This is a genomic window from Micromonospora sp. DT81.3, assembly GCF_049847225.1.
Lineage (GTDB): Bacteria > Actinomycetota > Actinomycetes > Actinomycetales > Microbacteriaceae > Microbacterium.
The window spans coordinates 643,318-698,116 of record NZ_JBNCNY010000001.1 but is presented as its reverse complement, the minus strand read 5'-3'; the positions used below and the strand labels follow the sequence as shown (position 1 = coordinate 698,116).

Sequence of the window (54,799 nt, the reverse complement as noted above, 5' to 3'; positions counted from 1 at the left end):
CCCTGGGTCTCGGACGAGGCTCCGCTCAGCACGGCCCACGACACGATCTCCCCGAACGATGCGGGCTCGCTGCCACTCGGACCCTCGATGGCGCTGACGATGCCGGTGTTCTGTGCGAGGTAGGCGGGGTCTGTGCACTCGGGGCAGGTCGGCAGGGCGTCGTTGCGCAGGCCCGCGAGCTCGTCGAGCAGGAACGAGGACCACACGATCATCCCCGCGCCGCCGCTGAAGTACGTGGCGCGCGTGGTGTCGGCATCCTGGTTGCCCTCCACCGACCCGTCTCTGATGAGCTTCGTATAGAAGTCGATCGCCTCGACGCACTCCGGGCTCTCGAGCGTGACCTCCCCGGAGTCATCGACCAGCTGGCAGTCGTTCGCGAGCGCGAAGTGTTCGAACGTCTGAGCGGTGAAGGAGTCGGCCGGTGCCGTGGCGGCGACGATGCCCGCGACCGCGGGGGACTGCAGCGTGGTCGCCGCTTCGGCAATGGTCTCGTAGGTGGTCGGCGCCTCGAGCCCGGCCTGCTCGAACAGGTCTGTTCGGTAGTAGAGCAGCTGGGCCCATCCATCGCTCGGAACACCGAGCTGCGCGCCGTCGGCGTTCTGCGTCAGCTCGAGCGCCCGCGGTGAGAAGGTGTCGGCACCCAGCTCGCCCACGATGTCATCGGCGGCACTCGCGTCGAGCACCCCGTCGGTCTCGAGCTGGTTGAGCCCGTTGAGGGAGACGGCCGCGATGGCATCGGGCAGTTCGTTGGATGCCGCGGCCGAAGCCAGCACGGTGGCCAGCTGGTCCTCGGCGAGCGCCACGAGTTCGATCTCGACGCCCGCCTCCTCGGAGTACGCGTCGAGGATCGCCTGCTGTGCCTGGACGCGCTCGGCGACGTCTTCGACGGTCCAGATCAGAATGCTGTCGTCTGTCTCCTCGCCGCCGCCGGCGGAACAGCCGGTCAGCAGCAGGGCGGTGGCGGTGAAGGTGGCGATGACGCCTGCGCGGACAGTGCGCATGGTCTCTTCTTTCGGTAGCCGGATCGAGGTCCCGCCGGGGGCGGAGCACGCCTGGTCATCACCGACTCGGATCCACAACCATGGAGCGCTGCCGCCATTGAAGCACCCCTTTATGTCCGACCACAAGACTAAATCCAAACGCCAGGGCTTGCATGCTGACCGAATGGGCCTTATTTATGTCCTATTTCTGGATGAACGCTTGTCGGTGACATCGCTTTGGGCATACTGTGGCGACCGACAGGATGAGAGGTCAGCCGATGGGCTTGCGCGTTACGTTCCCCGAAGCACGGAGGGTGTCCGTCGTCGAAGACCCCGATCCCGCTCTCGGCGCGGAGGAGGTGCGCGTACGCACGCTGTACTCGGGGATCTCCGCCGGCACGGAACTGACCGCGTATCGCGGTACGAGCCCGCATGTCACCAAGCAGTGGGATGCGGCATCCCGCCTCTTCAGCGACGGTGCAGCGGAGCCGGCCTTCCCCGTGACGACCCTCGGCTACGAAGAGGTGGGCGAGGTCGTGGAGGTCGGGACGTCGCACGATGGGGTGGCCGTCGGAGATCGCGTGTGGGGCACGTGGGGGCACCGCAGCTCCGCCGTGCTCGACGGCGCGCAGGCGGCCGCGCGGGTGCTTCCGCCCGACGCCGACCCGCGCATCGGCATCTTCTCGCACATCGGCGCGGTGGCGGTCAACGCCGTGCTCGACGCCGACATCCACATCGGCGAGACCGTGGCCGTCTTCGGCCTGGGCGTTCCGGGCCAGCTGGTGGCGCAGCTCGCGCGGCTCAACGGCGGGCGTGTCGTTGTCGTGGACGGCATCGAGAGCCGCAGGAACCTCGCTCTCTCGCTCGGCGCGGAGCTCGCCCTCGACCCGCGGGAGGGCGTCGCCGAGCGGATCCGCGAGCTCACGGACGGTCGCGGTGCGGACGTGGCGATCGAGATCAGCGGCAACGCCCGTGCCCTGCACGAGGCCGTGCGATCCGTCGCATACAACTCCCGCGTCGTCGTCGCCGGATTCATCCAGGGCGATGCCGTCGGCCTGCGTCTCGGCGAGGAGTTCCACCACAACCGGGTGCAGCTCGTGTGCTCGCAGATCTCCGGCTCGTCGCCATCGCTCAGCCATCGATGGGACAGGCTGCGGCTCAACCGCACCGCCCTCCGCCTGGCGGCGGAGGAACGCCTCGACGTCACGGCGCTCATCACCCACACCATCACGCTGGACGGCGTCGCGGAGGCATACCGGATGCTCGATGAGACGCCGCAGGAAGCGCTGCAGGTCGTTCTCGACCTTCGGGAGGACCCCTCATGAGCCCTATCAACGCCGTGTGCGTGCAGGAACAGGTGCTGAAGGGAGACACTCTCGAGGAGAAGTGGGACCTCGCACAGTCGTGGGGGTACGACGGCATCGAACTGCGCGGCCAGGGGGAACGCGCGCTCTCGGCCCGCCTGCCCGACCTGCAGCGGGCGGTCAGGGCAGGAGTGCACATGCCGACGGTGTGCGTCGAGATGAGCCACTTCATCGGCGCGTTCGACGACGACCTGCGCCGGGATGCCGTCGCCCAGATGTCCGATCAGCTGCGCGTCGTCGCCGCCCTGGGGGGCCGCGGGGCGATGACTCCCGCATCGTGGGGCATGTTCTCGCGCCGGCTGCCGCCGTTCGAGCCGCCGCGCACCCCCGAACAGGACACGCAGGTGCTCGTCGACTCACTCGGCGAGCTCGGCCGCGTCGCGGAGCAGGAGGGCGTGAGCGTCTATCTCGAGCCCCTCAACCGCTACGAGGACCACATGGTCAACACACTGGCCGACGCCGCCCGCCTGATCGGGCTGATCGGCCTCGACTCCGTGCGGATCGGTGCGGACACGTACCACATGAACATCGAGGAGGCAGATCCCGCTGCGGCCCTCATGCACGCCGGTCCGCTGATCGGGCACGTTCAGGCCAGCGACTCGAATCGGCTCGAACCCGGCGCCGGCCACATCGACTGGGCGCTGTTCGGCGCCACCGTGCAGGCGATCGGCTACACCGGTCCCATCGCGATCGAGAGCCGCCTGTCCGGGCCGGCCGACGAGGTGCTCCCCGCGGTTCCGGTGCTGCTGCGGCGGTACTTGTGAGCGTGGGGACTGCGTCCGCGCACAGCGGGCTGTACGAGTGAACGGCGGGCTGCACTCATGAACGGCGGGCTGTACGCATGAACGGCGGGCTGCACTCATGAACGATCTGGCGATCGCGGCCGCCACGCGGGTGCTGGCGGAGAACTGGCGCGGTACGTACACCGTTCCCGCCGCAGGCCTCTACCCGCACCAGTGGAGCTGGGACTCGGGCTTCATCGCGATCGGCCTTCGTCATATCTCGCCCCGCCGCGCGCAGCAGGAGCTGGATTCGATCCTCAGCGCGCAGTGGGACGACGGGCGCCTTCCTCAGATCGTCTTCAATCCGCGCCTGGACGTCCAGTACTCGCCCGGGCCGTCCTTCTGGCACAGCGAGCGCATCCCGGGCAGCCCCGTGGTGCCGACATCCGGCCTGATCCAGCCGCCGAATCACGCGCTGGCCGTGCTGCTCGTGCACGAGGCCGACCCCGAGACCTCGGCTCGGCGGCGGTTCCTGGAGCGCGCCTACCCGGCGCTGCGCGCCTGGCACGACTACCTCGCCGACCGTCGCACCGGAGCGTCAGGTCTCGTGCACGTCGTGCACCCGTGGGAGAGCGGGATGGACAACTCGCCGTTCTGGGACGGCCCGCTGGCTCGCATCGGCGAGTCCTACGAGGGCGACATCCCTCGGCCGGACCTGGCGCATGCCGACGCGAGCCATCGGCCGTCGAACGCCGAATACGGCAAGTACCTCTACCTGGCCGCCCGATACCGCGACCACGACTGCGATGACCGCGACGATGGCTACCCGTTCGTGCTCGAGGACCCCGCCGTCAACGCGCTCTTCATCCGGTCGGAGTGGGCGATGACACGGATCGCGGAGCTGCTCGGCGAGGATCCGCAGCCCCATCGGAGCCGGGCCAGGGCGCTCGGGGAATCGCTCGACTCCCTGTGGGACGACCAGCTCGGATGCTATGTCGCCCGCGACGCGATCGCCGGGCGGCATGAGCGCTTTCGCACCGTCTCGGGCCTCCTCCCGCTGCTGGTGCCCGAGCTCCCGCGCACGGAACGGCTGCTCGAGACGCTGCACTCGCCGCACTTCGGACTCGGGTCGGCAGCCCTCGTGCCGAGCCATGACCTGACGGCGCCCACCTTCGACTCCGCCCGCTACTGGCGCGGGCCGTCGTGGTTCAACACCGCCTGGCTCATCGCCGAAGCGCTCTATGAGCGCGGCTACGACGATGCGGCGCGCGACCTGTCCAGCCAGATGGCCGATCTCGGCCTCGGTCACGACTTTCCGGAGTACGTGGACCCGCACACCGGAGAACCCCGGGGAACGATGAAGTTCAGCTGGACCGCGGCGCTGAGCCTGGACCTCTTCGAACGCCTCCACAGAAGCGGAGAGACCGCATGACGCTGCGCATCCTCGTCTAGACCCGAGGACCCCCTGCCGGCTACGCCATGTCGGGGTCGAAGTACGACGAGGACTCCGAACGCTCGACCGGCTGCGCCAGCGACGGCAGAAGCCGGCGTGCGCGGCGATCGAGCTCCGCGATCACCGCCGGGTCGGCGCCCACCTCGTCCGCGTCGGGAGCGGGGGTGGAATAGAGCTGGCTCGCGGGCCCGATCAGCAGCTCCGCCTGCGAGGGCTGGCCTTTGTCGTCTATGACGGGCACCACGATGACATCGGACGTCTTCGCCTCGGCAAGCGCGCTGGCGTAGCGCATCACCGCTTCTCCGATGGCGTCGGCCATCAGGATCCTGTCTCCGGTGTAGTGCAACTCGAGCATGCATCCATCTTTCCGGCTCGATGCGGAGCCGAGAAGGGGGTTGCAGAACGGCCAAGGGCGTCCTAACCTCCGAGGTCGCCCCTTCGCCGCACCGCCCCTCGCGCCGATACAGTTGGGGCTCACGAACCGCACCCGGCCGTCCGGGCGAAAGTCGCTGTGGTGTGCGCGGCCGGGCACACATGAGGGACGACGAATGCTGCAGGCGATCGGTCACATGCTTCCGATCGCGATCGCCGTCGCCCTCAGCTCGGTGCCGATCCTGGCGACCATCGTCATCCTGCTCTCGCCCAAGAGGCAGCAGTCGTCTGTGCCGTTCCTCATCGGCTGGGTGATCGGGATCGCGGTGGTGCTCGTCTTCTTCACCCTGACCGCCCAGCTTCTGCCCGCGTCGCGATCGCCGAGGCGCCCGGACACGGTCATCGGCACCCTCGAGATCGTCGTCGGCGCGGCCCTCATCGCGATCGCCGTGTTCGAGTGGGTCCGCGCTCGCCGGCATCCCTCCACGACCATGCCGAAGTGGCTGAGCGCGGTGGACTCGTTCGGGCCATGGGCGGCATTCGGCGTGGCCCTGCTGCTGAACGTGCGCCCGAAGGCGCTGCTTCTGGCCATGGCGGCGGCGCTCGCGCTGCGCGGCGACGGGCTCACGCCGGCCGGCTCGATCGTGCCGATCCTGGTCTACACCCTCGTGGGGTGCTCCACCGTGGCGATCCCCATCATCATGACGATGGCGCAGCCCGAGAAGATGGCGCCGCGGCTCGTGTCGATGAAGGACTGGGTGTCGCGCAACATGAAGTCCGTGACGGCCGTCATCCTGCTCCTGATCGGCGTCGCCATCATCTGGACCGGCGTCGCCCGGCTCTGACGCGCAGCAGGGGCAAACGCGTACGCCTCGACGATTCACACGGTCTCGGGCTGATAGCGTCGCCCGATGGAACGAACTCGGTGGGCGGTCCTCGGACCCGGTGAGATCAGTGGCTTCTTCGCGCGGGCGCTTCCGCGTTCGGAGCACGGCGTGCTGCACGCCGTCGGCAGTTCGGATGCGGGACGCGCGGAGGCGTTCGCGTCCAGATACGGCGCCCCCGTCCACGGCACGTATGACGACGTGCTGGCCCGCGACGACGTGGATGCCGTCTACATCGGCACGGTGCACACCGGTCACGCGCCCCTCGCGATCGCGGCGCTGGAAGCAGGCAAGGCGGTCCTCTGCGAGAAGCCCGTGACCCCGACGGCGGCGGCGACCGCTGAGGTGCTCGCGGCGGCCGAACGCTCGGGCCGGCCGTTCGTGGAGGCGTTCAAGCACAGCTTCGGGCCGCTCGCCCGGGAGCTGCGGACCGTCGTGCAGAGCGGCGAGATCGGTGAGCTCGTCAGCATGGAAGCGGCTTTCGGATTCGCGGCCGGCGAGCACACCGGCCGGCTCTTCGATCCGGCGCTCGCGGGTGGGGCGATCCTGGATGTCGGCGGCTACCCCGCATCCCTCGCCGTGGCTGTCGCCCGGTGGGCGGACCGGGGCGAGCCGGTGCTGGTCTCTGCGGAGGGCACCATCGGCGAGACCGGGGTGGATGTCGAAGCCGTCGCGGTCGTGGACTTCGGCGGCTTCACCGCGATGCTTCGCACCGCCATCGTGACGGCGATGCCCGAGGAGGCGACCATCGTCGGCACGCGCGGCAGCATCCCCGTGCCCGATGTGTGGGGATCCCGCGAGGAGAGCCCGGCCCGCGCGACCGTGCGCGGCGACTCGGGCGAGCGGGTGATCGAGGTGGAGCCGGTCGATCCATTCGCCGCGGAGGCGGACGCGGTGTCGCTCGCGCTCGCGGAGGGGCGCCGTGAGGTGCCGGAGGTGCCGTGGGCGTCGAGTGCCGCGATCTCCCGGATTCTCGACGAGTGGCGCGCCCGGCTCGGTTGACGCGCCCCTGGGCGATCGCGGGAGGTAACAGGCGATCGACGAAATGGACGCCGCCCCCGTCGCCGCCCTACGGTGATCGGTATGACGAGCAATTCCTCGGACCGACCTCGCCCTGGCGCCGGGCTCCTCACGGTCGGTGAGACGATGGCGCTCGTGACGCCGGCAACCGGTCACAGACTTGTCGACGCCGAGGATTTCCACCTCGACGCCGGCGGAGCGGAGTCGAACGTCGCCGCCCACGTCGCCGCGCTGGGGTATCCGGCGCGATGGTTCAGCCGGCTGGGAGACGACGCCCTCGGCCGGCGGGTCGCGGCGCAGCTGGGGCGAAGGGGAGTCGATGTCTCCACGGTCGTGATGGATGCCGCGCACCGCACCGGCGTGTACTTCAAGGACCCGGGCAGCGGAGTCCTCTACTACCGGTCCGATTCGGCGGCCTCGCATCTCTCCCCGGCCGACGCCGACCTGCTCGCCCTCGACGGAATCGACATCCTGCACGTCTCGGGCATCACCGCCGCGATCTCCGGCTCGGCGGCGTCCTTCCTCGACAGCGCCATCGGGCGCGCTCGCGAGGCGGGCGTGCTGGTGAGCTTCGACGTGAACAACCGGCGCGCGCTGTGGGACCCCGCCACCGCGGCCGGAGCGCTCGCCGCACTCGCGCGACGGGCCGACCTCGTCTTCGTGGGCCGCGATGAGGCCGAGGGACTCTGGGGGACCGAACGAGCGCGGGACGTGCGGGCGCTGTTCCCCGACATCCCCGAACTCGTCGTCAAGGACGGCGAGGTGGGCGCCACGGTCTTCGCCGGCGGCCTGGAGATCTTCGAACCGTCGTTCTCGGTGCAGGTCGTCGACGTCGTCGGCGCGGGCGACGCCTTCGCCGGCGGGTACCTCGCCGCCGTGCTGGCCGGCGCCCCGCACGAGAAGCGCCTGCGCGCCGGCCATGGCCGGGCGGCCCTCACACTGCAGACCACGGGAGACTTCATCGACGAGAGGATCGGAAGATGACCGACAGCACGACCGCATGGTTCGACGAGGCATTCGCTGATGTTCCTCTCATGGCGATCCTGCGAGGCATGGGGGTGGAGCGCTCCGTCGCCCTCGCCAGGACGGCCTGGGATCTCGGCATCGATTCCGTGGAGCTTCCCCTCCAGACGCCGGAGGACGAGGCGGCGCTCCGCGAGGTCGCGCGCGTCGGCGCGGAACGCGGCAAGGTCGTCGGTGCCGGAACGATCATCTCCGTCGAGCAGATCGACGTGGCGAATCGCGCGGGAGCCCGCTATCTGGTCTCACCCGGACTCGACCCGGCGATCGTGCGCGCGGCCCAGGACGCCGGCATCCCGATCCTGCCCGGGGTGGCGACGCCGAGCGACGTGCAGCTCGGGCGTTCGCTCGGTCTGACGTGGCTGAAGGCCTTTCCCGCCCAGTGGCTGGGCGTCGACTGGTTCCGGCACCTGCGCGGTCCCTTCCCCGACGTGCGCTTCGTCGCGACGGGCGGCATGGATGCGAACAACGCGGGGGACTTCCTCGACGCGGGCGTGAGGGTCGTGGCGGTGGGCTCGGCCCTGGAGGATCCCGCCCAGCTCGAGCGGCTCGCGACCCTGCTCGGCGCGCGGCGGGTGTCGCGCTGAGCCGGGACTGACCCGAGCGGCGCGTCCCTGGCCGCGCCGGGCGCCTCCGCCTCGGCGCCCTCCATTGGCGCGGCCTCCACTGGCGCGCCTTCCACTGCTCGGCTTCGTGGCTTCGCTTCGTGGCTTCGCTTCGTGGCTTCGCTTGGTGGCTTCGCTTCGTGGGTCGCTCTCCTGGCTCGCTCGTCCCTATCTGCTGGTCGCGCAGGTCCGCACCCGCATTTTGCGCCGAGTCGGCGGTGGTGTTCGCCGCGCTACGGTCGGGCTCCGTCTCCGGGCGCTGCTCCCAGGCGGAATAGCCTCGACCCTGCGAAGCTTGTCTTGAAGAACGGATGCCGCGCGCACCTGCTGCCGCGCCGTTCCCGAGAGGCTTTCACCATGACCACAAACGCATCGACCGCCGGCACCCGCACCGGGCCGCTGTCAGGCGCGGCCCGCACGGACGCCCTCCTCGGGGATGCCCTACTCGGCGATGCCGCCCGCACGGATGCTCCCCGCACGGACGCTCCCCGCACCGATGCCCGCATCACGGATGCCCCCCTCACGGATGCCGAGGTCCACCGGATCCGCGCGGACTTCCCGATCCTCGCCACCCGGATGAGCGGCCACCCGCTGGTCTATCTGGATTCGGCGGCCACATCCCAGAAGCCCCGCGCCGTGCTCGATGCCGAGCGTGCGTACTACGAGGGCGCGAACGCGGCCGTGCACCGCGGGGCGCACACTCTCGCCGCCGAGGCCACCGAGCTGTTCGAAGACGCCCGGAGCGCGGTCGCGCGGTTCGTCGGCGCGGCCGAGGACGAGATCGTGTGGACCTCCAACGCGACCGAAGCCATCAACCTCGTCGCGTACGGCTTCTCGAACGCGAGCGTCGGACGTGGCGGCGAAGAGGCCCGCCGGTTCCGGCTCGGCCCGGGCGACGAGCTCGTCGTCACCGAGATGGAGCACCACGCGAACCTCCTGCCGTGGCAGGAGCTCGCGGCGCGCACGGGCGCGACCCTCCGGTTCATCCCGATCGAGGACGACGGCTCGCTGCGACTCGAGAGCGCTGCCGACGTGATCAACGACCGTACGAAGCTCCTTGCGTTCACCCACGTCTCCAACGTGCTGGGCCTGATCAATCCCGTCGACCAACTCGTGCGTCGTGCCCGCGCCGTGGGCGCGCTCGTGCTGCTCGACGCGTGCCAGTCGGCGCCGCATCTTGCGCTCGACGTGAAGGCCCTCGACGTGGACTTCGCGGTCTTCTCCGGGCACAAGATGCTGGCTCCCACCGGGATCGGTGCGCTGTACGGCCGTCGGGAGCTGCTCGCCGCCCTGCCGCCCTTCCTCACCGGGGGCTCCATGATCACGACCGTGACGATGACCTCCGCCGAGTACATGCCTCCGCCGCAGCGGTTCGAGGCCGGCACCCAGCGCGTGTCGCAGGCGATCGCGCTCGCCGCCGCCATCGGCTACCTGGACGGCGTCGGCATGGGCCGGATTGCCGCGCACGAACACGAACTGGGCCGGCGCCTGGTCGACGGGCTCGCGGCTCTTCCGGGTGTCCGCGTGCTCGGCGCGGATGCCCGCGCCCCCCGGGTGGGCCTCGCGAGCTTCGATGTCGCCGGCATCCACTCGCACGATGTCGGGCAGTTCCTCGATGATCGTGGGATCGCGGCGCGCGTCGGGCACCACTGCGCGCAGCCCCTGCACCGCCGGCTCGGCATCACCTCCTCGACGAGGGCGAGCTCGTACGTCTACACGACCGGCGACGAGATCGACCAGCTGATCGAAGGCGTCGACGCGGCCACGCGGTTCTTCGGGGTGCGGTCATGAGCTCCGGTGAACTGCAGGCGATGTACCAGCAGGTGATCCTCGACCACTCCCGCACGCCCCACGGGTTCGGGCTGCGCAGCGGGCCGGCCGCCGAGTCGCACCAGGTCAACCCGACCTGCGGAGACGAGGTCACGCTGCAGGTGCACCTCGCCGCCGACGGCGCGATCGAGGAGCTGCGCTGGGAGGGCTCCGGCTGCGCCATCTCTCAGGCATCCGCATCGCTCCTGGCGGACCTCGCCGAGGGCCTGACGACGTCGCAACTGACGGAGCGCATCGGGTCCTTCCGCACCGCCATGCGCTCCCGCGGGCAGATCGAGCCCGACGAGGAGCTGCTCGGCGACGCCGTCGTGCTGGGTGGGGTTTCGCGCTACGTCGCGCGAGTGAAGTGCGCGATGCTGGCGTGGGTCGCGGCCGAGGACGCGATCGGTGCGCTGCCTTCCCACTAGCACGCACCTGGTTTTCCGCAAGGGTGGGCGCTCAGCTTGTGACGCGGTGCGATTGCGGCAAAACTGGAGATCCCTCGTGCCGGCCGACTTCAGGAGCGCAATCAGATGAGTACCGGAATCGCCTACACCCTGGCCCTCATACTTCTGCTGGGCGGGATGTGGCTCGTCGGGTTCGCGTTCTCGCTGCCGGCATTGCAGGGACTGGTCTTCATCGGCGGCATCCTCGCCATCAGCCTCGCGCTGGCCGTTCCCGTGCACCTGCTGACGCGGGCGAAGTAGACCCGCGGCAGCGGATGTCGGCGGCGGCGCGCACAATTCCGGCATGACCAGATTCGCCATCGACGCCCCCACCGCCGTCCAGATGATTCGCGAGGGGATCAGCGTGCCCGAGGGCAGCACCCTCGTCGCGCCGAACCTTCTGCGCTCGCAGGCGCTCTCGCTCATCTACCGCGAGGTGCGTGCCGGGACCCTGGATGAGGCAGAAGCGCGCTCCCTGCTCGATGGGATCACGACGATGCGTGTGCGCCTCCTCGGCGACCGGGTTTCGCGGGGCGTCGCGTGGCAGCTCGCGAGGGAGTTCGACTGGGACGACACGGCGGTTGCCGAATACGTCGCCGTCGCCAAGCTCCAGGCGGACGTCTTCGTCACCCTCGATGAGGAACTTGCGCGGCGGGTCGAGGGCGTCGTGACCGTGGCGCCCTTCGACGCGCTCTCGGCTCCGGGGTGAGCTCGGGCACACCGCCATGACGACACGTCTGCTGCTGATCTCGGACACCCACATCCCCGGTCGGGCGCGCACGCTTCCGGATGCCGTGCGGGCGGCGGCGGAGCATGCGGACCTGATCGTGCACGCGGGCGACTGGGTCAGCGCATCCGTCCTCGATGACCTGCTGACCTACGGCGACGTGCTGGGGGTGTACGGGAACAACGACGGCCCGGACCTGACGGGGCGTCTGCCCGAGGTGGCGCGGCGCGAAATCGACGGGCTGCGCTTCGCCGTGGTGCACGAGACAGGCGACGCCAAGCGCCGGCACGCCCGCATGGACGCCCAGTTTCCCGACGCCGACGTCGTCGTCTTCGGGCACAGCCACATCCCGTGGGACTCGGCGACGCCCCGTGGCCTGCGCCTGCTCAACCCCGGATCTCCCACCGACCGCCGCCGGCAGCCGGTATGCACGATGATGACCGCCGTGGTCGACGCGGGGGAGCTGCGCGAGGTCGCGCTCCTGCCGGTCTGAGGTGCCGAGTACCGATGCGGGCGTCGCGACGGCCCGTCAGGCCGCCGCTTCGTCGGCGATGCCCCGAGCGCTCGAGGGGATCGGCAGGTCCGAACCCAGCCAGGGAATGTGCGGACGGTCGCGGTCGACCGCGTACGCCGCATCCCGCACCGCCTCCGCGAGCGGCGTTTCCAGGCGCTCACCGTTGTGCACCTCGAAGACGCCGGGCTCATAGGTGACCTCATCGCCCTCGGTCGTGCAGAGGGTGTCCCAGTCGAATGATCCGAGAAGACTCCAGACGGTCACCCCCGCGACGGGGATGCCGCGGTGTGCGGCGACCTCCGCCGCCGCGAGCGCTGCGCGCCACCACGCCGCCTGGCCCTCGAAGTGGTCGTAGATATGCACCTCGGTGATGGCGATCGGCGTCTCGTAGCGGCGCCATGCCTCGTCGATCAGCGAGAGCAGCGATGGCTGGGAGGCGAGGTGCGTATCGCATGCCGCCACGTCCGCGTAGCGCTTGCGGCCGTTGCCGCCATGGAAGGCGGGGTGGAACTGATCGAGGCGGTGGTCCAGCCAGCGGTTGCTGCGCGGGTAGTGGTTGAGTCCCAGGATGTCGGGCGGGCACGCGTTCGCGGCGATCCACTGCAACTCGGCGGGATCTGCGGCGCCCATGCCGGTCAGGTAGCCGTACAGCGGATGCCGGCGGTCGACGCGCCCGCTGAGCAGGTCGAAAGTGAGCCACCGTCGCTCGTTGTCGAAGGCGATCTGATCGCGCAGCGGCCGGGTGCCCCCCGTGCGGCCGAAGTCCTCGGTCTGGATCAGCCGCGCGTCGGGGTTCATACGCCGGATGGCCCGCATGGCGAGGATCGTCGCCTTCACCTCGTTCAGCAGCATGGCGACGAACGCCGGGTCATCGTTGGCGTGCGGATACCAGTGCCCGTACAGGCCGGAGAAGCGGGCCGTCGTCAGGGGCTCGTTCACCGGCGTCCAGTCGGAGACCCACGGATACCGGCACGCCACCTCTTCGGCGAAGTCGCCGAGGCGCTCGGGCAGCTGCGGATCGTCCAGCGAGGTGGAGGACGGACCGCTGCCATGATGCAGCAGACCGACGATCGGGGTCATCGGGGACTGCTCGAGGTAGCGCATCGCCCGGTCGGCATACGTGAAGTCCCGCTCGCCGCTGGGCGATTCCACCTCCTCCCAGAGCACCGGGTAGCGCAGTCCGGTCACCCCCAGCGAGGCGCACGCCTCCAGGTCCTGCTCCAGCCGTTCGTAGTGTCCGCTCCGCGCGAACTGGCGGTGCCATGAGTCGCCCACGCGATTGACGGTGCACTCGATCCCTCCCCAGACCTGCGGGCGGGGGGCTGCCCGGTTGCCTGTCATCGCGCTTCGGCGGCGGGTTTCGATATTGCGGCGGTCTTGAGCACCTGGCGCTCGAGTGCGGCCATCCGCTGCCAGATGCCGTCCCAGGAGCTGTCCTTCAGCGCGACATCCACGGCCCGCAGCCGGGCGGGATCGTCACGCGTCTCGATGGCGGCCTCCAGCGCGCGAGAGAAGGGTGAGGCATCGTCGGCGATGCTCACGAGACCCGGTTCGCCGTACCGGACGACGACATCCCGGATGCTGGTGGAGACGACGGGCAGACCGGCGGCGAGGTATTCCGGGGTCTTGGTGGGGCTGATGAAGCGGGTGGCCTCGTTGCACGCGAAGGGCATCATCGCCACGTCCCACTCCGCCATCAGTTCGGGCAGTACGGCGTAGTCCTGCATGCCGAGGTAGCGGATGTTGTCCCCGACAGGGAGCAGATCGGGGTCGATCTTGACGACGGGACCGACGATGTCGAAGTCCATTCCGGGCAGCGCCGAGGCCACGGCGGCGAGCAGCTCGACATCCATGCGCTCGTCGATCACCCCGGCGAATCCCACGCGGGGGCGGTCGGTCGCCGGCCGGTGCATCGACCGAAGTGCGTTCCGGCGGTGATCGCGTGCGCGACCGAAGTGCTTCGTGTCGATGCCGCTCGGGAAGCAGTGCACGCTGGGGTGCTTCTGCCGCTTCGCCTCGTACAGGGCCCGGCCGCCGGTGAAGACGAGGTCGGCGCGGCCGAGCAGCTGCTTCTCGTTGAAGGCGAGTGCCGGGGGCGCGTCCTTGAAGCCGCTGAGTTCGTCCATGCAGTCGTAGATCACGGCGCCCGCCCGGTCGAGCGGGGCGAACGAGAACGCCATGGGAGTCTGGAACCAGAATGTCGGCCGCTCGCTGCGGGCATCGAGGTAGTCGGAGATCAGCGACTCCTGAGCCAGGATGGCCTCGCGGGCCGAGAGTCCTTCGGGGAGCACGGGCACGATCACATCCACACCGTCCCTGCGTCGGTCGACGCGGAGGGCGGCCCGCGCCACGGACTCGAACATGGGCTCCTCGATGAAGAGGACCCTTCGCTCACGCGCGAATCTGCTCATCAGGTGCTGCGGGCGTTGGTACACGAAATCCCAGCGAAGGTGCGAGAAGCAGACCAAGTCCGGCAGGTTTCGAGGCGGAGAAGGTGGCGTGTTCATTGCCTCAGTGTGCGAGAACGGGCGGTTCTTCCTCACACCCTTGACTCACGGGGACACCTGAGCTACACGCACCCGCGGGCGATCTTGGTCGGGCGGGTTGAGGTCGCGCGATCAGGCTGCGCGTTGCCCCGCGCAGGCGCCGGGCAGCGCGCGATCAGGCGGGCGCCTTGCCCCGCGATCAGGCGGGCGCCTTCACCCCGGCGAGGACTTTCGAGAGGGTCGCCTTGGCGTCGCCCAGCACGATCGCCACCTTGGGGTCGTAGAAGAGCTCGTTCTCGATGCCGGCGAAACCGGGGTTCAGGCTGCGCTTGAGGAACACGATCTGCCTGGCGTCGGCGACCTCGAGGATCGGCATCCCGTAGATCGGCGATCCGGGGGATGTCTTGGCGGCGGGATTGACCACGTCGTTCGCGCCGATGACGAGCACGAGGTCGGTCGCCTTGAACCGCCCGTTGATCTCGTCCATCTCGACGAGTGATTCATACGGCACGTTGGCCTCTGCGAGCAGCACGTTCATGTGGCCGGGCATTCGGCCCGCGACAGGATGGATGCCGAAGACGACGTCGGCGCCCCGCTCTCGCAGCAGCTCGGCGAGCTCGGCCGCCGCGTGGTGCGCCTGGGCGACGGCCAGCCCGTATCCGGGCACGATCACGATCGTCTGCGCATACTCCAAGAGGATCGCCACGTCATCGGCATCCATCGTGCGGATCGGCCGGTCATCGGCCGCCCCGCTTGTGCCCGATGCCACGGCAGTGAACGCGCCGAACACGATGCCTGTGACCGTGCGACCCATTGCCTTGGCCATCGCCATCGTGAGGATCGTTCCGCTGGCCCCGACGAGCGTGCCCGCGATCAGCAGCAGCACGTTGCCGAGTACGAGACCGGATGCCGCGACCGCAAGACCCGTGAACGCGTTCAGCAGCGAGATCACGATGGGCACGTCTGCGCCGCCGATGGGCAGGACGAGCAGCACGCCGAGCAGCATGCCGACCGCGAGGAGGGCGTAGGCGAAGAGGATGTCGCCCGTGACGGCGAGTGCGACGCCGAGTCCGATCGCCCCGAGCAGAGCGAGCACCAGCAGCACGCGCAGGCCGGGGAAGACGACCGCCCTCGTGGTGATCACGCCCTGGAGCTTGCCGAAGGTGACGAACGATCCGGTGAGCGAGACGCCGCCGATGACGGTGGTGACGGCCACGACGCCGAGGGTCCATGCGCTCTCGCTGTGCGTGACCTCGACGACGGCGACGAGCGCCGCGGCACCGCCGCCCACGCCGTTGAAGGCGGCGACGAGCTGCGGCATCTGGGTCATCTGCACGCGTCGCGACGCGATGACCGCGATGACGGATCCGATCGCGACGGCGAGGGCGATCCAGACCATGTTGTGGATCGTGGTGCTGAACACGTAGGCGAGCACCGCGAGAGCCGCGCCGGCGGCGCCGAGCAGGTTGGCCCGGCGAGCGGACCGGGGATTGCTCAGGCCCTTGAGGGCGAGGATGAACAGCACCGCCGCGACGAGGTAGACGGCCGTGACGGTCTCGGGGCTGAGGAGCTTCACTGGGCGGCCTCCTCGAGGCTCACGGCATCCGCATTCGGAGACGAACCAGGAGATATTCCGCCTCCGGCATCCATCGGCTTCTTCTTCGTCGACGAGCCTCTCCGGCCGCCCGAGAACATGACGAGCATGCGGTCGGTGACCACGAATCCGCCGACCACATTCATCGTGGCGAGCAGCACGGCGACGATCGACAGCGTCAGCGTCACAGGTTCGTCCGCCTGCCCCGCCACCATGATGGCGCCGAGCAGGATGATGCCGTGGATCGCATTGGCCTCCGACATCAGAGGGGTGTGCAGGGTGCTCGAGACCTTGGAGACGACCTCGAAGCCGAGGAAGATCGCGAGCACGGTGATCGTGATGAGGGCGAACGGATCCATCAGCGGGCCGCTCCTTCCAGCAGTTCTGCGATGCGGGCCTGCGTGACGGCGCCGTCGTGGGTGAGCGCGCAACCCGCGACGAGCTCGTCGGAGAAGTCGAGGGCGAGGGTGCCGTCGGTGAGCAGCGGGACGAGGAAGTTGGCGTAGTTCATTCCCAGCAGCTTCGACGCATCGACCGGGAGGTCGGAGTGGATGTTGCGTGCGCCGATCAGTGTGGCGGTTCCGCCGGCCACCTCGACCGCACGGCGTTCGCCCGGCACGGATCCCTCGACGTTCCCGCCGGATTCCGCGGCGAGGTCGACCAGCACCGAGCCGGGGCGCATGCCGGCCAGCATCTGCGCTGTCACGAGGCGGGGGGCGGCTCGCCCGGGGACGGCCGCGGTGGTGATCACGATGTCGGATGTCACGAGGTGCGGGGTGAGCAGCTCCTGCTGGCGGCGGGCACGGTCTTCGCCGAGCGCCTTCGCGTAGCCCCCGGAGGCGTCGGCCGTCTCGAGGTCGAGGTCGATGAAGGTGCCGCCGACGGAGCGCACCTCGTCGGCCGATGCCGCGCGAACGTCGTTAGCCGACACGACTGCTCCGAGGCGCTTGGCCGTGGCGATCGCCTGCAGCCCGGCGACACCGGCGCCGAGCACGAGCACGCGGGTCGGGGCCAGCGTTCCGGCGGCGGTCATCGACATCGGGAACATGCGGCCGAAGGCATCCGCCGCCATCGTCACCAGCCGGTACCCGGCGACGAACGACTGCGACGAGAGCACGTCCATGGATTGCGCGCGGGAGATGCGGGGGAGCAGGTCGAGGGCGAGCATGGTGACGCCCCGGTCGCGGGCCGCCGCGACGCTCTCGGGATGTGTGAAGGGGTCGGCGGTGCCGATTGTGACGGCGCCCCGGGGCAAGGCCGCGACCTCTGCCGGCTCCAGAGGCCGCACGTGGAAGTACACGTCGGCGGCGTGGGGTTCGTCGGGAGCGACGATCCGCGCTCCGGCGGCCTCGTACATGGCGTCGGTCAGGAGCGCACCCGCTCCAGCGCCGGACGCGACCAGCACCGTGGCTCCCGCCGCGGTGAGCTTCTTCACGCTGTCCGGGGTGGCGGAGACCCGCCGCTCGCCGGCGGCGTGCTCGGCGCGGACCATGATCGTCGTCGACACAGAACTCCCTGAGTTGCCTCGGTGCACAGCAGTGTGCCCCGCTTTCCACCATAGAGTCGCGGGGCGACGTCTGGGCGGTGATCGGGCGGGGTGAGGGCGAACAACACCCACCCCACGAAATTCCGGCCCACCGCCTGAACGGGGGGCTCACGGTGGAGTGAGCCGGGGCTCGGCGGGCTGCCCCAGGCCGAAACCGCGGCCTCGGGAGGAGATCCGGGTTCGGGAGGACCGGAACAGCCCGCACCATCCTCCCGACTCGGGATCTCCTCCCGAACGGGGATTGGAAGGGCAACCCGGGGCGCGGGCCGCGGCTTCGGGAGGAGATGTAGGGAGTCCGGACGCGGCGGCTCACCGGGGGCTAACCCACGGGGGAAAACCCGAAAGAAACTTTCCGGATCCCTCGGGAGCGCGCAGGAGCCCCGCGACCTACCGTGGAGCCATGACAACAACGCTGCCGCAGCGCGTCCCGATCGCACGACCGCTGCCACTGGCCGGAGCCGTGGCGCACCTCTTCGCGCTCGGCTGGGTGGGACCACTCGTCCTCGGGGCACTCTTCACGCTTCTCGCCGCCTCCATCCCTCTCCTGCTCGTGTTCGGCATCGGCCTCCTCGGACTCATCGCCTTCGCCTACGCCCTGTTCGGCCTCAGCTGGCTCGAGACCGCGCGCGTCGGGGGACTCTACGGCGTCGACCTGCCCCCACGACGCCTGCGGCGCAGCCACCGCACCGGGTTCGCCGGATTCCTCCACACCATCTGGCTGCAATTCATAGACCCGAACTCCTGGCGCGCTCTCGCCAACATCATCATCTCCACGGTGCTCGGCCTCATCGCCCTCGCCGCCCTCGCCCTGGCCGCGGCCGGCCTGGTAGCCGCCTTCGCCCCGCTCTACGCCAGCACCCCGGCCGTGTCGCTCGGCCGCACCGACCTCTCCCTTCCGGTCGCCTGGGCCCCCGTCGGGGGAGTCACGACCGCCTTCCTCGCCCTCGCCGCCATCGTCGGGCTCGCTCTCCTGCACGGCCTCATCTCGCGAGCCGTGATGATCCCCTCCCGAGAGCAGCACTACGCCGAGGCGGCGCAGGCGTCCAGCGCGCAGCGCGCCGGCGCGGTGCGAGCGGCCGAAGTGGAGCGCACCCGCATCGAGCGCGACCTGCACGACGGCATCCAGCCCCGCCTCGTCTCCGTCGGAATGACACTGGGCCTCGCCCAGCAGAAGGTCGACGACGACCCCGACGCGGCAAAGGCGCTCATCTCCGAGGCCCACACCTCGACGAAGGCGGCGATCACCGAGCTGCGCCAACTGGCCCGCGGCATCCACGCCTCGGTGCTGGATGACCGCGGACTCGACGCCGCCCTGTCGGCCCTCGCCGCTCGGTCCCACATCCCCGTCCAGCTCGACGTCCGCCTTACCCGCAGGTGCAGCGCCGTATCGGAAGCCGCCGTCTACTTCGTGATCGCGGAGTCGTTGACGAACGCCGCCAAGCACTCCCGAGCCTCGGAATGCCGGGTGCTTCTCCGGGAGCGCGAAGGGGGTGCACTCTGGGCCCGCGTCGAGGACGACGGCATCGGAGGCGCACATCTCACCCCCGGCGGCGGGCTCGACGGCATCTCGAACCGGGTGATCGCCGCCGGCGGCACCTTCCGACTCGACAGCCCCGTGGGCGGACCGACCCAGGTGGAGGTGAGCGTCCCGTGCGCATCCTGATCTGCGAGGACTCCGTCCTGCTGCGCGAGGGAATGGTGCGGCTGCTCGAGGATGCCGGCCACGAGGTGGTCGCGGCGATCCCCGACGCGACCACCCTCGATGACGCCGTGGCGCAGGGCGCCCCCGAGCTCTGCATCCTCGACGTGCGGCTGCCGCCGACCTTCACCGACGAGGGCATCCGCGCCGCCCTCCGCCTGCGTGCCGCGAACCCGCACCTGCCGGTGCTGGTGCTCTCGCAGTACGTCGAGGAGCGCTACGCCGCCGATCTGATCGGCGGGCGCGGAGGCGCGCTCGGCTACCTGCTGAAGGACCGCGTGGCCGACGTCACCGAATTCCTCGAGTCCGTCGCCCAGATCGCGGCCGGAGGCACCGTGCTCGACCCCGAGGTCGTCGCCCAGCTTTTGGGCCGTCGACAGGTGGACGAGCGGATGCAGCGGCTGACCGCCCGCGAGTCGACCGTTCTCGCCCTCCTCGCGGAGGGCAAGTCCAACCAGGCGATCGCCCGCACCCTGCACCTCAGCGAGGGCAGCGTCGAAAAGCACATCACCGCGGTCTTCCAAAAGCTCGGCCTCGAGCAGGACGACTCCGGGAACCGGCGGGTGCTCGCTGCCCTCGCCCACCTCGAACATGGCGGATCGCCGCAGACAGGAGCTTGACATGTCATCCAACGACCTCACCCCGCCCCCAAGGCCGCCGCTGCCCCCGGTTCCGCCGGCAGGAGGGCCGCCCGCCGCACCGCCCGCCGCACCGTCCGCTGCAGTGCCGGTCGCGAACCCGTCCACCTCTGTGCCGCCGTCATCCGGCCCGTCCGCGGGGCGCATCATCGCGATCCTGACGGCCGCACTCGGCGGCCTCGTCGCGGTCGTCACCATCGGCGGCGCGGCCGCCGCCACCGTCGGCTCCGGCAGCACCGAGACGGTCACCCGGGCGCTCGACGTCGAAGGCATCGATGAGCTCGGCGTCGAGGCGACCGCCGGCACGCTGGACATCTCCTTCGCCGACGTCGACGAGGCCGTGCTGAACGTCACGAGCGGCCCCGGCCGCGGCGACTGGACCTTCGAACGCCAAGGCGGCACGCTCGTGGTCGCCTCACCTGACCGCGGCTGGTTCGACGGCTGGTGGTTCGGAGGCTGGATGAGCGGCCCCACGACGGCGACCCTCACGCTGCCGCAGGAGCTGGACGGCGACCTCGACGCGCACCTCGAGCTTGCCGCCGGAAAGCTCACGACTGCGGGCGGCTTCGGCGAGCTGGAGCTCGACGTAGCGGCCGGCGACCTCCGGCTGGACGGTGCCGCCGAGACGCTCTCGGCTGAGGTCTCCGCGGGCCGAGCCGAGCTGGACATCGCCGACGTGCGAACCGCCGACATCCGGATCAGCGCCGGAGCGATGGTCGCCGAGCTGACGGGCAGTGCCCCCACAGAGACGACGATCGACGTGAGCGCCGGGAGCCTGGAGCTCACCCTGCCGGACGACGACTACGACGTCAGCGTCAGCGAGTCCGCGGGCAACGTCCGCAACGACCTTGAGAGCTCGACCTCCGCGGAGAACGCCGTCGACGTCTCCATCTCGGCGGGAAGCGTCTGGCTCCGCGCCCGCTGAATCCGTCCTCACCACGTCGAGACGCACTCCGAGAGCCGCTGCGTCGCGGCGTGCTGGATCAGCAGCAAGCCCGGCGCGGACGCAAGTGTCACGCGCAAGAGCAGCAGCGTCACGCAGCAGAGCCGGCAGCGAAGGCGAGTGCCGAGCGGATGCCGCCGGCTATTCCTCTCGGTCGCCGAGCAGCGGCTCGGCCACGAACCGGGCCGTCGCTTCGCGGATTCCCTCGAGCTCGAGCACGACGACGTCGTTCTCACCCGCGCGCGTCACGGGCCCCGGAACGTACAGCGACCGCTGGGGGCCGTTCCGCCAGTAACGGCCGAGGAAGAATCCGTTCACGAACGCGAAGCCCTTGCCCCAGGCATCCGTATCGAGGAAGAGGTCCGCCGGTCGCTCGAGCGCGAAGGTCCCGCGCAGAGCCACCGGGCCGGCCGCCGGACCTTCTCCGCCGCCACCGGCGGTCGCCGGGGAGACCGTGCGGCGCGCCAGCTCATCGAGGTCGATGGGGGTCGCGGTCCACCCGCCGAGCAGCGACCCGCCGAGGGTCACCGCCCCGATCAGACCCTTCTCTTCGCCGAGTCGGTGCGCGTAGTTGACGCGCCCCTGCTCCTCGACCAGCACCGTCAGCGCCGATCCGCGAGGCACGGCGAGGGTGCGCTCGTGCAGCCCGCGCGACAGGCGCCCGACGGGCGCATCGTCGACGAAAATCCACGCGATGTCGCGCACCTCCTCGAACTCCAGCAACGCCGTGGGGCCATCTCCGAACGCGCCGGCGTCCAGCGCCGCGTCGTACCGCACCAGCGCACCGAGGTGACCGAGCCCCTCGAAGGAGAGCGGAACGTCCGATGAAGAAGTTCCGGGCGCGACCTCGCCCAGCCACTCCGAGACGATCGCCAGCGGTGCCGACGGGGTGGGCGCCGGCTCGGCCAACGGCGGCAGCTCGTCGGGCACCGGCGCATATTTCGCGATCACGTCGCGGAACGCGAAGAACTTCTCGGTCGGGTGACCGGCCTCATCGATGGGTGCGTCGTAGTCGTACGAGGTCACGATCGGCAGGTAGCGGCCCTTGTCGTTCGCGCCGTTCGTGAGAGCGAAATTGGTGCCGCCGTGCACCATGTAGATGTTGATGGATGCCCCGGCCGCCAGCAGAGTGTCGAGCTCCTGCGCGGCGGACGCGACATCCGTCGTGTGATGCACGCCGCCCCACCAGTCGAACCAGCCGTCCCAGAACTCCGAGCACATCAACGGGCCGGTCGGCTGGTGCTCACGCAGGGTGGCCAGGCGCTCGGTCGCACGCGCGCCGAACGAGCCGGTCATGTGCAGTCCGGGGAGGCTTCCATCGCGCAGCATCTGGGGCTGCGGCTGGTCGACCGTCGTCAGCGGAACCGTCACGCCGAGCTCGCGCGTCAGGCGGACCAGTTCGGCGAGGTACGCCTTGTCGGAGCCGTATGCGCCGTACTCGTTCTCGATCTGGACGAGGATGACATTGCCGCCGCGGTCGATCTGCCGCGGGGCGACGATCGCGTACACGTTGCGCAGGAACTCGGTGACCTCGGCAAGGTACGTCGGCTCGGAGCTGCGCAGCCGGGCCCCCGGCATCGAGGTGAGCCACACCGGCAGCCCGCCGTTGTGCCACTCCGCGCAGATGTAGGGTCCGGGGCGCACGATGGCGTTCATCCCCTCGGCAGCCACCGCGTCGAGGAAGCGGCCCAGGTCCAGGCCGCCGCTCGTGTCCCACTCGCCGCGCACCGGGGAGTGGGCGTTCCAGGCTACGTAGGTCTCGATCGTGTTGAGCCCCAGCAGCCGCGCGGTGCGGATGCGATCCGCCCACTGATCCGGGTGCACGCGGAAGTAGTGGATCGCCCCCGACAGCACTCGGTACGGCGCTCCGTCGAGCAGGAAGTCGTGCTCTCCGATGGTGAATCGGGCCATGGGGTCTCCGTTCTCGGCGTGCGCGCCCGGCGCTGTCCCAGGCTAGCGAGCGGGGTGGTCGGCTCAGGAGGCCTCGGCCTGTGCCAGCTCGGACTTCCAGGCCCGGAAGCCGTCCTCCGTGCGGCCGCGCCGCCAGTATCCCGACACGGAGACCTGGTCGCGCGCGAGTCCGTGCTCCTTCAGCAGGAGGGGGCGGAGGCCGTGCATGGTCTCCTGCGCCTCGCCGTGCACGAACGCGTGCACGCGTCCGTCCGGCCACTCCATCGCGCGCAGCGCGCGCACGAGGAGTCCTTCGGTCTCGTCGCCCACGACGTCGCTGCGGTAGACGTGCGTCACGGTCCCGTTCGCGGGCAGCGGCAGCACCGGTTCGTACCCCGGCCGGTCGACCAGCAGCACGACCCGCGCCGTCGCTGAGGGATCGAGCACGTGGAGGGCGGCGGTGATCGCGGGCATCGCCGACTCGTCTCCGACGAGCAGGTGCCAGTCCGCTTCCGGGTCGGGCCGGTACCCGCCACCGGGACCGTTGACCAGCAGCGTGTCGCCCGGCTGCGCGCGGGCGGCCCACGGGCCGGCCACCCCCTCATCCCCGTGCAGGACGAAGTCGATGGCGACGGTCCCTGCATCCAGGTCGGGGAAGATCGCGGTGTACGTGCGCACATCCGGCATGTGCTCGGGCGGGAGGGTGCCGCGAAGGGAGCGGATGTCGAGCGGTTCCGGGTACTCGACGCCGGGCTTGGGGAACACGATCTTGACGTAGCGGTCGGTCTGGACGCTGCCGGCGAAGGCCGAGAGGTCGTCGGAGCGGAAGTGCACGCGCCTCACCACCGGCGTCACCCAGGTGGTCGCCGTCACGGTCAATCGGATGCTCACGTCTGTCCTCCGAGCTTCGGGTCCTCCTTCGACCCTATGCGCGTGCGGCGGGTCGGCGGTCCCGCGCTTCTGCGGCCGAGGGCTTGTCAAGGGGCTTCGGCCACCCCATGCCACTTGTTACGTTCGCGCCATGCAGATCGGATACAAGCTGTCGACAGAGGGCTTCGGGCCCACAGAGATCGTGCGTCAGGCGGTCGCCGCCGAGCGCGCCGGATTCGACTTCGTCGAGATGAGCGACCACTTCCACCCCTGGCTCTCGAGCCAGCAGCACAGCGCGAACACCTGGGTGCTGATGGGGATGATCGCGGCGAAGACCTCGACGATCGGCCTCGTCACCGGGGTCACCTGCCCGTCGTTCCGCTACCACCCGGCGATCGTGGCGCAGATGGCCGCGACCCTCCAGATCGTCTCCGAGAGTCGATTCACCCTGGGCGTCGGTTCCGGCGAGCGGTTGAACGAGCACATCACCGGCCAGGAGTTCCCGTCGGTGAGCAAGCGCCACGAGCGCCTCACCGAGGCCCTGCAGATCATCCGGCTGCTCTGGGAGGGCGGGTACCAGTCCTTCGAGGGCACGCACCTGCAGCTCGACGACGCGCGCGTGTTCGACCTGCCCGACCGGCTGCCCGAGATCTGCGTCGCCGTCAGCGGGCCGGCATCCGTTCGTCTGGCACAGGAGCTGGGCGACGGCATCTTCGCCGTCGAGCCGGATCCGGAGCTGGTCCCGGCATTCCGCTCGAGCGGCAAGGCGGGCCCGGCGTTCGCCGAGGTCCCGCTGTCGTACGCCGTGAACGAACAGTCCGCGATCGACTCCGCGCTCGAGACCGGACGGTTCGCGCTCGCCGGCTGGAAGGTCATGAGCGAGCTTCCGAATCCGGTGAACTTCGACGCCGCGACGCAGACCGTGCGCCCGGAGGACGTGCAGGAGGCGTTCGCGTGCGGGCCGGACGTCGCCAAGCACCTGCAGGCGGCCCAGCCCTACGTCGATGCGGGATTCGACCACCTCGTGATGCAGAACGTCGGGCCGGACCCCGACGCCTTCCTGCGGTTCTTCGCCGACGAGTTGCGTGACGGGCTGCACTCGCTGACGCGCTAGCCCGAGAAATCCGGCACCCCCTTCCGAGGACGCTTGACGCCGGCGAACCCGTCGGCGTAATCTACCCGGCAGTTCAGGGGCAGGACCGCGGATTCACTAGCCCGAAGTGCGCGGACCGTCAAGCCCCTCTCACCTGTGCCCGATTCCGAGGCAACCTCTTGAATGGACATGACCCGCTGTTGGTCATGAACCGATTTCGGACATGCACGAGGAGGTGAGGACATGGCGGTGGACTACCGGGATCCGAACCCACGTGGGCAGCGGACGCTGGAGCACCCCGGGCAGGGCGACCGCCGGCAGCGCGACGGCGAAGACTCGCGCGACACCACGACCGACTTCGCGGCATCGGTGCCGCGGCGCGGAAACGTCCGGCCGGCCGCTCGGCACGAGTGAGCGCACAGCAGTACGGGGGGAACACAGAGGGGCCGGCGCTAGCGTCGGCTCCGCAACGACAGGAAGGTGAGCGGGCGTGACCGACACCCGGGCGGCGCTGCCGCCGATCGAGAAGTGGTGGCCGTACCTGACCATCGGCAGCCGGCACGCCATTCTGCGTGCAGGCGACCGCCCTCTCGAGTACCGCGTGATCGCGGAGATCCAGAGGGCGACCGGCGAAGACGTGCCGGCCGGCATGGTCCTCAGCGATCGGGATCGGCGGTTCGTCGCCAGCCAGATCGAAGCGGACGATTGAGCCCGCACCGCACCGTTTCTGCACGACACGAGAAGGAGTGAGTCCAATGGCGGGCGACACGATGTACCGGCGGATCGAACTGACGTTCATCGGTGAGACCGGCTGGCGCGTGTGCGACGCGTCGGTACCGGAAGACGATGCACGGCGGCTGGTCGCGTTCTTCGAGAGGGTGGATCGGCACATCGAGGTGATCTGGTTCCGGGAGTGCCACGCCTCCCGTCGTTTCGACACGCTGAACGATGCGCTGGACGCGGCCGACGCGGTCATCGAGCACGCCGACTCGGACCGCTCGACGCGACCGATCCCGATCCATCACTTCCCCCCGCGCGCGAGAAAGGCGATCGCGTGAGCGTGTTCACGCCCACGCCATCCCGATCCAGCCACGTCTTCCTTCCCTACGGGCCTCGGGGTCCTCTGAGCCGAGAGCTGCATGCCGTGCTGGGCGCCTCCGCGGACACCCCAGGGCCCAGCGACCTGATGGAGCTGGCTCTGGATGCCGTCGCGCGTGCATCCGACGTCGCGCGCGATGGCGACATCCAGGTGACGCTGCTCACCCTCTACGGCCTGCACTACGGATCGTTCGATCAGTTCGGCGGTGACTGGGAGTGGCACCCGGGACTGATCCGCACACGGGCGGTGCTCGAGCGCGCGTTCGAGGCACAGCTGCGCGCCGAGGTGCCATCGCCGGCGCTGCCGGATCCCTCCGTCGACGCGGTCGCCCGGTTCCTCTTCACCCTGACGGGCGCGCAGGGCGGCCCGAGCCTCGCCCGCTTCATCGCGAAATCCGCCACCAGCGAGCAGCTGCGGGAGCTGCTGATCCAGCGCAGCATCTACACCCTGCGCGAGGCGGATCCGCACTCGTGGGCGATCCCCCGGCTGACCGGCCGCGCGAAGGCGGCACTCGTCGAGATACAGTCCGACGAGTACGGCGGTGGGGTTCCGAGCCGGATGCACTCGGCGATCTTCGCCCAGACCATGCGCGCGCTCGCGCTCGATGACACCTACGGCGCCTACGTCGACGCCGTTCCCGCGGTCACCCTCGCGTCACTGAACATGATGTCGATGTTCGGGCTGAACCGCCGGCTGCGGGGAGCGATCGTCGGGCACCTCGCCGCGTTCGAGATGACCTCGTCGATCCCGAACAGGTTCTACGGCGACGGCTTCCGGCGCCACGGGTTCGACGTGGACGCGACGGAGTACTTCGACGAGCACGTGGAAGCCGATGCGGTGCACGAGCAGATCGCCGGGCGCGACCTGGCCGGGGCGCTGGCCGAGGACGAACCGGTGCTGCTGCCCGACATCGTCTTCGGGGCGGCGGCCTGCCTGGCGGTGGACGGGTGGGTCGGCGAGCACATCCTCGACGCGTGGCGCAGGGGGGACTCGTCTCTGCGGCAGCCCGTTCCCGAGGCAGGGGGAGCCACCACGTGAGATCGCCGCAGCACAGCGCCGAATACGTGCTTCCGCTGCGCTGGGACGAAGACGCCGACCTGCCCGAGCTCACCGGATACCTGGCCGAGCTGGTCGTGCTCCTCGACGTCACCGTGGTCGACGGCTCGCGGGCGGATCTGTTCGAGCGCCACCGCGCCGCGTTTCCCGCCGCGGTGCGGCACCTGGCCCCGGCTGCGTGGCCCGGGGCGAACGGCAAGGCGCGCGGCGTGATGACCGGCATCCAGGCGGCGCGCCATGATCGCGTCGTGATCGCCGACGACGATGTGCGCTACGACGCGGCGACGATCGCCGCGGTGCTGCACAGGCTCGGTGACGCCGACCTCGTCCGTCCCCAGAACGTCTTCCGCCCTTCCCGCTGGCACGCCCGCTGGGACACCGGCCGCACACTGCTGAACCGGGTTTGGGGCGGCGACTACTCCGGCACGCTGGGCGTTCGGCGCTCGTTCGTGCTGGCGCGCGGCGGCTATGACGGCGACGTGCTGTTCGAGAACCTGGAGCTCGAGCGCACGGTGCTCGCGCACGGCGGACGGGTGGATGTCGCCTCCGACGTCTTCGTGGTGCGTCTGCCCCCGACGCCGGCGCAGTTCTGGAATCAGCGCGTGCGGCAGGCCTACGACGACTTCGCGCAACCCGCGCGCCTCGCATTGCACCTCGCAATCCTCCCGGCCCTCGGCTGGGCGCTGTCCGCCCGTCGCCCGGGCGTCGTCGCGGCCGGGGCCGCCGCCGCGATCGGCCTGGCCGAAGTCGGACGGCGACGCGACGGCGGTGCCGCGGTGTTCGACGGGACCGCGGCGCTGTGGGCACCCGTGTGGCTGCTGGAGCGCGCCCTCGCCATCTGGATCGCACTCGGATGCCGGTTGCGCGGAGGAGTGCGCTACCGTGACACACGCATCTTCCGCGCGGCATCCTCGATCCGTTCTCTTCGAAGGAGGTCGGCATGACCCACGCGGAACACCCGCACCGCCGGTCGGAACCGGGGCCCACCATCACCCCCTATCCGAACGGGCCCCTGATCGTCCGCGGGCACGTCACCCTGATCGACGAGCACGGCGACCCGGTCGAGCGGCGCCGCCGCACGATGGCCCTCTGCCGCTGCGGGGTGTCGGCCATCAAGCCGTGGTGCGACGGCACGCACAAGGCGATCGGCTTCACCACGGGGGAGCACGAACGATGAGCGAGGCGACCGCGGCCACCGCATCCATCTCCGTCGTGATCCCGGTGAAGGACGACGCACAGCAGCTGCGGGAGTGCCTTCGGGCACTCGGCCGGCAGACGCGCGCCGCGGACGAGATCATCGTGGTCGACAACGACTCCAGCGACTCCAGCGCCCTCGTGGCCGAAGGGATGGGCGCCCGCGTCGTGCGGCAGGAGGGCGGCGGCATCCCCGCGGCCAGCGCCGCCGGCTACGACGCGGCCCGTGGAGAGATCATCGCGAGACTGGATGCCGACTGCCTGCCGGGCGAGGGATGGCTGGAGCGGATCGCCCAGGACTTCGCCCGTGACGCCGACCTCGCCGCGGTGACGGGCGGGGCGCGTTTCGCCGAGGGCCCGCGGGTGCTGCGCTCTGTGCTGTCGGCGGTGTACCTCGGGTCCTACTTCGCCGTGCTGACGCCCACGCTCGGGCACGCGCCGCTGTTCGGCTCAAACTTCGCGATGCGCCGCTCCGCGTGGGAGGCCGTCTCAGCCGAGGTGCACCGGCACGACATCCTCGTGCACGACGACCTGGACCTCGCGTATCACCTCGGCCGGGATCACCGGATCGGCCTCGACCGGGAGCTGGACATGACGATCTCGATGCGGCCGCTGACCGATCCGTCGTCGTACCTGCTTCGAGTGCGGCGGGGATTTCACACCGTCACTGTGCACTGGCCGCACGAGTTCCCGCCCAGACGGTGGGTGCGTTCGCGTCGGCGCGAACATGAGAACGCGGGCGGGCGAGCGGAGACGCCTCCGCTCGCCCGGCCCTTCACTCAGCGCTGATCCGACCGGCGGCCGGTGCGCTTGCCATCGGAGTCGGCGGGCACCGCTGTCGCGTTCTTGTCGCGGTCCTCGTTCTCGCCGCCGTCGGGGCTGCCGTCGTTCGCGCCGTCGGCAGCGGCCTCCGTCCGGATGCGCCGGCCCTCCTCGATGTCCTTCTGCTCCTTCTCCTCCGCCTTGTCGATCTTCTTGGTGTCGCGAGGAGGCAGCTGGATCGTCTCCTCGGCGGCGATGCCCGCCTGCAGTTGGCGACCCCGCTCCATCTCGGCGTCGAACTCCGCGCCGAACAGAAGCGCGATGTTCACGATCCACAGCCAGAGCAGGAAGATGATCACACCTGCCATCGACCCGTACGTGCGGTCGTAATTCGAGAAGTTGGTGACGTACAGCCCGAACAGCAGCGTCGACACCAGGATCAGCACGATGGCCAGCACGGAGCCGAGACTCAGCCAGCGGAACTTCGGCTGCTTCACGTTCGGCGTGAAGTAGTAGAGGATCGCGATGATCAGCACGACGACCAGGGCGAGCACGGGCCACTTGACGATGTTCCAGATGGTCGTCGCGGTGTCACCGAGACCCAGTGCGTTCCCGACGGCCTCGGCTACGGGACCGGAGACCACGAGCAGGACGGCGGCTACCACCACGAGGACGATGGCGATGACGGTGACGAGCAGCTGAGTGGGCTTCAGCTTCCAGACCGGGCGGCCCTCGGGAATCTCGTAGATGCGGTTCATGGCCCGGCTGAAAGCGCCGACGTAGCCGGATGCCGACCAGATGGCCAGCACGATACCGCTGACGAGCGCGAAGCCCTTGGCCGGTGAGTTGGAGAGCTCTTCGATCGGCCCGCGCAGGGCGTCGGCGCTCTCGCCCGGAGCGAGGGAGTTCACGATGCCCAGGATGGCGTCGGTTGCGTCATTCCCTTGGCCGATCAGACCGAGCAGCGCGAAGATGGCGATCATCGCCGGGAAGAGCGACAGCACACCGAAGTAGGTCAGCGCCGCCGCGATGTCGGTGCACTGGTCGGAGCTGAACTCCCGGATGGTCTTTCCCAGGATGTACTTCCACGACCGCTTGTGGAGGTCATCCGGCGAATCGGGCTTTCTCGGATCCTCGGGGTGAGGAGCGTCTCGGGTGTCGTCGTCGTTCGAGCGGGTAGAAGTGTCGTTGGTCATGGCATCACCTGAGGGGAAGAAAGGCGGGGGGCCGGTTTCCCGGTCCCCCCGCCGATGAGTGTGTCGTTCGGTCAGCTCTGCTGGACGTTCTCTTTGGCCTGCTGAGCCTGGCCCTTGACCTCCTGGGCGGCGCCCTGAGTCTCGGCCTTGACGTTCTGCGCGGCATCCGTCGCCGTGTCCTTCACGGCGGCGGCAGCCTGCTGGGCGGGCTCCTTCAGGTGCTCGCCGACCTCGCGCGCGGCGTCCTTCGCCTTGTCGACGAGGGGCTGCGCGCTGTCCTGCACGTTGCCGGCGACGTCCTTCTCGCGCTCGGACGCAGGAATGAGGGATGCCACCACCAGGCCGACGCCGAACGCGATCAGCCCGACGGCGAGCGGGTTGCCCTCCGCCTTGGCGACGACGCGGTCCTTCGCGTCGACGACACGGTCCTTCGCGTCGGAGAGGCCGGAACCGGCGTCCTGCAGGCTCGAGCCGGCGCTGTAGCGGACGTCATCGGCGGCACCCATGATGCGGGTGCGCACGTTGCCGATGGCCTCCTTGACCTTGCCCTTCTGGCGGTCGACGATCTTCGACGGCGTCACCTTGTCGGCCAGGGCGTCGACGTTCGATCCCAGCTCACTGCGCGTGGCCTCGATCTCGGCGCGGATCTGTTCCGGTGAATCGGTAGTGCTCATCGGTTCTCCTCATTTCTCTGGAATGCTTCCGGTATTTCCTTGAGGGTGTCGACGGTCTGCGGTGCACCCTGGACTTCCTTCAACTTCTTGCGGCCGACGACGAACAGAATGGCGGCGATGATGCCCCAGACGATCGCGACGATCACGGCCGACCAGGCGTTGTTGTCGAGCGCGTAGCCGAGTCCCCACCACGCGGCGATCGAGAGGAACAGCACGGTCAGGTGACCGGCATAGCCGGCACCGCCGAGGAAGCCCGCGCCCTTACCCGCCTTCTTGGCCGACTGGGTGAGCTCAGCCCTGGCCAGCGCGATCTCCTGACGCATGAGCGTCGAGAGGTCGCGGGTCACCTCGGCGAGGAGCTCCCCGAGCGACGAATTCGCCGCCTTGGCCTCAGAGGGAGTCACGTCGGACATAGCCGTCGCCCTCCTCCTCTGCGAGTCCGCCGGACAGCGACGCGGAGCGCTCCGCGTACAGCGGCGTCTCCGCCAGGTCGTCGCTGCCCGTCACCGGGTAGGTGGTCTCCCCGGCCACGCCCGCGTACGACGTCGGCGGGACGGGAGGGGCCGGGCGGTAACCGGCGCTCTGGGAGATGCGCTCCTGGTCGGCCTTCTCGTCGGCGTTGTGCTCGGTGAGCGCACGTGCCAGGCGGCCGGCGACGATACCCGCGACGGCGGCGAGGCCGATGAAGACGCCCGGACGACGGCGCGCGTATCGCTTGACCTCGTCGAGAAGCTCGGCCGGGTCGCGATCGCCGATCCAGGCCGCGGCGCTGGACACGCGATCGGATGCCTGGCGCACGAGGTCGGTGGCGATGCCGCTTGACTGAGGCTGCTCGCCGTTGGCCAGCGAGCGGAGCTCGTCGCCCACGGAGCGAAGACCCGATGCCGCCTTCTGCTGCTGCGCGCCCGCCTGGCTCTGCAACTCGTTCTTGGCCTGGGCGTAGAGATTCTTCGCCTGGTACTTGGCCTCGGATGCGACGTTCTTCGCCTCATCCTTCGCGGTCTCGGCAACGTGACCGGCTTCCGCCTTGGCGGTGTCCTTCACGCCAGCGGCCTCCTGCTTGGCTGCATCCATCGTGCTCTGGGTCTCAGTGGACTCTTCAGGCCTCGTGGCTGAGACCGATCCATAACTCTCGGACATGGTGCCCCTTTCGACTACCGGCCGTTCGACCGGGATTTAGTAGACATTGATACGCGCGGCCCCGCATCTGTTGAACCCCCTTGCCAAATGGGAGGCGTCTGTGTAAACGCGAGCGCGCGGTGTTGCGGGTAGTGCTGCGGGGCTACTTCATCGCCCCGAAAGTCGCGTCGATGTCGGCCATCTCCATCGCCGCCGTCGCCTCGATCAGCTGGCGCAGGTCCTTGTCGGCGCCGGGGGAGAACTCCTCCGGACGCTCCGGTGAGATCGTGAGGGGGAAGCCTTCCGGCGCCTGCTGCGACGCGTCGAGCTGGGTGCCGTCCTTCGAGGGCGAGAGGCCCTGGAAGATCTTTCCGGCTTCGGATGCCGCGGTCAGGTCGAACGAGAACTGCTTGCTCTGCAGACCCTGGTTGAGGAGCTTCTTCACCTCGGGGAACTGCTCGGCGTTCGTCTTCGGGATGGGCAGCGCGGTGCGCCAGTTCACCCCGAGCGTCTCCAGCGCCTTGGCGAAGGCGTTCTCGTGCGCCTGGTCGCGCACGATGAGGTAGGAGATCGTCGAGCGAGCGGTCTTGTTCGACGTCATCTCGTAGAGGCGGCACTTCTGCAGTCGGCCCGTCGACTCGAGCATCAGGTTGTACAGCAGGTCGAGCACCAGGTTGCCGGAGTTGTACACGTAGCTTCCGAGCCACGGGTTGCCGGCGGCATCCACCGGCAGGGCGCCCTGCGCGCCCACCAGATAGTGGTGGATGTTGCTGTGATCCAGGGCGATGTTCAGCGGCGTCGCGCCGCCGTCGCCCGGCTCGTCGACCGGGTCCGTCGGCTTGCCCTTGTACTGCGGCGATCCGTCCAGGAGGCGGGAGATCGTGGTGCCGATCAGCTCGACGTGGCTGATCTCCTCGGTGCCGATTCCCTGGATCAGGTCGCGGTACGGCTTCGCCGACGGGCCGCGGAAGTTGATGCTCTGGAACAGGTACTGCATCATGGTGCGCATCTCGCCGAACTGACCGCCGAGGCCCTCCTGCAGCGCGTTCGCGGCTGCGGGGTCCGGCTCGTCCTGCTCGATCTCGTTGATGAGTCTCTGCACGTGGAAGTACATGGCGCCTCCGTCTTCGGGGTTGGGTCTCCCACTCTGCGACGGTTCCGCGAAGCAGCCAGGACCCTGGACCGACGAGGGCAAGGGGCGCTAAAATCGCCCGCTCGCCTCCTCCGGCCGGGGCCGCGAGGGGATCACGGCGCGGGGTACGGGCTGTCCTGCAGCAGCTTCGCGAGGTGCACGGCGTTGCGCGCGAGCGTCTCGGTGGCGCTCGCGGTCTCCTCGGGCGTCTCGTCCAGATCCTTGTAGTCGACCGTGTGCATCGCCTCGCCGTTCCAGTACGTGCCGCCCTGCGACGGGATGCTGAAGCCCACATCTCCGAGGGCCTGGTAGAGGTCCGCGGTGATCTTGTGGGCGCCGTCCTCGTTGCCCACGACCACGGTGACGGCCACCTTGCCGGTGAGGATCGGACGGCCTTCCTCGTCCGTCTCGGAGAGCTCGGCGTCCAGCCGCTCGATGACCCGCGCGGCGACGCTCGACAGGTGGCCGACCCAGGTGGGCGTGGCGAACACGAGGATGTCGGCCGCAAGGATCTTGGCGCGCACCTGGGGCCACTCGTCCCCGTCGCCCATGTCGGTCTCGGTGCCCGGCCGGACGTCGTAGTCCAGCACCCTGAGCTGCTCCGTCTCGGCACCTCGAGCGGCAAGGGCTTCCAGCACCTGCGTGGCGAGCAGCTCCGTGCTGGAGGATTCGGGGGAGGGCTTGAGGGTGCAGTTGAGTGCGAGCGCGCGGATCATCGGTTTCCTCTCGTCGGGCCGTGGCGGTCCGGTCAGGCCGAGGCTACGGTCGGCACCGCGGATGCCGGAAGCCCTTGACAGCGGGGGCCGGCCGGTCCGCCGTACCCGATGCCCTCGCCATGTGCAAGGCGTTGCCTGGCGGTGGCGGCCCGGGCAAGACTCGATCAATGGTCTTTCTCGGATACCACGCCTCTCACGAGCAGCTCCCGCCCAGCGCGCTGCTGACCGCCGTCCAGGACGCCGAGGCCGCAGGCTTCGACGGCGCGATGTGCTCTGACCACCTCGCCCCATGGGGGGTTCGCCAGGGCGAATCCGGCTATGCCTGGAGCTGGCTGGGGGCGGCGCTGGCGCGCACATCCTTCTCTTTCGGCGTCGTGACGGCGCCGGGGCAGCGATATCACCCGGTCATCGCGGCACAGGCGATCGGCACTCTGGAGGAGATGTTCCCCGGGCGATTCTGGGCGTGCCTCGGCAGCGGCGAGGCGATGAACGAGCACGTCACGGGCGACCCGTGGCCGCCGAAGGGCTTCCGTGACGACCGCCTCGACGAATCGCACGACGTCATCTCCCGGCTCCTCGCCGGCGAAGAGGTGTCGCACGAGGGGACGGTGCGCGTGCACCGCGCCCGGCTGTGGAGCCGGCCGGCCGAGCCGCCGCCGCTGTTCGCGGCCGCGGTCGCCTCCGAGACCGCCGCGCACGTCGCCGGGTGGGCCGATGGACTGGTCACCGTCGCGCAGGACCGGGCGGCGCTCGAGGATGTGGTGGCCGCCTACCGGGGGGCGGGAGGTCGCGGGCCCCTCGCGCTGCAGACGCACGTGGCGCTCGCGGAGGACCGGGAGACGGCTCTGGCGATCGTGCGGGACCAGTGGCGGCACGCTGCGGTCACGGGCCCTCGTCTCTGGGACGTCGAGCAGCCCGAGGACTTCGATGCCGCGGCCGAGGGCGTGGACGACGAGACGCTGCTGAAGTCGGTGCTCATCGCGTCGGACGCACGCGACCTGGCCGCCCAGATCGTGGAGCGGGCCGACGCGGGGTTCGATCGCATCTATCTCCATCACGTCGGCAAGGAGCAGGGTCCCTTCATCGAGCGCGCGCAGCGCGAGCTGCTCCCGGCACTCCGGGAGCTGCTGCCGTGAAGATCACCGACACGGGCGACCTGTGGTGGAAGACCGCCGTCGTCTACTGCCTCGACATCGAGACCTTTCTGGACGAGAACGGCGACGGGATCGGCGACCTCGCCGGCCTGGCCCGCCGCATCGACTACCTCGCCGACCTCGGGGTCACCTGCCTGTGGCTGATGCCGTTCTTCCCTTCCCCCGACCGCGATGACGGCTACGACATCACGGACTTCTACGGGATCGACCCGCGGATCGGCAGCCACGGCGAGCTGGTCGAGGTGCTCCGGACGGCCCGTGACCGCGGCATCCGCGTCATCATCGACCTCGTCGTGAACCACACCTCCGACCGGCATCCGTGGTTCGTCTCCGCAAAGCGCAGCCGCACGTCGCCGTTCCGCGACTACTACGTGTGGCGTGACGAGCCGCCGAAGAAGCAGCAGGAGACGGTGTTCCCCGGCGAGGAGAGCAGCGTCTGGGAGCTCGACGAGAAGAGCGGACAGTACTTCCTGCACAGCTTCTACTCGCACCAGCCCGACCTCAACATCGCCAACCCGCGCGTGCGCGACGAGATCGCCAAGGTCATCGGGTTCTGGCTGCAGCTCGGCGTCTCGGGGTTCCGCGTCGACGCCGTGCCCTTCCTCATCGAGCCGCCGGAAGGCGTCGACATGGGCGACCCGCACGAGTTCCTGCGCGACATCAAAAGGTTCCTGCAGCGCCGCAGCAGCGAGGCTGTCGTGCTCGGCGAGGTGAACGTGCCCTACAAGGAGCAGCTGGAGTACTTCGGCGGCTCGCGCGGCGGCGAGCTCGACCTGCAGTTCGATTTTCTTTCGATGCAGTCGATGTACCTTTCCCTCGTTCGCTCCGACCCCGCGCCGCTGATCCGCACGCTCACCTCGCGTCCCGTCATCCCGCCCGAGACGGCGTGGGCGAATTTCGTGCGCAATCACGACGAGCTCACGCTCGACAAGCTCACGGAGAAGCAGAAGCAGGAGGTCTTCGAGGCGCTCTCGCCCGATCCCTCGCAGCGCGTCTACGACCGCGGCATCACGCGGCGGCTGCCGCCCATGCTCGCCGGCGACCCCCGGCGCGTGCGGATGGTCTACAGCCTGCTGTTCTCCCTTCCCGGCGTGCCCGTGCTCTTCTATGGCGAGGAGATCGGGATGGGGGAGAACGCCGACATCGAGGGACGCCTGGCCGTGCGCACGCCCATGCAGTGGGCGCCGGATGACAAGGGCGGCTTCTCCAGCGCCCCCGCCTCGCGCTTCCCCGCGCCCATCCCGGCGGACGGCTACGCGCCACGGCACGTCAACGTCGCCGACCAGCGCAACGACGACGGCTCGCTGCTGAACTTCATCCGCCACCTCGCGTCGCGATACCGGCTGTCACCGGAGATCGGCTGGGGCGAGTTCGAGGTGCTGCCGCAGGAGGCCCCGGCTCTGCTGGTGCACAGCCTGCGGGCGGATGTCGGGCGCATGATCGCCCTGCACAACTTCGCGGATGTGCCCGCGGTGGCCGCGGTCGTCTTGGACGACGAGCCGGATGACGTGCGGCTTCGCGACCTGTTCAGCGCCGAGGCGCTCGTCCCGGATGACAAGAGACGCTTCGAGATCGAGCTGCCGCCCTACGGGTATCGCTGGCTGCGCGTCGCGCGCCCCGGTGACACCCGGCTCGGGTGACGCCCGGCTCGGTTGACGCCCGGCCCGGGTGACGCCCGGCCCAGTGATCCCGGCCCGGTTGACGCCCCGTCCGGTGATCCCGGCTCCGGGGGCGCGCTCCGGCGACCCTCGCTCCGAGGTGACGGGGCTCAGCGCTTGGTGCGTCGAGCGGTGACGTGCGCTCCGGCGCCGCGGCTGAGCCGCAGCGCCCCTGCCATCGGCAGGAGCAGCAGGGCCGCAGCGACGGCGAAGGCGATGTTGTACGGCAGCATCGCGTCGGTGCCGCCGCCCGCATCCGCCACGATCCGCACGATCGTCGCCGCGAGGGCGATCCCGCCCGCCTGGGCGAGCTGCGCGAGCACGGAGGAGACGGTGTTGGCCGACGCGAGTGCGGCGCCATCGACATCCGCGAACTGCAGCGTGTTGAACGCGGTGAACCCTGTCGAGCGGAACCACCCGCTGACGAACGCGATCACGGTCACGAGCCAGATGGGCCACGCGGCGCCCAGCAGAGCGAGCGCCACGAGCAGCACGAGCGAACCGGCGATCGAGACGAGCAGCACACCGCGGAAGCCCCATCGGTGCAGCTGAACGGTCGCGAGGCTCTTCGCCGCGATGTTGCCCAGGAACAGCGCCGTGACGGGAGCGCTCGCCAGCAGGGCGCTCCAGCCGAGGCCTTCCTGCAGCGCGAGGGCGAGCAGGAACGGCACCGCGCTCACCACGAGGCGGAACACGAACCCGCTGGAGTTGCCGGTGCGGAAGGTCTCGGTGCGGAAGATGCCGAGGTCGACCAGCGGCTGCGTGGTCCGCCGCAGCCACAGCAGCAGCGCAGCGAGCGACAGCGCCGCGATGACCAGCAGCACCGCCGAGGTGAGGTCGAGTCGCGCCGCGCCCTCGAAGGCGAGCAGCACGGCGCAGCAGGCGACGGTCGTCAGCAGCAGCCCCGGAACATCGAGCCGCGTCGGCTCCTCCCGGGTCTTGGGCACGAAGACGAAGGCGAGGACGAGGCCCAGGATGCCGAGCGGAACGTTGATCAGGAAGATCCAGTGCCACGTCGTCACGGTGACGATAAGGCCTCCGACGGCCGGCGCGATGGCGGGTGCGAGCAGCGCGGGCCACGTGATGACCGCGATGGCGCGGATGAGGTCGGATTTCGCCGATGATCGCAGCACGATGAGGCGCCCGACGGGGACCATCATCCCGCCCGCGATGCCCTGCAGCGCACGGAAGACGCAGAGTGCCAGCAGTCCGTCGCTCATGGCGCAGAGCGCCGAGAACACCGTGAAGCCGGCGATCGCGCTCAGGAACACGACCCGAGGTCCGATGCGGGTGGACAGCCATCCGGAGAGCGGGATGCTGCAGGCCACGGCGACGAGGTAGACCGTCATCGCCGCGCCGACGTCTTCCGCGGCGACTCCGAGATCGGCCGCGATGGCCGGTGCTGCGGTGACGAGGATGGTGGCGTCGAGGTTCTCCATGAACATCGCGGCGGCGACGATCCAGGCGGCCGGGGATGTGCGGGAGCGGAGAGACATCCTCCTCATCTTCGCGCACAGGACTGCGCCCCCGGCGAGTGCGGTGCGCGGGCGGCGAAACGGTGCGGCGACACCGAGGCGGCGACACGGGGCGGCGACACCGGGCGTAACACGGCTCGTGGCGGCCGAGGCCTCCGTGTCACCCTGGTCAGGGTGCGGCGTGCGCCCGAGGGGGTGTCGGATGTCGGGGACCATGGTGAGAAGCGGCGTGCTCGATGCGACGCATTCCTTCGACCGCCGCAGCCGCGCGGAGCTCGAGCGCCCATCCAGCCGCAAGTGGAGCCTGCACCCAGGCACGATCGGTGCGTGGGTCGCGGAAATGGACTTCGGCACCGCGCCGGTGGTGACCGAGGCGCTGCATCGCGCGATCGATGACGAGACGCTCGGCTACCTGTCGCCGGCGACCTCCGCCGAGATGGGCGCCGCCACGGCCGGATGGATGAGGCGCGAGTACGGCTGGACGGTCGATCCCGACCGCGTGCACCCGGTGAGCGACGTCATGGCCGCCCTCCGTGTGGCGGTGGAGGAGTTCTCACCCGAGGGCTCCGCCGTGATCGTTCCCACCCCGGCGTACATGCCGTTCCTGACATATCTGCCGTCGATCGGGCGTCCGGTCGTGCAGGTGCCCGGCACGCACACCGACGCGCGCTGGGCGCACGACCTCGACGCGATCGATGCCGCATTCGCCGCCGGAGCGCGCACGCTCGTGCTCTGCAACCCGCATAATCCGACGGGAACCATGCTGTCGCGCGCCGAGCTGGAGGCCATCTCACTGATCGTCGAGCGGCACCGCGGCCGTGTCTTCGCCGACGAGATCCACGCCCCGATCCGATTCGGGGGCCGCCGGCACATTCCGTACGCATCGGTGTCGGATGCCGCCGCCGCGCACTCGGTGACCGGCACGAGCGCCTCGAAGGCCTGGAACATCCCGGGACTGAAGGCCGCGCAGCTGATCACCTCGAACGACGCCGACGAGGAGCGCTACCGCCGCTTCGGATTCGCCACCGCGCACGGGGCCTCCACGCTGGGGGTGCTCGCGTCGACGGCGGCCTACGCCTCGGGCGGCGAGTGGCTCGCCGGCGTGACGGCGTACCTCGAGGCCAGCCGCGAGGCTCTCGAGGCGCTCGTGCGTTCGGAGCTCCCCGGCGCGCGCTTCACCGCCCCCGATGCCACGTACCTCGGGTGGCTCGATGTCGGCGACTTCGACATCCCCGGCTCACCCGCCGAGTTCTTCCGCATGCACGCCGGGGTGGCCCTCACCGACGGAGCGCTGTGCGGCGCGGGCGCCGAGGGGTTCGTCCGCCTCGTCTTCGCGATGCCGAGGCCGCTTCTCGAAGAGGCGATCCGTTCCATGGGCGACGCGCTCCGCCGCTGAGCGCCGGGTGGTTCGCGGTGCGCGGCCGGGCCGGCTCGTTCGCGCTGCACTATCTGCCTTGCGCGTAGTCACTTATCGGCGCGCGCGACGATAAGTGCAGCGCGAGCGGAAGCGACCCGATCGCGACACCAATCGGAGCCCGTTCTCGCGCCATCGATTAACCTCGAAGGGACGCGTGGAGGGAACCGTGGCGCAGGACAGCAGGGATGCCGCGATGCGATACCGCCTCGAGAAGGAGGCGCGCGAGCGCGGCGAAGAGCCGGAGGCGGACGGCGAGGCATCCGCGCGCGGCTTCACGAACGAGGAGCGCGCCGCCATCGTCGAGGTCGCGATCGAACAGGCGATCCGACGTGGAGAGTTCAAGGATCTTCCCGGTGCGGGAAAGCCGATCCCCGGGCTCGGCGCGACCCACGATCCGGACTGGTGGATCCGCCGCAAGATCGAGCGGGAGCGCCTCACGGGTCTCGGGCCGCCGGCCCTCACCCTTCGCACCGAGTTCGCCGAACTGGACCAGCGGCTCGATGCCCTCCGTCGCGAGAGCGACGTGCGGGAGTACCTCGAGGACTTCAACCGCCGCGTCATCGAGGCGCGGCGGCAGCTGCTGGGCGGACCGCCGGTGGTCACGCCGACCGTGGACGTCGACGAACGCGTCGCGCAGTGGTCGGAGCGACAGGATGCGGCGGCGCGCCGCGCCGCGGAGCAGGACGCACGCGAGGCACCGCCCCAGCGCCGCTGGCGGCTCCGCATCCGCCGCCCCGGCTGAAGCGCGGGTCAGACCGCAGGGCGCAGCCCCTGAGCGAGGTCGAGCACGCCGGCGCGGGCCACCTCCAGCGCGGCCGCCACCGCGCCGATGCACACGACGTCGCCGCCGAGCTGCGAGGCGACGAGCTCCGGCGCCGGAAGGTCGAGCTCGCCTGGAAGCGACACGCTCGCGGCCGCCACCACTTCGGCCGCTCCCTCCGAGATCGCTCCGGAGACCACGACCCTGCGGGGATCGAACAGGCTGCCGAACATCCCGGCGACGACACCGAGCATCGCGCTCACCCGATCGACGATGCGCTGGGCGTCAGGATCGCCCGCACGTGCGGCCAGGAGCACGGCGCGGCCGTCCAGCTCGGCGGGGTCGAGGCGAGCGAGAGGGCTCCCGGGCGACAGCTCGCCGGCGGCCGCGGCTTCGCGTGCCCACTGGGCGGCTCGGTAGCCCAGTCCCCAGGCTCCCTCGACGCCGATCACGTGATCGAAGGCCACCATCTCGCCCACGCCGCCGTGTGCGCCGCGCAGAAGGGTGCCGTCCACGACGACCCCGGCGCCGAGGCGCTCACCGGCGAGCAGCGTCACGTAGTCGCGGCATCCGACCGCTGCGCCGACCGACCCCTCCGCGACCGCCGCGAGAGACGCGTCGTTCTCGACCCGGACGATCGGAACCCATGCGCCGAACAGCTCGGCGAAGTCGGGGTTCATCCGCAGCCAGAATCCTGCGCGGTGGGGCGGTGACTTCCCCTCCCGGTCCACGGGGGCCGGCACGCCGATGCAGATGGCCAGCACGTCCTCCCGAGGGCGTGCCGCCGCGTCGAGCGCGGCATCCACCGCCCTCTCGGCGGCTGCGCGGCGCTCATCGGGAGCATCGCGCCCCTCGTCGAGTTCCACGTGATGCCGTGCGAGCTCCGCGCCGCGCAGATCCGCCACGGATGTCGTGATGTGCAGGCGGCCGGCATCGATGCCGACGACGACCGCGGCATCCGCACGGAGCTCGAAGCGCCGCGCCGGCCGGCCCTTCTGGTACTGGCCGCCGGCGCGGGCATTGGGCAGTTCGCGCAGCAGCCCCAGTTCGGCGAGCTCATCGAGCACGGCGATCGTCGTGGAGCGTGTGAGCCCCACTGCCGACATCGCTTCGCTCGCCGTGAAGACGCCGATATCCCAGGCGTACGCGAGCACCGCGTCGAGGCTGGCGCGGCGCAGAGAAGCAGGAGCAGTCGGGCTGGACAAGGGTCTTGACCTTTCGGGTCGCTCCCTGCATTATGGTCGATACCGATTTGATTCGAGTAGTAAATCTATTAGCCGAACCAATCAGATCCCGCATCACCGACGATGGCACGTGGAAGGACAGCGACGTGGCTGCAATGACACAACGACGATGGATGAGGGTGGCCGCGGCCGCGGCGGGGCTCGCCCTCATGGGCGGTCCGCTCGCGGCCTGCTCTGCGTCCTCTGGCGGCCGGGAGACCATCCGGTTCGCTTTCGCCAAGCCCGAGGCCATTCCCTACATGAGGGAACTCGTTCAGGAGTACAACGACTCGCAGGATGAAGTGAACGTGACTCTCGACACCTCCGGCGTCGACGCGTTCTCGGCGGGATTCGTCCGTGGGGATCCACCCGACATCGGGTTGAACAACTACAACCAGGAGACCGCGCGCTTCATCCAGCGCTGCGCCATGTCGGATCTCTCCGACACGGAGGCGGCGCAGAGCGTTCGAGAAGACCTGACCCCGTTCATGGAGCAGTTCGGCGTCTGCCCCGGCCGCACGAGCGCGATTCCGTACTCGATCATGGGCGCCGCGGTGATCTACAACAAGGAGATCTTCGAGCAGAACGATCTTGACGTGCCGGAGACGTGGGACGAGCTCATCCAAGTGTGCGAGACACTCACGGCGGCAGGGGTCACACCGTTCTACGCGACCTTCGCAGACAACTGGACGATCGGGCAGGGCTGGTACGACTACACGGTAGGCGGCATGCTCGACACGGTCGAATTCTTCGACCAGCTCGCCGAAGAGGGTGTGAACGTCGGACCGAACTCGGCGGTCTCGTTCCAGAAGGACCAGGCCGAACCCGTCGACAAGATGCTCGAGCTGTCCCAGTACGTCAACCCCGACGCCGCCAGCCGCGGCTACGGCGACGGCAACACGGCGATGGCCAATGGCGAAGCCGCGATGTACCTGCAGGGCCCCTGGGCGCTCGGCGAGATCGCCAAGGCCGCCCCCGACCTCGACCTCGGAATGTTCCCGCTGCCGGTCACCGATGACCCCGACGACCTCAAGGCCCGCATCAACATGGACCTGGCCGCCTGGATTCCGGAGGCCTCGGAGCACCAGGAAGCGGCACGGGCGTTCCTCGAGTACCTGTACCAGCCGGAGATCATCCAGGAGTACAACCAGTCGCAACTGGGCTTCCTTCCGACGAAGGATGCCCCACCGGTGTCGGACGAGCGCATCAAGGGTCTTGAGGAGTACATCAACGCGGGCGACATGTACCAGGGTTCGACGCAGCTCGTGCCACGAGCGATCCCGATCATGAACTACGCGCAGGCCATCATGCTGGGCAGCGACCCGCAGAGGATCCTCAGCAACATCGACGCCGACTATGCGCGGCTCGCCTTCCGTCAGCAGTGATCCGGGAACAAAGGAGTTTCTCATGACAACAACGACAACTCTCGTCACGCAGGGCAAGCGACAAGCAGGGCAGGCGCGCCCACGCAAGCGCGTCGAGGCCATCTACTACTGGTTCCTGGTTCCCACCCTGATCCTGTTCACGCTGGCGATCACGGTCCCCGCTGTGATCGGCATCTTCTTCAGCTTCACGAACTCCATCGGCCTCGGGGAGTGGAAGTTCATCGGGCTGACGAACTACGTCGCCCTGTTCGCCGACCCGCTGGTCATCCAGAGTTACGGGTTCACGTTCGGGTTCTCGCTCGTCACGGTCGTCCTGGTGAACATCATCGCCCTGCTCCTCGCGGTGGCGCTGACCTCGCGGATCCGGCTGAAGACGCCGCTGCGCACGATCTTCGTGATCCCGATGGTGATCTCGGCCATCGTCATCGCGTTCGTCTTCAAGTTCCTGTTCTCGAACTCGGTGCCGGCGTTCGGCACCATCTCCGGCATCACGTGGCTCCAGGAGAGCATCCTGGCCAAACCGGACTGGGCCTGGCTGGCGATCGTGATCGTGACGGCGTGGCAGGCGATCCCGGGGGCGCTCCTCATCTACATCGCCGGCATCCTGTCGATTCCCGGCGAGGTGTACGAAGCGGCCGACATCGACGGGGCGAGCAAGACCCAGCAGCTCACGCGCATCACGATCCCGCTCATGTTCGGCTACATCGTGATCAACGTGATCCTGGGCTTCAAGGGCTTCCTGAACGCGTACGACGTCATCAAGGGTCTCACCGGCGGCGGCCCCGGCACCTCGACCTACAGCATCGCGATGACGGTCGTCTCGGGACTCACCACCGGCGACTATGCCTTCCAGATGGCGAACGCGACGGTGTTCTTCGTGATCACTGTCGTCATCGCCGTCATCCAACTCTCCATCACTCGCGGAAGGAACGCCCTCTGATGTCTGTTCAGCCAGCTCTCGTCGTCGAAACGGTCGAGGCCACCGAAACCCTCGAAGGCGTTCACCCCAGACCGGCGGGGGGCCGATTCGGCATGGAGCGGGTCAACTGGACCGGCACCATCATCCTCATCCTCTGCGCGGTCACGGTCCTGCTGCCGCTGTACGTCACCGTCGCGATGGCGTTCAAGACGACCGCCCAGGCGGTCGACGGCAACGCGTTCTCGCTTCCGGCCCCGTTCAGCGTCGAGGGCTTCGTCGCGGCGTGGAACCTCACGAACTTCCCGGTCGGGGCCGCCATGTCGGTGATCGTCACGGCGGGCACGGTCCTCTTGACGATCTTCCTCGCGGCGTTCGCCTCGTACGCGATCGTCCGCAACTGGGATCGCAAGTTCTTCCGCTACTCGTTCTTCTACCTGCTTGCGGCCATGTTCATCCCGTTCCCCGTCGTCGCCCTCCCGCAGGTGCAGCTGACCGGGCTGGTCGGGCTGGCCAACCCCGGCGGCGTGATCATCCTCGCGACCATGTTCCAGTTGAGCTTCAGCGTGCTGCTGTTCACGGCGTTCCTCCGCTCGATCCCGTTCGAGCTCGAGGAGAGTGCGCGCATCGACGGTGCGACAACGTGGCAGACCTTCTGGCACATGATCTTCCCGCTGCTTGCACCGATGAGCGCGACGATCGGCATCTTCGCGTTCCTGTACGCGTGGAACGACTTCATGATGCCCTCGCTCATCATCGCCGACCCGGCCCTGCAGACCCTCCCCGTGGTGAATTCCCTGTTCCAGTCGCAGTTCAGCAACAACTACAACGTGTCGTTCGCGTCGTACCTCATGACCATGGCCCCCGCGATCATCGTGTATCTGTTCGCGCAGCGCTGGGTCATGGAAGGTGTGACCCAGGGTGCTGTGAAGGGCTGACGCCCGGCATCCTCGTTCCGCAGATCAATCCCGCCCTACGAAAGGAACCCGCTCCCGTGACGAGCGCACCGAACACCCAGTTGCAGACCGAGGCGTCGCTCGACAGCGAGAAGGCGCCGTGGTGGCGGCAGGCCGCCGTCTATCAGGTGTATCCGCGCAGCTTCGCCGACGCCGACGGCGACGGTCTCGGGGACATCCCGGGCATCGCGTCCAAGGCGGACTACCTGGCCGAGCTGGGAATCGACGCGGTGTGGCTGAGCCCGTTCTATCCGTCCGAGCTGGCCGACGGGGGGTACGACGTCGCCGACTACCGGAACGTCGACCCCCGCCTCGGCACGCTCGCCGACTTCGATGCCCTCGTCGCGGCGCTGCACGCCCGCGGCATCCGGGTCGTCGTCGACATCGTGCCGAACCACACGTCGGACCGGCACGTCTGGTTCGAGGAGGCCCTCGCCTCCGCTCCCGGTTCGGCGGCGCGCGAGCGTTACATCTTCCGCGAGGGCACAGGGCCGGACGGCGCCCTGCCCCCGACCGACTGGGAGTCGATGTTCGGCGGGTCGGCGTGGGAGCGCGTGCCCGACGGCCAGTGGTACCTGCACCACTTCGCGGTGGAGCAGCCCGACCTCAACTGGGACAACCAGGAAGTGCGGGCCGATTTTGTGCGCACTCTGCGGTTCTGGTCGGACCGCGGCGTCGACGGGTTCCGCATCGACGTGGCGCACATGCTCACGAAGGACCTCACCGAGCCGCTGCCCTCCAAGGCCGAGCTCGAGGCGATGCCGCGCGACGGCCGGCACCCGCTCATCGACCGCGACGACGTGCACGACGTGTACGCAGAGTGGCGCAGGGTCTTCAACGAGTACGACCCCCCGCGCACCGCCGTGGCGGAAGCGTGGGTGGACTCATCCCGCGTGCCGCTCTACGCGAGCGCCGAGAGCCTCGGCCAGGCGTTCAACTTCGAGCTGCTGGAGGCCGACTTCGAGGCCGGTCAGTTCCAGCGCATCGTCAGGGACAACCTCGCCCTCGCGAAGCTGTCGGGTTCATCGACGACGTGGGTGCTCTCCAACCACGACGTCGTGCGCCATCCGACGCGCTACGGGCTGCCGCATCCCGAGCGCGACGCCGACGGGCGGCCCGCGCGCAAGCACGGCAACGAGTGGCTGCTGTCGGGGGGCATGCAGCCGGTGCTCGACCGTGTGGGCGGACTACGCCGCGCACGGGCCGCCACCCTCTTCGTGCTGGGCCTGCCCGGTTCCGCGTACCTCTACCAGGGGGAGGAACTCGGCCTGCACGAGGTGGCGGAGATCCCCGACGCGCTGCGCCAGGACCCGACCTTCTTCCGCAGTCCCGGTGTGGACAAGGGACGGGACGGATGCCGCGTGCCGCTGCCCTGGAGCGAGGGGGGCCGGTCGTTCGGCTTCGGCGACGGCGGGGCGCACCTGCCCCAGCCGTCGTGGTTCGCCCTGCACGCCGTCGACGTGGAGGACGGTCGGCCGGACTCGACGCTCACGATGTACCGCCGCGCCCTCGCCCTCCGGCACGAGCTGCAGACCGACGAAGAGCTCGACTGGATCGACACCGGGCGGGCCGATGTGCTGCGCTTCGCGCGCCCCAACGGCTGGCAGGTCGTGACGAACTTCGGCACGGAGCCCTTCGAGCTCGACCGCGCCGACGTGCTGCTCGCGAGCGACGAGGCGCCGCTCGGCATCGTGCCGGGAGAGACCACGGTCTGGCTCGCGCCGAACTGAGGCGCGGGTGGGGCGGGGCGCCCGGGGGACGGGTGCGCCCGCCCGGCTGCCGTCGGGCGCGCACCCGGGAGCACAATCGACGGCGATAAGCGTGCCTGGGCAAGGATCGGGTCCCGAAGCGGACGGATCTGTGCCCGGGTGCACGCAGCATAGAAGCACTTCCACCGGCAGCACGAGCGCATGGCCCCGGCGACCCTGGCCGGGCAGCCGGGCAGGCGGCGCTGCGGACCGGGCCTGTCAAGAGGTCGTGGATGTCGGGACGCGCGGTTAGCGTGGCCCGAAAGGAGGTCCATCCATGACCGAGTTTCTGACCACTCCTGGCGGCGATCGCGTGGCCTTCGACGTGCGAGGCGAAGGACCGGCGCTGATCTTCATCGCCGGCGCCGGCCCCGTCGGCCGAGAGCCGGAGACCGCGCAGACCGCCGAACTGGCCGCTGCCGCCGGCCTCACCACCCTCGTCTACGACCGGCTCGGACGTGGTGAGAGTGAGCTCGGCGGGCCGGCGACCCTTGACCGCGAGGTCGACGCCATCGGCGCGCTGATCGAGCGGGTCGGCGGCCGCGCGGCCCTCTGCGGGCATTCGTCGGGCTGCACGATCGCCCTGGCGGCGGCAACCCGAGGGCTGCCCGTCACGGCGCTCGCGCTCTGGGAAGCGCCGATCGAGGGGGAATCGAAGGAGGCGGCGCCGTGGGCGGCGGAGTTCGGGCGCCGTGTGGATGCCGGCGACAACGTCGGCGCGCTGGAGTACTACATGAAGGACATGCCGCCCGAGTGGCTCGAGGGGGCGAGGCAGGCGCCGTTCTGGCCGGCGATGGTCGCCGCCGCACCGACGAACCGGGTGGATGCCGACTCCCTCGCGTGGGCGGAGTCCGCGCCGCTGTCCGAGCTGCTGGGCGGTCTCGACGTCCCCGTGATGGCGATCGTGGGGGAGGAGACGATGCCGCTGATGATCGACGCCTCGCAGGCGATCGTGGATGCCGTCCCCGGCGCCGCGCAGCGGCGCATCCCCGGCGCCAACCATACCTGGGAGCCGGCGCCGATGGCGGCCGTCCTCGTCGAGCTCGTGCAAGGAGCGGAGAGCAGGGCCGGCGCGGCGTAGGAAGCGGGGGCTTCGAACGCTCGAAACCCTCACTCCCCACGGCGGAGGGTCCTAGCGCGCGATGACCGGATCGGCGCTCGCCTGGACCACGGGTTCCTGTGCCAGCGAGAGACCGTGGCCGCGCCGGCGGAAGAGCAGCGCCGACATGATCGCTCCCGCGACGAAGAACGCGGCACCCCACCAGTACGCGGTCGAGTAGCCGGCGATCGCCGCCTGAACCCCCACCTCGGGCGTGGTGGGCGTGTTGGCCACCAGGAAGTCGGCGGTCGCGGTAGCCGCGAGGGTGTTGAGCAGCGCGGTGCCGATCGAGCCTCCCACCTGTTGGCTGGTGTTCACCGTCGCCGACGCGACGCCCGCGAACTCTCGGTTGACGCCGAGCGTCGCGGTCTGCATCGAGGCCGGCATGATCGTGCCCATCGCGAAGCCGATGACCATCAGCGGCGCCAGCACGTGCGCGGCGTACGTGCTCGACTCGTCGAGGAACGTCAGCCAGATCATGCCGATCGCGCCGAGCGTCATGCCCATCGGCACGAGCACCTTCGGCCCGAATCGCGGGATGAAGATGTTCGTGCCGAGCTGCGCCGCGAGGATCAGCATCCCGATCATCGGCAGGAAGGCGAGGCCCGTCTGGATCGGCGAGTACCCCAGCGTCAGCTGCAGATAGTAGGTCACGAACAGGAAGATGCCGAACATGCCGGCGCCGGCGACCATGACCGAGAGGTAAGCGGCGCCGCGGTTGCGGTCGAGCACGATCGACAGGGGCAGCAGCGGGTGCGCCGCCCGGCGCTGCCACAGGACGAATGCGGCGAGCAGGATGACGGCGGCGGTCAGCATCCCCCACGTCAAAGGCGAGTCCCAGCCGTCTGTCTCGGCGTTCGAAAAGCCGAAGACGAGTCCGAAGAGACCACCGGAGACGAGCAGCGTGCCCGGAACGTCGAGCTTCGGTCGCGGGCCGGTGCGCGGCAGGAGGGGCAGATAGATGAGCGCCCCGACGAGCGCCACGGCCGCGATCACGACGTTGATGTAGAGATTCCAGCGCCAGCCGACCGTCTCGGTCAGGATGCCGCCGAGCAGCAGGCCGACCGCGCCGCCGGCGCCGGCGATTGCACCGAAGACGCCGAACGCCTGCGCGCGTTCCTTGGGGATCGTGAACGTCGTTGTCAGCACCGCCAACGCGGTCGGTGCCAGCAGCGCCGCGAAGGCGCCCTGCAGTGCACGGGACGCAACCAGCAGCTCAAAGGTGCCCGAGGCGCCGCCGAGGGCGGACGCGGCCGCGAAGCCGACGAGGCCGATGATGAACGTGCGCTTGCGGCCCATCAGGTCGGAGAGGCGACCGCCGAGCAGCAGGAGGCTGCCGAAGGCGAGCGAGTACGCCGTGATGATCCACTGGCGCTGACCGTCCGAGAAGCCGAGGTCGGCCTGGGCGGACGGGAGGGCGATGTTCACCACGGTCGCGTCGAGCACCACCATGAGCTGGGCGAGGCCGACCACGGCCAGCGTCAGCCAGTGGCCGCGATTGGTGGGCGTGGGGGTGTGAGAAGACATGCTGGTCACTATATACGGTACTATTGAGTTCCGGATCTACTTGGTTCCGAAATTTACCCCGCGGTAATGTCGACACGAGAGAAGGGAGTCCGCGATGACGCAGACCGACCTCGTGGATGCGCAGCCCAAACTGGGCCGCAAGCGCGATCACAGCCGCGATCCCGAGATCTTGGATGCCGCCCTCGACGTCCTGGCCGAGACCGGGTACGACGGCATGACGATCGACATGGTCGCTGCCCGGGCAAAGGCCGGCAAGGCGACCCTCTACCGCCGGTGGGCGTCGAAGACCGAGCTCGTGCTCGACGCGGTGGCCTGCATGAAGTCCAGGGGCCAGGACCTCACGTCGCCCCCCGACACGGGGACCCTGCGCGGGGACCTCGTCGCGATGGTCAAATCGCCGACCATCGCGGAGAGCGAGCGCAAGCTCAAGGTCATGGCGGGAATCGTGTCCATGATCGCCCGCGACCCCGAGCTCGCCGTCGCGGCCCACGAAGCGCTGGTCGAACCGCGCGCGGCGGCGAACCGCATCATCTTCCGGCGCGCGATTGACCGCGGAGAGATCTCGGCCGACAGCGACGTCGAGACGCTCTGCACGATCGGCCCGGCGATGGTCGCTTACCGCACGCTGATGCTGCGTGAGCGGGTCGACCGGGACTTCATGATCGACGTGATCGACCGGATCATCCTGCCGGTGGCCGGCGTGCCGCGATCCTGACGAAGGTGACCGTGTCCGCCCGTGCCGGGACCCGCCTGATCCTCGTCTCAGCTGAGGCCCGTGAAGGACGGGCGCCGCTTCTCCTGGAACGCCGAGAAGCCCTCGCGGTAGTCATCCGTGTCGCACAGCGCCGCCTGCGCGCGGTTCTCGGCGTCGAGCGAGTCCCAGAGCCCGAGGCGCTCGTCCCGCAGGGCGTGCACGAGGGCCTTCGACGCGAGGAACGCCTGTGTCGCCCCGGCTGCGGCCGTCCGGGCCGCACCCCTGGTAGCGCCCACCACGCCGTCGGCCGGGAAGACCCGCGAGAAGAGCCCCGCCTCGACCGCCTCGGATCCGGACATCAGCCGTCCCGTGTAGATGAGGTCGAGCGTCCGGTGGGCGCCGAGCCGCTCGTAGAAGAGCGCGTGCCCGCCCGAGTCGAGGGTCGCGCCGAGGTTCGCGAACGGGGAGCCGATCTTCGCGTTGTCGGCGACGTAGACCACATCGGTCGCGATGAGCAGTCCCAGGCCGACGCCGAGGCACGCACCGTGCGCGACGGCGAAGGTCGGGGCGGGGAACGCACTCATGCGGCGGAGCAGCGGCCCCACCAGGTCGCCGAGGTACCCCATCACGTCGTCGGTGCGCGGGTCGACGCCCGAGATGTCGCGGCCCGCGCAGAACGCCCTGCCCTCGCCTCGGAGCAGCAGCGCCCGGACATGGGCGCCCTCGGCGTCGGCGTAGGCGGTCTCGAGCTCGGCAAGGTCGCCGGGGCCGAGGGCGTTGAGCCGCTCGGGCGCATCCAGCACCACTTCGGCGACGTCGTCTTCGATGCTCAGGTGGATCATCCTGCTCCTCTCCTCTCCCGCTCAGACGTCGTAGTCGACGACGACGCGAGGGGTCTGCGGGTGGGACTGGCACGTAAGGACGTACCCCCGCGCGAGTTCGTCCGGCTCGAGGGCGTAGTTCTGGGTCATCCGCACGTTCCCCTCGACCAGGCGGGCGCGGCACGTGCCGCACACTCCGCCGGCGCACGCGAACGGCACGTCGGCGCGCACGCGCAGCGCGGCATCCAGGATCGCCTCGTTCGCCGCGACCGGCGACTCGACCCGGGACGAGAGCCCGTCCAGCGTGAACTCGATCTGCACGGTCTCATCGCCGGGGCGGGTCTCGACGGGCCGTCCCCGGTCGATGCGCGGGCTGTCGGCATCCGTCGTGAAGAGCTCGAAGCGGATGTCGGATGCCGGCACCCCGCGGCGCTCGAGCGTGTCGCGGCAGAGCGCCACGAGCTCGAACGGGCCGCACAGGAACCACTCCGTGACACCCTCCGGGGGTAAGAGCACGTCGAGAATGCGGCCGAGCTTCTCGGCATCGATGCGCCCCGACAGCAGGGGCGCCGCCCGCTGCTCACGCGAGAGCACGTGATGCAGCGCCAGCCGCGCGGGGTAGCGATCCTTCAGGGCGGCGAGCTCCTCGAGGAACATCACATCCTGCGTGGCGCGGTTCGTGTAGACGAGGGAGAAGCGCGCGGTAGCGGATGCCGCCAGCACGGATGCCGCGAGCGCCATCATCGGCGTGATGCCCGAGCCGGCGGCGATGCCGGCCAGGTGCGCCCCGTCGAGGTCCGGGAGCCCCGTCGTGAACGTGCCTTCCGGGCTCATCACGTCGATGCGATCCCCCGGTTTCAGCTCGGTGTTCGCCCACGCCGAGAACACGCCGCCGATGTCGCGCTTGATGCCGACCGAGATGGTGGTCCCGGCTTGGCTCGCCGAGACGTTTTCGGTCCCTCGGCCGTCCCCGGTCCCTGAGCCCGTCGAAGGGTCGCCCGGCGCGGGGGCGCGGCAGATCGAGTAGCTGCGGCGCAGCTCGTGGCCGTCGATCGTTGCGCGCAGCGCGACGTACTGTCCCGGCAGGTAGGCGTAGTCGTCCCGCAGCTCGGACGGTACGGCGAACGTGACCTCGACGCTGTCGGCCGTCAGCGGACGGACCGCCGTGACCTCGAGCTCGTGGAACCGCGCCCGGCGGCGCGTCGTGGTGCTCACAGCACCTTGAAGAAGTCGAACGGCTCGAGGCACGCGCGGCACTCGTAGAGCGCCTTGCACGATGTCGACCCGAAGTGGGAGAGCTCCCGGGTGTCGAGCGACCCGCACTGCGGGCACCGCACGCTGAGCGTCACCGGCACGCGGGTCCCGCGGGCGGGTGCGTGGCCGTTGGGCGGTGCGATGCCGAACCCGGCCAGCTTGGCCTTGCCGGCAGCCGTCATCCAGTCCGTCGTCCAGGCGGGGGAGAGCACGGTGCGCACCTGCACGTCGGTGTAGCCGGCGTCGAGCAGGGCCGCACGCACGTCGTCGGTCATCGCATCGAGGGCGGGGCATCCGCTGTATGTCGGGGTGAGCCGCACGCGCACGCGGGAGCCGTCCTCCTCGACGGAGCGGAGCACACCGAGGTCCTCGATGGTCAGCACCGGGATCTCCGGGTCGACCACCGCGGCGGCGATGTCCCAGGCACGGGTGCGGGTCGCGGTCACCATGTCGCCCCCGGATGCTGTCGCGCCAGCACCTGCATCTCGGCGAGCAGAAAGCCGAGGTAGCTGGAGGGTCGGCCCTCGCGGCCACCGCCCGACGAGAACGGCACGCGGGGTGCCTCGAGCTCGCAGGCGCTCAGGATGCCGGTCAGCTCCGCTTCCACGTCGTCGCGCAGGGATGACGGGGGTACGGCGATCCCCGGCAGCGCCAGCGCCGCCTCATCGTCGACGAAAAGCTCGCCGAGGTAGGGCCAGAGGTCGCCGAGGGCGACGATCGTGCGCCGCCGGGATTCCTCCGTGCCGAGCGCCAGGCGGCGCATCCACTGCTCCGCGTGGTCGAGGTGGTACGCGACCTCCTTCTCGGCCTTCGCCGCGATCGCGGCGAGGGTCGGGTCGGCGGATGTCGAAAGCTCCGCGTAGAGTGCGTGGAAGTAGGTGGATGCGAGGAGCTGCCGCACGATGGTGTGCGCGAAGTCGCCGTTCGGCTGCTCGAACAGCCACCGGCTGCGGAACTCGCGCTCGCCGCGCCAGTAGGCGAGGTCGTCCTCGGTGCGGCCGTCGGCGCTGCCCGCGTAGTGCAGGAGCGAACGGGCGTGGCCGAGCAGGTCGAGGGCGATGTTGGCGAGCGCGATGTCCTCCTCGAGCTCTGGCGCACGAGAGATCCACCAGCCCAGCTGCTGGGCGAGGATCAGGGCGTCATCGCCGAGGCCGAGCGCGTACGCGGCGACCTCGGGGGACGCGACGGCGGCCTCGTCGCCGATCAGCTCGGCGTCGAGCTGGACCGTGTCGACGACGATGTGCGCGGTACGAGCATCCGGCCCCTGCGCAGCCGCATCCGGTCCCTGCGCCGCCGCATCCGGTCCCTGCGCCGCGGCATCCGGTCCGTGCGTCGCGGCATCCGGTCCCTGCGCCCCCGCATGCGCTCCCTGAGCCGCGGCATCCGGTCCCTGAGCCTGTCGAAGGGTCGTCACAGGTGCGGCACCCCCTCGGACGCGGTGTAGTACGTCGCGTGCCGGTAGTTCTTGCCCGATGGACTCTCGAAGAAGGCGTCGCGCGCATCCGGGTCGCTCGTCGTGATCGCGTCCGCGGGCACGACCCAGATCGAGACACCCTCGTTGCGCCGCGTGTAGACGTCGCGCGCGTTGCGCACCGCCATCTCGGCATCCGGAGCCTGCAGCGAGCCGACGTGCACGTGGCTCAGCCCGCGGTTGGCTCGCACGAACACCTCCCACAGTCCCCACGACGCTTCGACAGGCTCAGCGACCGGGGTGGGCCCGGTCCCCGAGCTTGTCGAGGGGTGGGAGGACGACGCTTCGACAGGCTCAGCGACCCGGGTCGGCACAACATCCATCACGCCGCCACCTCCGTCCGCGACATCCGCTCGGCGTACGCCGCCGCCGCCTCGCGCACCCACCCGCCGTCCTCGTGCGCCTGACGCCGGTGCTGGATCCGCTGCGCGTTGCAGGGTCCGTTGCCCTTCAGCACGGCCTCGAACTCCGACCAGTCGATGGGTCCCATCGCGACGACGTTCCCGTCGTCGTCGAGCCGCAGTTCGGGGTCCGGAAGCGTGATGCCGAGCGCTTCGGCCTGAGGCACGAGCATCGCGACGAACCGGTTGCGCAGGTCATCGTTGCCGAAGCGCTTGATGTTCCAGGCCATGGACTGCGCCGAGTTCGGCGATTCGTCATCCGGCGGCCCGAACATCATCAGGCTCGGCCAGTACCAGCGGTTCACGGCATCCTGGGCCATCTCCCGCTGCGCGGGCGTGCCGTTCATGAGCGTCAGCAGGATCTCGAATCCCTGCCTCTGGTGGAACGACTCCTCCTTGCAGATGCGCACCATCGCGCGGGCGTACGGGCCGTACGAGGCGCGGCAGAGCGGCACCTGGTTCACGATGGCGGCGCCGTCGACGAGCCAGCCGATCGCGCCCATGTCGGCCCAGGTCGGAGTGGGGTAGTTGAAGATCGAGGAGTATCGGGCCTTGCCTGCGAGCAGCGCCTCGGTCATCGCGTCGCGCGGGGTCCCGAGGGTCTGCGCGGCGGAGTAGAGATAGAGCCCGTGGCCGGCCTCGTCCTGCACCTTGGCCATCAGGATCGCCTTGCGCTTGAGACTCGGGGCGCGCGAGATCCAGTTGCCCTCGGGCTGCATGCCGATGATCTCGGAGTGCGCGTGCTGCGACATCTGCCGCACGAGCGTCTTGCGGTAGGCGTCGGGCATCCAGTCCCGCGGCTCGATGCGGGAGTCGGCGGCGATCAGTTCGTCGAACCGGGCCTGCTCGCGTGTCGTCATCGTCAGCACCTTTACTTTACGATCGTTCAGTTATTATAGGCCCACGCCGCGGGTCGGACAAACGATGCGGGCGAACAGAGGGGGTCGGATGTCGAGCCGCGACATGATGGCGAACGACCGGGCCTCCGCGGCGCTGGGCATGGTCGTCGAGACCGACGAGCCGGGGCGCGCCGTCGTCTCGATGCGTGTGCGCGACGACATGACGAACGGCTTCGGCATCACCCACGGCGGGCTCGTCTTCGCGCTCGCCGACACGGCGTTCGCGATCGCCTGCAACGAGGACGACCGCGTCACCGTCGCCGTCGGCGCAGAGATCGACTTCGTGCGCTCGACGGTCAGCGGCGAACTGCTGAGGGC

Annotated in this window: 58 protein-coding genes (2 of these 58 running past the window's edge); 34 read left to right on the top strand and 24 right to left on the bottom strand. The window is 69.7% G+C overall.

Annotation, left to right across the window (positions count from 1 at the left end; genetic code table 11):
- A protein-coding gene (locus ACPW96_RS03385) for an ABC transporter substrate-binding protein (protein WP_425882010.1) crosses the window boundary here: on the bottom strand, positions 1-1,001 show its 5' portion. Its footprint begins 385 nt before the window's first position; only the first 1,001 of its 1,386 coding nucleotides appear in the window; its start codon is at positions 999-1,001; its stop codon lies beyond the left edge, outside the window.
- A 293-nt stretch (positions 1,002-1,294) separates the two neighbouring features.
- Between ACPW96_RS03385 and ACPW96_RS03380 the strand changes: the two genes are divergently transcribed.
- The 3 genes from ACPW96_RS03380 (at position 1,295) to ACPW96_RS03370 (ending at position 4,498) form a co-directional block, all read left to right on the top strand.
- A complete protein-coding gene (locus ACPW96_RS03380) occupies positions 1,295-2,305 on the top strand; it encodes a zinc-dependent alcohol dehydrogenase (RefSeq protein ID WP_425882009.1) in 1,011 nt (336 codons plus the stop codon).
- Positions 2,302-3,108, top strand: coding sequence for a sugar phosphate isomerase/epimerase family protein (locus ACPW96_RS03375; protein ID WP_425882008.1), 807 nt, complete (start codon positions 2,302-2,304; stop codon positions 3,106-3,108). Before ACPW96_RS03380 ends, ACPW96_RS03375 begins: the two co-directional genes overlap by 4 nt.
- Before the next feature lie 97 nt (positions 3,109-3,205).
- Complete coding sequence (locus ACPW96_RS03370; RefSeq protein ID WP_425882007.1) at positions 3,206-4,498, top strand: MGH1-like glycoside hydrolase domain-containing protein; 1,293 nt, start codon at positions 3,206-3,208, stop codon at positions 4,496-4,498.
- A gap of 40 nt (positions 4,499-4,538) precedes the next feature.
- Here the strand turns inward: ACPW96_RS03370 and ACPW96_RS03365 are convergent, their stop codons facing one another.
- Positions 4,539-4,874, bottom strand: a complete 336-nt coding sequence (locus ACPW96_RS03365; protein ID WP_425819146.1) for a hypothetical protein — start codon at positions 4,872-4,874, stop codon at positions 4,539-4,541.
- Positions 4,875-5,067: 193 nt separating this feature from the next.
- On the opposite strand from ACPW96_RS03365, the gene ACPW96_RS03360 reads away from it, so the two are divergent.
- The 9 genes from ACPW96_RS03360 to ACPW96_RS03320 all read left to right on the top strand — a co-directional run bounded on the left by ACPW96_RS03360 (position 5,068) and on the right by ACPW96_RS03320 (position 11,895).
- Positions 5,068-5,736 (top strand): GAP family protein, encoded by a 669-nt coding sequence (locus ACPW96_RS03360; protein ID WP_425819148.1) that lies wholly within the window; start codon positions 5,068-5,070, stop codon positions 5,734-5,736.
- 66 nt (positions 5,737-5,802) lie between these two features.
- Positions 5,803-6,777, top strand: coding sequence for a Gfo/Idh/MocA family protein (locus tag ACPW96_RS03355; protein ID WP_425882006.1), 975 nt, complete (start codon positions 5,803-5,805; stop codon positions 6,775-6,777).
- 81 nt (positions 6,778-6,858) lie between these two features.
- The gene (locus ACPW96_RS03350) at positions 6,859-7,779 is read left to right on the top strand and encodes a sugar kinase (protein ID WP_425882005.1); all 921 of its coding nucleotides are present in this window, start codon (positions 6,859-6,861) and stop codon (positions 7,777-7,779) included.
- On the top strand, positions 7,776-8,402 hold the full coding sequence (locus ACPW96_RS03345; protein WP_425819155.1) for a bifunctional 4-hydroxy-2-oxoglutarate aldolase/2-dehydro-3-deoxy-phosphogluconate aldolase: 627 nt from the start codon (positions 7,776-7,778) through the stop codon (positions 8,400-8,402). Before ACPW96_RS03350 ends, ACPW96_RS03345 begins: the two co-directional genes overlap by 4 nt.
- A 594-nt stretch (positions 8,403-8,996) precedes the next feature.
- Positions 8,997-10,211 (top strand): aminotransferase class V-fold PLP-dependent enzyme, encoded by a 1,215-nt coding sequence (locus tag ACPW96_RS03340; RefSeq protein WP_425882140.1) that lies wholly within the window; start codon positions 8,997-8,999, stop codon positions 10,209-10,211.
- Positions 10,208-10,657: a Fe-S cluster assembly sulfur transfer protein SufU gene (sufU, locus tag ACPW96_RS03335; RefSeq protein ID WP_425819159.1), complete on the top strand. Its 450-nt coding sequence runs from the start codon at positions 10,208-10,210 to the stop codon at positions 10,655-10,657. The genes ACPW96_RS03340 and sufU overlap by 4 nt, the downstream gene beginning before the upstream one ends.
- Positions 10,658-10,762: 105 nt before the next feature.
- Entirely contained in the window at positions 10,763-10,936 is a 174-nt protein-coding gene (locus ACPW96_RS03330) for a hypothetical protein (protein WP_425882004.1), read from the top strand.
- Positions 10,937-10,979: 43 nt separating this feature from the next.
- Positions 10,980-11,384, top strand: a complete 405-nt coding sequence (locus ACPW96_RS03325) for a type II toxin-antitoxin system VapC family toxin (RefSeq protein ID WP_425882003.1) — start codon at positions 10,980-10,982, stop codon at positions 11,382-11,384.
- Between the two features lie 16 nt (positions 11,385-11,400).
- Positions 11,401-11,895: a metallophosphoesterase family protein gene (locus ACPW96_RS03320; RefSeq protein WP_425819165.1), complete on the top strand. Its 495-nt coding sequence runs from the start codon at positions 11,401-11,403 to the stop codon at positions 11,893-11,895.
- A gap of 36 nt (positions 11,896-11,931) precedes the next feature.
- Here ACPW96_RS03320 and ACPW96_RS03315 read toward each other — a convergent pair whose 3' ends face one another.
- The 5 genes from ACPW96_RS03315 to ACPW96_RS03295 all read right to left on the bottom strand — a co-directional run bounded on the left by ACPW96_RS03315 (position 11,932) and on the right by ACPW96_RS03295 (position 17,503).
- Positions 11,932-13,191 carry a family 1 glycosylhydrolase gene (locus ACPW96_RS03315; RefSeq protein WP_425882002.1) on the bottom strand — a complete coding sequence of 420 codons (1,260 nt, stop codon included), beginning with the start codon at positions 13,189-13,191 and terminating at the stop codon, positions 11,932-11,934.
- Between the two features lie 62 nt (positions 13,192-13,253).
- Complete coding sequence (locus ACPW96_RS03310) at positions 13,254-14,327, bottom strand: glycosyltransferase (RefSeq protein WP_425882001.1); 1,074 nt, start codon at positions 14,325-14,327, stop codon at positions 13,254-13,256.
- A gap of 274 nt (positions 14,328-14,601) precedes the next feature.
- Positions 14,602-15,978, bottom strand: a complete 1,377-nt coding sequence (locus tag ACPW96_RS03305; RefSeq protein WP_425882000.1) for an NAD(P)(+) transhydrogenase (Re/Si-specific) subunit beta — start codon at positions 15,976-15,978, stop codon at positions 14,602-14,604.
- The gene (locus ACPW96_RS03300; protein ID WP_425881999.1) at positions 15,975-16,355 is read right to left on the bottom strand and encodes an NAD(P) transhydrogenase subunit alpha; all 381 of its coding nucleotides are present in this window, start codon (positions 16,353-16,355) and stop codon (positions 15,975-15,977) included. Before ACPW96_RS03300 ends, ACPW96_RS03305 begins: the two co-directional genes overlap by 4 nt.
- A complete protein-coding gene (locus ACPW96_RS03295) occupies positions 16,355-17,503 on the bottom strand; it encodes an NAD(P) transhydrogenase subunit alpha (protein ID WP_425881998.1) in 1,149 nt (382 codons plus the stop codon). The genes ACPW96_RS03300 and ACPW96_RS03295 overlap by 1 nt, the downstream gene beginning before the upstream one ends.
- A gap of 439 nt (positions 17,504-17,942) precedes the next feature.
- On the opposite strand from ACPW96_RS03295, the gene ACPW96_RS03290 reads away from it, so the two are divergent.
- From ACPW96_RS03290 to ACPW96_RS03280, 3 genes are read left to right on the top strand one after another with little or no spacing between them, the layout of a single operon-like run.
- Positions 17,943-19,205, top strand: a complete 1,263-nt coding sequence (locus ACPW96_RS03290; protein WP_425819177.1) for a histidine kinase — start codon at positions 17,943-17,945, stop codon at positions 19,203-19,205.
- Positions 19,193-19,861, top strand: coding sequence for a response regulator transcription factor (locus ACPW96_RS03285; RefSeq protein ID WP_425819179.1), 669 nt, complete (start codon positions 19,193-19,195; stop codon positions 19,859-19,861). The genes ACPW96_RS03290 and ACPW96_RS03285 overlap by 13 nt, the downstream gene beginning before the upstream one ends.
- A 1-nt stretch (position 19,862) precedes the next feature.
- Entirely contained in the window at positions 19,863-20,804 is a 942-nt protein-coding gene (locus tag ACPW96_RS03280) for a hypothetical protein (RefSeq protein WP_425881997.1), read from the top strand.
- 159 nt (positions 20,805-20,963) lie between these two features.
- Here ACPW96_RS03280 and ACPW96_RS03275 read toward each other — a convergent pair whose 3' ends face one another.
- The gene (locus ACPW96_RS03275; RefSeq protein WP_425881996.1) at positions 20,964-22,733 is read right to left on the bottom strand and encodes a glycoside hydrolase family 35 protein; all 1,770 of its coding nucleotides are present in this window, start codon (positions 22,731-22,733) and stop codon (positions 20,964-20,966) included.
- A gap of 63 nt (positions 22,734-22,796) precedes the next feature.
- Positions 22,797-23,603: a siderophore-interacting protein gene (locus ACPW96_RS03270; RefSeq protein ID WP_425881995.1), complete on the bottom strand. Its 807-nt coding sequence runs from the start codon at positions 23,601-23,603 to the stop codon at positions 22,797-22,799.
- A 130-nt stretch (positions 23,604-23,733) separates the two neighbouring features.
- Between ACPW96_RS03270 and ACPW96_RS03265 the strand changes: the two genes are divergently transcribed.
- From ACPW96_RS03265 to ACPW96_RS03230, 8 genes are all read left to right on the top strand, one after another.
- Positions 23,734-24,696, top strand: coding sequence for a TIGR03557 family F420-dependent LLM class oxidoreductase (locus ACPW96_RS03265; protein WP_425881994.1), 963 nt, complete (start codon positions 23,734-23,736; stop codon positions 24,694-24,696).
- A gap of 222 nt (positions 24,697-24,918) precedes the next feature.
- Positions 24,919-25,089, top strand: a complete 171-nt coding sequence (locus ACPW96_RS03260) for a hypothetical protein (RefSeq protein ID WP_425819189.1) — start codon at positions 24,919-24,921, stop codon at positions 25,087-25,089.
- 76 nt (positions 25,090-25,165) lie between these two features.
- A complete protein-coding gene (locus tag ACPW96_RS03255; RefSeq protein ID WP_425819191.1) occupies positions 25,166-25,384 on the top strand; it encodes a hypothetical protein in 219 nt (72 codons plus the stop codon).
- A gap of 46 nt (positions 25,385-25,430) precedes the next feature.
- The gene (locus tag ACPW96_RS03250) at positions 25,431-25,733 is read left to right on the top strand and encodes a hypothetical protein (protein ID WP_425819193.1); all 303 of its coding nucleotides are present in this window, start codon (positions 25,431-25,433) and stop codon (positions 25,731-25,733) included.
- A complete protein-coding gene (locus ACPW96_RS03245) occupies positions 25,730-26,812 on the top strand; it encodes an iron-containing redox enzyme family protein (RefSeq protein WP_425819195.1) in 1,083 nt (360 codons plus the stop codon). Before ACPW96_RS03250 ends, ACPW96_RS03245 begins: the two co-directional genes overlap by 4 nt.
- Positions 26,809-27,774, top strand: coding sequence for a glycosyltransferase (locus ACPW96_RS03240; protein WP_425819197.1), 966 nt, complete (start codon positions 26,809-26,811; stop codon positions 27,772-27,774). Before ACPW96_RS03245 ends, ACPW96_RS03240 begins: the two co-directional genes overlap by 4 nt.
- Complete coding sequence (locus ACPW96_RS03235) at positions 27,771-28,007, top strand: CDGSH iron-sulfur domain-containing protein (protein ID WP_425819199.1); 237 nt, start codon at positions 27,771-27,773, stop codon at positions 28,005-28,007. Before ACPW96_RS03240 ends, ACPW96_RS03235 begins: the two co-directional genes overlap by 4 nt.
- Positions 28,004-28,813 carry a glycosyltransferase family 2 protein gene (locus ACPW96_RS03230; RefSeq protein WP_425819201.1) on the top strand — a complete coding sequence of 270 codons (810 nt, stop codon included), beginning with the start codon at positions 28,004-28,006 and terminating at the stop codon, positions 28,811-28,813. The genes ACPW96_RS03235 and ACPW96_RS03230 overlap by 4 nt, the downstream gene beginning before the upstream one ends.
- On the opposite strand, the gene ACPW96_RS03225 is transcribed toward ACPW96_RS03230, so the two are convergent.
- The 6 genes from ACPW96_RS03225 to ACPW96_RS03200 all read right to left on the bottom strand — a co-directional run bounded on the left by ACPW96_RS03225 (position 28,804) and on the right by ACPW96_RS03200 (position 33,623).
- Entirely contained in the window at positions 28,804-29,982 is a 1,179-nt protein-coding gene (locus ACPW96_RS03225) for a YihY/virulence factor BrkB family protein (protein WP_425819203.1), read from the bottom strand. The two genes, ACPW96_RS03230 and ACPW96_RS03225, sit on opposite strands and share 10 nt — an antisense overlap.
- A gap of 71 nt (positions 29,983-30,053) precedes the next feature.
- Positions 30,054-30,656 (bottom strand): DUF3618 domain-containing protein, encoded by a 603-nt coding sequence (locus tag ACPW96_RS03220; RefSeq protein WP_425819205.1) that lies wholly within the window; start codon positions 30,654-30,656, stop codon positions 30,054-30,056.
- Entirely contained in the window at positions 30,653-31,069 is a 417-nt protein-coding gene (locus tag ACPW96_RS03215; RefSeq protein WP_425819207.1) for a phage holin family protein, read from the bottom strand. Before ACPW96_RS03215 ends, ACPW96_RS03220 begins: the two co-directional genes overlap by 4 nt.
- Positions 31,047-31,730: a hypothetical protein gene (locus ACPW96_RS03210; RefSeq protein WP_425819209.1), complete on the bottom strand. Its 684-nt coding sequence runs from the start codon at positions 31,728-31,730 to the stop codon at positions 31,047-31,049. Before ACPW96_RS03210 ends, ACPW96_RS03215 begins: the two co-directional genes overlap by 23 nt.
- A gap of 208 nt (positions 31,731-31,938) precedes the next feature.
- Positions 31,939-32,889 (bottom strand): manganese catalase family protein, encoded by a 951-nt coding sequence (locus ACPW96_RS03205; RefSeq protein ID WP_425819211.1) that lies wholly within the window; start codon positions 32,887-32,889, stop codon positions 31,939-31,941.
- 131 nt (positions 32,890-33,020) lie between these two features.
- Positions 33,021-33,623 carry a flavodoxin family protein gene (locus tag ACPW96_RS03200; RefSeq protein ID WP_425819213.1) on the bottom strand — a complete coding sequence of 201 codons (603 nt, stop codon included), beginning with the start codon at positions 33,621-33,623 and terminating at the stop codon, positions 33,021-33,023.
- A gap of 167 nt (positions 33,624-33,790) precedes the next feature.
- Between ACPW96_RS03200 and ACPW96_RS03195 the strand changes: the two genes are divergently transcribed.
- Entirely contained in the window at positions 33,791-34,759 is a 969-nt protein-coding gene (locus ACPW96_RS03195) for a TIGR03885 family FMN-dependent LLM class oxidoreductase (RefSeq protein ID WP_425881993.1), read from the top strand.
- Positions 34,756-36,417: an alpha-amylase family protein gene (locus ACPW96_RS03190; protein ID WP_425819217.1), complete on the top strand. Its 1,662-nt coding sequence runs from the start codon at positions 34,756-34,758 to the stop codon at positions 36,415-36,417. The genes ACPW96_RS03195 and ACPW96_RS03190 overlap by 4 nt, the downstream gene beginning before the upstream one ends.
- A gap of 128 nt (positions 36,418-36,545) precedes the next feature.
- Here ACPW96_RS03190 and ACPW96_RS03185 read toward each other — a convergent pair whose 3' ends face one another.
- Entirely contained in the window at positions 36,546-37,931 is a 1,386-nt protein-coding gene (locus tag ACPW96_RS03185; RefSeq protein WP_425819219.1) for an MFS transporter, read from the bottom strand.
- 181 nt (positions 37,932-38,112) lie between these two features.
- Between ACPW96_RS03185 and ACPW96_RS03180 the strand changes: the two genes are divergently transcribed.
- Both ACPW96_RS03180 and ACPW96_RS03175 read left to right on the top strand, forming a co-directional pair.
- A complete protein-coding gene (locus tag ACPW96_RS03180) occupies positions 38,113-39,306 on the top strand; it encodes a MalY/PatB family protein (protein ID WP_425881992.1) in 1,194 nt (397 codons plus the stop codon).
- Between the two features lie 187 nt (positions 39,307-39,493).
- Positions 39,494-40,069 (top strand): DUF1992 domain-containing protein, encoded by a 576-nt coding sequence (locus ACPW96_RS03175; protein WP_425881991.1) that lies wholly within the window; start codon positions 39,494-39,496, stop codon positions 40,067-40,069.
- Positions 40,070-40,077: 8 nt separating this feature from the next.
- Here the strand turns inward: ACPW96_RS03175 and ACPW96_RS03170 are convergent, their stop codons facing one another.
- On the bottom strand, positions 40,078-41,292 hold the full coding sequence (locus tag ACPW96_RS03170) for an ROK family protein (protein WP_425819223.1): 1,215 nt from the start codon (positions 41,290-41,292) through the stop codon (positions 40,078-40,080).
- A 134-nt stretch (positions 41,293-41,426) separates the two neighbouring features.
- On the opposite strand from ACPW96_RS03170, the gene ACPW96_RS03165 reads away from it, so the two are divergent.
- The 5 genes from ACPW96_RS03165 to ACPW96_RS03145 all read left to right on the top strand — a co-directional run bounded on the left by ACPW96_RS03165 (position 41,427) and on the right by ACPW96_RS03145 (position 47,396).
- Positions 41,427-42,695 carry an ABC transporter substrate-binding protein gene (locus ACPW96_RS03165; RefSeq protein WP_425882139.1) on the top strand — a complete coding sequence of 423 codons (1,269 nt, stop codon included), beginning with the start codon at positions 41,427-41,429 and terminating at the stop codon, positions 42,693-42,695.
- 22 nt (positions 42,696-42,717) lie between these two features.
- Positions 42,718-43,635, top strand: a complete 918-nt coding sequence (locus ACPW96_RS03160; RefSeq protein WP_425819225.1) for a carbohydrate ABC transporter permease — start codon at positions 42,718-42,720, stop codon at positions 43,633-43,635.
- On the top strand, positions 43,635-44,549 hold the full coding sequence (locus ACPW96_RS03155; protein WP_425881990.1) for a carbohydrate ABC transporter permease: 915 nt from the start codon (positions 43,635-43,637) through the stop codon (positions 44,547-44,549). Before ACPW96_RS03160 ends, ACPW96_RS03155 begins: the two co-directional genes overlap by 1 nt.
- A 56-nt stretch (positions 44,550-44,605) precedes the next feature.
- A complete protein-coding gene (locus ACPW96_RS03150; protein ID WP_425881989.1) occupies positions 44,606-46,297 on the top strand; it encodes a glycoside hydrolase family 13 protein in 1,692 nt (563 codons plus the stop codon).
- 295 nt (positions 46,298-46,592) lie between these two features.
- Positions 46,593-47,396 (top strand): alpha/beta fold hydrolase, encoded by an 804-nt coding sequence (locus ACPW96_RS03145; RefSeq protein WP_425819231.1) that lies wholly within the window; start codon positions 46,593-46,595, stop codon positions 47,394-47,396.
- 51 nt (positions 47,397-47,447) lie between these two features.
- On the opposite strand, the gene ACPW96_RS03140 is transcribed toward ACPW96_RS03145, so the two are convergent.
- Positions 47,448-48,941, bottom strand: a complete 1,494-nt coding sequence (locus ACPW96_RS03140) for an MFS transporter (protein ID WP_425881988.1) — start codon at positions 48,939-48,941, stop codon at positions 47,448-47,450.
- Between the two features lie 94 nt (positions 48,942-49,035).
- Between ACPW96_RS03140 and ACPW96_RS03135 the strand changes: the two genes are divergently transcribed.
- Positions 49,036-49,656 (top strand): TetR/AcrR family transcriptional regulator, encoded by a 621-nt coding sequence (locus tag ACPW96_RS03135; RefSeq protein WP_425881987.1) that lies wholly within the window; start codon positions 49,036-49,038, stop codon positions 49,654-49,656.
- A gap of 47 nt (positions 49,657-49,703) precedes the next feature.
- On the opposite strand, the gene ACPW96_RS03130 is transcribed toward ACPW96_RS03135, so the two are convergent.
- From ACPW96_RS03130 to paaA, 6 genes are all read right to left on the bottom strand, one after another.
- Positions 49,704-50,477, bottom strand: coding sequence for an enoyl-CoA hydratase/isomerase family protein (locus ACPW96_RS03130; RefSeq protein ID WP_425819237.1), 774 nt, complete (start codon positions 50,475-50,477; stop codon positions 49,704-49,706).
- Positions 50,478-50,498: 21 nt separating this feature from the next.
- A complete protein-coding gene (locus ACPW96_RS03125; protein ID WP_425881986.1) occupies positions 50,499-51,671 on the bottom strand; it encodes a 2Fe-2S iron-sulfur cluster-binding protein in 1,173 nt (390 codons plus the stop codon).
- Positions 51,668-52,159: a 1,2-phenylacetyl-CoA epoxidase subunit PaaD gene (paaD, locus tag ACPW96_RS03120; protein WP_425881985.1), complete on the bottom strand. Its 492-nt coding sequence runs from the start codon at positions 52,157-52,159 to the stop codon at positions 51,668-51,670. The genes ACPW96_RS03125 and paaD overlap by 4 nt, the downstream gene beginning before the upstream one ends.
- Positions 52,153-52,917: a 1,2-phenylacetyl-CoA epoxidase subunit PaaC gene (gene paaC / locus ACPW96_RS03115; protein ID WP_425882138.1), complete on the bottom strand. Its 765-nt coding sequence runs from the start codon at positions 52,915-52,917 to the stop codon at positions 52,153-52,155. Before paaC ends, paaD begins: the two co-directional genes overlap by 7 nt.
- A gap of 203 nt (positions 52,918-53,120) precedes the next feature.
- On the bottom strand, positions 53,121-53,504 hold the full coding sequence (gene paaB / locus ACPW96_RS03110) for a 1,2-phenylacetyl-CoA epoxidase subunit PaaB (RefSeq protein ID WP_425819243.1): 384 nt from the start codon (positions 53,502-53,504) through the stop codon (positions 53,121-53,123).
- Positions 53,504-54,442, bottom strand: a complete 939-nt coding sequence (gene paaA, locus ACPW96_RS03105) for a 1,2-phenylacetyl-CoA epoxidase subunit PaaA (protein ID WP_425881984.1) — start codon at positions 54,440-54,442, stop codon at positions 53,504-53,506. Before paaA ends, paaB begins: the two co-directional genes overlap by 1 nt.
- Positions 54,443-54,530: 88 nt before the next feature.
- Between paaA and paaI the strand changes: the two genes are divergently transcribed.
- Positions 54,531-54,799, top strand: partial view of a hydroxyphenylacetyl-CoA thioesterase PaaI gene (gene paaI, locus ACPW96_RS03100; protein WP_425819247.1) — the 5' portion only. Its footprint extends 172 nt past the window's final position; only the first 269 of its 441 coding nucleotides appear in the window; it begins with the start codon at positions 54,531-54,533; its stop codon lies off the right edge, out of view.

What these genes read in the sequence shown, in the direction of transcription:
- ACPW96_RS03375 (WP_425882008.1), top strand. Translation starts at nt 2,302, where the DNA reads ATGAGCCCTATCAACGCCGTGTGCGTGCAGGAACAGGTGCTGAAGGGA.
- ACPW96_RS03370 (WP_425882007.1), top strand. Translation starts at nt 3,206, where the DNA reads ATGAACGATCTGGCGATCGCGGCCGCCACGCGGGTGCTGGCGGAGAAC.
- ACPW96_RS03365 (WP_425819146.1), bottom strand. Translation starts at nt 4,874, where the DNA reads ATGCTCGAGTTGCACTACACCGGAGACAGGATCCTGATGGCCGACGCC.
- ACPW96_RS03360 (WP_425819148.1), top strand. Translation starts at nt 5,068, where the DNA reads ATGCTGCAGGCGATCGGTCACATGCTTCCGATCGCGATCGCCGTCGCC.
- ACPW96_RS03355 (WP_425882006.1), top strand. Translation starts at nt 5,803, where the DNA reads ATGGAACGAACTCGGTGGGCGGTCCTCGGACCCGGTGAGATCAGTGGC.
- ACPW96_RS03350 (WP_425882005.1), top strand. Translation starts at nt 6,859, where the DNA reads ATGACGAGCAATTCCTCGGACCGACCTCGCCCTGGCGCCGGGCTCCTC.
- ACPW96_RS03345 (WP_425819155.1), top strand. Translation starts at nt 7,776, where the DNA reads ATGACCGACAGCACGACCGCATGGTTCGACGAGGCATTCGCTGATGTT.
- ACPW96_RS03340 (WP_425882140.1), top strand. Translation starts at nt 8,997, where the DNA reads ATGAGCGGCCACCCGCTGGTCTATCTGGATTCGGCGGCCACATCCCAG.
- sufU (WP_425819159.1), top strand. Translation starts at nt 10,208, where the DNA reads ATGAGCTCCGGTGAACTGCAGGCGATGTACCAGCAGGTGATCCTCGAC.
- ACPW96_RS03330 (WP_425882004.1), top strand. Translation starts at nt 10,763, where the DNA reads ATGAGTACCGGAATCGCCTACACCCTGGCCCTCATACTTCTGCTGGGC.
- ACPW96_RS03325 (WP_425882003.1), top strand. Translation starts at nt 10,980, where the DNA reads ATGACCAGATTCGCCATCGACGCCCCCACCGCCGTCCAGATGATTCGC.
- ACPW96_RS03320 (WP_425819165.1), top strand. Translation starts at nt 11,401, where the DNA reads ATGACGACACGTCTGCTGCTGATCTCGGACACCCACATCCCCGGTCGG.
- ACPW96_RS03310 (WP_425882001.1), bottom strand. Translation starts at nt 14,327, where the DNA reads ATGAGCAGATTCGCGCGTGAGCGAAGGGTCCTCTTCATCGAGGAGCCC.
- ACPW96_RS03300 (WP_425881999.1), bottom strand. Translation starts at nt 16,355, where the DNA reads ATGGATCCGTTCGCCCTCATCACGATCACCGTGCTCGCGATCTTCCTC.
- ACPW96_RS03290 (WP_425819177.1), top strand. Translation starts at nt 17,943, where the DNA reads ATGACAACAACGCTGCCGCAGCGCGTCCCGATCGCACGACCGCTGCCA.
- ACPW96_RS03280 (WP_425881997.1), top strand. Translation starts at nt 19,863, where the DNA reads ATGTCATCCAACGACCTCACCCCGCCCCCAAGGCCGCCGCTGCCCCCG.
- ACPW96_RS03275 (WP_425881996.1), bottom strand. Translation starts at nt 22,733, where the DNA reads ATGGCCCGATTCACCATCGGAGAGCACGACTTCCTGCTCGACGGAGCG.
- ACPW96_RS03265 (WP_425881994.1), top strand. Translation starts at nt 23,734, where the DNA reads ATGCAGATCGGATACAAGCTGTCGACAGAGGGCTTCGGGCCCACAGAG.
- ACPW96_RS03260 (WP_425819189.1), top strand. Translation starts at nt 24,919, where the DNA reads ATGGCGGTGGACTACCGGGATCCGAACCCACGTGGGCAGCGGACGCTG.
- ACPW96_RS03250 (WP_425819193.1), top strand. Translation starts at nt 25,431, where the DNA reads ATGGCGGGCGACACGATGTACCGGCGGATCGAACTGACGTTCATCGGT.
- ACPW96_RS03235 (WP_425819199.1), top strand. Translation starts at nt 27,771, where the DNA reads ATGACCCACGCGGAACACCCGCACCGCCGGTCGGAACCGGGGCCCACC.
- ACPW96_RS03230 (WP_425819201.1), top strand. Translation starts at nt 28,004, where the DNA reads ATGAGCGAGGCGACCGCGGCCACCGCATCCATCTCCGTCGTGATCCCG.
- ACPW96_RS03225 (WP_425819203.1), bottom strand. Translation starts at nt 29,982, where the DNA reads ATGACCAACGACACTTCTACCCGCTCGAACGACGACGACACCCGAGAC.
- ACPW96_RS03220 (WP_425819205.1), bottom strand. Translation starts at nt 30,656, where the DNA reads ATGAGCACTACCGATTCACCGGAACAGATCCGCGCCGAGATCGAGGCC.
- ACPW96_RS03215 (WP_425819207.1), bottom strand. Translation starts at nt 31,069, where the DNA reads ATGTCCGACGTGACTCCCTCTGAGGCCAAGGCGGCGAATTCGTCGCTC.
- ACPW96_RS03210 (WP_425819209.1), bottom strand. Translation starts at nt 31,730, where the DNA reads ATGGATGCAGCCAAGCAGGAGGCCGCTGGCGTGAAGGACACCGCCAAG.
- ACPW96_RS03205 (WP_425819211.1), bottom strand. Translation starts at nt 32,889, where the DNA reads ATGTACTTCCACGTGCAGAGACTCATCAACGAGATCGAGCAGGACGAG.
- ACPW96_RS03200 (WP_425819213.1), bottom strand. Translation starts at nt 33,623, where the DNA reads ATGATCCGCGCGCTCGCACTCAACTGCACCCTCAAGCCCTCCCCCGAA.
- ACPW96_RS03195 (WP_425881993.1), top strand. Translation starts at nt 33,791, where the DNA reads ATGGTCTTTCTCGGATACCACGCCTCTCACGAGCAGCTCCCGCCCAGC.
- ACPW96_RS03185 (WP_425819219.1), bottom strand. Translation starts at nt 37,931, where the DNA reads ATGTCTCTCCGCTCCCGCACATCCCCGGCCGCCTGGATCGTCGCCGCC.
- ACPW96_RS03180 (WP_425881992.1), top strand. Translation starts at nt 38,113, where the DNA reads ATGTCGGGGACCATGGTGAGAAGCGGCGTGCTCGATGCGACGCATTCC.
- ACPW96_RS03165 (WP_425882139.1), top strand. Translation starts at nt 41,427, where the DNA reads ATGACACAACGACGATGGATGAGGGTGGCCGCGGCCGCGGCGGGGCTC.
- ACPW96_RS03160 (WP_425819225.1), top strand. Translation starts at nt 42,718, where the DNA reads ATGACAACAACGACAACTCTCGTCACGCAGGGCAAGCGACAAGCAGGG.
- ACPW96_RS03155 (WP_425881990.1), top strand. Translation starts at nt 43,635, where the DNA reads ATGTCTGTTCAGCCAGCTCTCGTCGTCGAAACGGTCGAGGCCACCGAA.
- ACPW96_RS03145 (WP_425819231.1), top strand. Translation starts at nt 46,593, where the DNA reads ATGACCGAGTTTCTGACCACTCCTGGCGGCGATCGCGTGGCCTTCGAC.
- ACPW96_RS03140 (WP_425881988.1), bottom strand. Translation starts at nt 48,941, where the DNA reads ATGTCTTCTCACACCCCCACGCCCACCAATCGCGGCCACTGGCTGACG.
- ACPW96_RS03135 (WP_425881987.1), top strand. Translation starts at nt 49,036, where the DNA reads ATGACGCAGACCGACCTCGTGGATGCGCAGCCCAAACTGGGCCGCAAG.
- ACPW96_RS03130 (WP_425819237.1), bottom strand. Translation starts at nt 50,477, where the DNA reads ATGATCCACCTGAGCATCGAAGACGACGTCGCCGAAGTGGTGCTGGAT.
- paaD (WP_425881985.1), bottom strand. Translation starts at nt 52,159, where the DNA reads ATGGTGACCGCGACCCGCACCCGTGCCTGGGACATCGCCGCCGCGGTG.
- paaB (WP_425819243.1), bottom strand. Translation starts at nt 53,504, where the DNA reads ATGGATGTTGTGCCGACCCGGGTCGCTGAGCCTGTCGAAGCGTCGTCC.
- paaA (WP_425881984.1), bottom strand. Translation starts at nt 54,442, where the DNA reads ATGACGACACGCGAGCAGGCCCGGTTCGACGAACTGATCGCCGCCGAC.